This is a genomic window from Paenibacillus sp. LS-5 (assembly GCF_056121505.1).
In genome coordinates, this window is sequence record NZ_JBWAVA010000001.1 from 173,015 (window position 1) to 230,685 (window position 57,671).

Annotated in this window: 53 protein-coding genes (2 of these 53 running past the window's edge); 35 read left to right on the forward strand and 18 right to left on the reverse strand. The window is 47.1% G+C overall.

Going from position 1 to position 57,671, the window contains the following annotated elements; genetic code table 11:
• The 7 genes from AC0MA3_RS00790 to AC0MA3_RS00820 form a co-directional block, all read left to right on the forward strand.
• Positions 1–680 carry the 3' portion of a sugar phosphate isomerase/epimerase family protein gene (locus tag AC0MA3_RS00790; protein ID WP_474654817.1) on the forward strand. 88 nt of this gene lie to the left of the window's left edge, so the window shows 680 of its 768 coding nt (coding positions 89–768); the start codon falls outside the window, past its left edge; its stop codon occupies positions 678–680.
• Complete coding sequence (locus AC0MA3_RS00795) at positions 673–1,770, forward strand: Gfo/Idh/MocA family protein (protein WP_474654818.1); 1,098 nt, start codon at positions 673–675, stop codon at positions 1,768–1,770. The genes AC0MA3_RS00790 and AC0MA3_RS00795 overlap by 8 nt, the downstream gene beginning before the upstream one ends.
• A 39-nt stretch (positions 1,771–1,809) precedes the next feature.
• Positions 1,810–2,874, forward strand: coding sequence for a Gfo/Idh/MocA family protein (locus AC0MA3_RS00800; protein WP_474654819.1), 1,065 nt, complete (start codon positions 1,810–1,812; stop codon positions 2,872–2,874).
• 37 nt (positions 2,875–2,911) lie between these two features.
• Positions 2,912–3,880: a sugar phosphate isomerase/epimerase family protein gene (locus AC0MA3_RS00805; protein ID WP_379153011.1), complete on the forward strand. Its 969-nt coding sequence runs from the start codon at positions 2,912–2,914 to the stop codon at positions 3,878–3,880.
• 4 nt (positions 3,881–3,884) lie between these two features.
• Positions 3,885–4,865: a phosphotransferase family protein gene (locus AC0MA3_RS00810; protein ID WP_474654820.1), complete on the forward strand. Its 981-nt coding sequence runs from the start codon at positions 3,885–3,887 to the stop codon at positions 4,863–4,865.
• A 345-nt stretch (positions 4,866–5,210) separates the two neighbouring features.
• Complete coding sequence (locus tag AC0MA3_RS00815; RefSeq protein ID WP_379153007.1) at positions 5,211–6,281, forward strand: ABC transporter ATP-binding protein; 1,071 nt, start codon at positions 5,211–5,213, stop codon at positions 6,279–6,281.
• A gap of 169 nt (positions 6,282–6,450) precedes the next feature.
• The gene (locus AC0MA3_RS00820) at positions 6,451–7,884 is read left to right on the forward strand and encodes a glycoside hydrolase family 43 protein (protein ID WP_474654821.1); all 1,434 of its coding nucleotides are present in this window, start codon (positions 6,451–6,453) and stop codon (positions 7,882–7,884) included.
• A 169-nt stretch (positions 7,885–8,053) separates the two neighbouring features.
• Here the strand turns inward: AC0MA3_RS00820 and fabF are convergent, their stop codons facing one another.
• Positions 8,054–9,292, reverse strand: coding sequence for a beta-ketoacyl-ACP synthase II (gene fabF / locus AC0MA3_RS00825; RefSeq protein WP_474654822.1), 1,239 nt, complete (start codon positions 9,290–9,292; stop codon positions 8,054–8,056).
• A 257-nt stretch (positions 9,293–9,549) separates the two neighbouring features.
• Between fabF and AC0MA3_RS00830 the strand changes: the two genes are divergently transcribed.
• Positions 9,550–10,404: a helix-turn-helix transcriptional regulator gene (locus AC0MA3_RS00830; RefSeq protein WP_474654823.1), complete on the forward strand. Its 855-nt coding sequence runs from the start codon at positions 9,550–9,552 to the stop codon at positions 10,402–10,404.
• Positions 10,405–10,515: 111 nt separating this feature from the next.
• Positions 10,516–11,619: a citrate synthase gene (locus tag AC0MA3_RS00835; RefSeq protein WP_474654824.1), complete on the forward strand. Its 1,104-nt coding sequence runs from the start codon at positions 10,516–10,518 to the stop codon at positions 11,617–11,619.
• A gap of 110 nt (positions 11,620–11,729) precedes the next feature.
• Here AC0MA3_RS00835 and AC0MA3_RS00840 read toward each other — a convergent pair whose 3' ends face one another.
• Complete coding sequence (locus tag AC0MA3_RS00840; RefSeq protein ID WP_474654825.1) at positions 11,730–12,017, reverse strand: hypothetical protein; 288 nt, start codon at positions 12,015–12,017, stop codon at positions 11,730–11,732.
• A gap of 140 nt (positions 12,018–12,157) precedes the next feature.
• On the opposite strand from AC0MA3_RS00840, the gene AC0MA3_RS00845 reads away from it, so the two are divergent.
• Positions 12,158–12,922: an exodeoxyribonuclease III gene (locus tag AC0MA3_RS00845; protein ID WP_474655152.1), complete on the forward strand. Its 765-nt coding sequence runs from the start codon at positions 12,158–12,160 to the stop codon at positions 12,920–12,922.
• A gap of 84 nt (positions 12,923–13,006) precedes the next feature.
• On the opposite strand, the gene AC0MA3_RS00850 is transcribed toward AC0MA3_RS00845, so the two are convergent.
• Together AC0MA3_RS00850 and AC0MA3_RS00855 are read right to left on the reverse strand one after the other, a co-directional pair.
• On the reverse strand, positions 13,007–14,470 hold the full coding sequence (locus AC0MA3_RS00850; RefSeq protein WP_474654826.1) for a serine hydrolase domain-containing protein: 1,464 nt from the start codon (positions 14,468–14,470) through the stop codon (positions 13,007–13,009).
• 100 nt (positions 14,471–14,570) lie between these two features.
• Positions 14,571–15,704 (reverse strand): VanZ family protein, encoded by a 1,134-nt coding sequence (locus AC0MA3_RS00855; RefSeq protein WP_474654827.1) that lies wholly within the window; start codon positions 15,702–15,704, stop codon positions 14,571–14,573.
• A gap of 188 nt (positions 15,705–15,892) precedes the next feature.
• Here AC0MA3_RS00855 and AC0MA3_RS00860 point away from each other — a divergent pair, with 188 nt between their 5' ends.
• From AC0MA3_RS00860 to AC0MA3_RS00920, 13 genes are all read left to right on the forward strand, one after another.
• On the forward strand, positions 15,893–16,240 hold the full coding sequence (locus tag AC0MA3_RS00860; RefSeq protein WP_379152991.1) for a hypothetical protein: 348 nt from the start codon (positions 15,893–15,895) through the stop codon (positions 16,238–16,240).
• Positions 16,241–16,364: 124 nt separating this feature from the next.
• Complete coding sequence (locus AC0MA3_RS00865) at positions 16,365–17,597, forward strand: aminopeptidase (RefSeq protein ID WP_474654828.1); 1,233 nt, start codon at positions 16,365–16,367, stop codon at positions 17,595–17,597.
• 192 nt (positions 17,598–17,789) lie between these two features.
• On the forward strand, positions 17,790–18,290 hold the full coding sequence (locus AC0MA3_RS00870; protein ID WP_379152987.1) for a MerR family transcriptional regulator: 501 nt from the start codon (positions 17,790–17,792) through the stop codon (positions 18,288–18,290).
• A gap of 2 nt (positions 18,291–18,292) precedes the next feature.
• Positions 18,293–18,724 (forward strand): SRPBCC family protein, encoded by a 432-nt coding sequence (locus AC0MA3_RS00875; RefSeq protein WP_474654829.1) that lies wholly within the window; start codon positions 18,293–18,295, stop codon positions 18,722–18,724.
• 310 nt (positions 18,725–19,034) lie between these two features.
• A complete protein-coding gene (locus AC0MA3_RS00880) occupies positions 19,035–20,027 on the forward strand; it encodes a YiiG family protein (protein ID WP_474654830.1) in 993 nt (330 codons plus the stop codon).
• A 112-nt stretch (positions 20,028–20,139) separates the two neighbouring features.
• Positions 20,140–20,637: a DinB family protein gene (locus tag AC0MA3_RS00885; protein WP_474655153.1), complete on the forward strand. Its 498-nt coding sequence runs from the start codon at positions 20,140–20,142 to the stop codon at positions 20,635–20,637.
• A gap of 429 nt (positions 20,638–21,066) precedes the next feature.
• A complete protein-coding gene (locus tag AC0MA3_RS00890) occupies positions 21,067–22,308 on the forward strand; it encodes a sugar ABC transporter substrate-binding protein (RefSeq protein ID WP_379152981.1) in 1,242 nt (413 codons plus the stop codon).
• Positions 22,309–22,465: 157 nt separating this feature from the next.
• The gene (locus tag AC0MA3_RS00895) at positions 22,466–23,320 is read left to right on the forward strand and encodes a carbohydrate ABC transporter permease (RefSeq protein ID WP_474655154.1); all 855 of its coding nucleotides are present in this window, start codon (positions 22,466–22,468) and stop codon (positions 23,318–23,320) included.
• Between the two features lie 43 nt (positions 23,321–23,363).
• Positions 23,364–24,188: a carbohydrate ABC transporter permease gene (locus tag AC0MA3_RS00900; RefSeq protein ID WP_379152979.1), complete on the forward strand. Its 825-nt coding sequence runs from the start codon at positions 23,364–23,366 to the stop codon at positions 24,186–24,188.
• A 43-nt stretch (positions 24,189–24,231) separates the two neighbouring features.
• The gene (locus AC0MA3_RS00905; RefSeq protein ID WP_379152977.1) at positions 24,232–25,224 is read left to right on the forward strand and encodes a LacI family DNA-binding transcriptional regulator; all 993 of its coding nucleotides are present in this window, start codon (positions 24,232–24,234) and stop codon (positions 25,222–25,224) included.
• Positions 25,225–25,359: 135 nt separating this feature from the next.
• On the forward strand, positions 25,360–27,525 hold the full coding sequence (gene bglX, locus AC0MA3_RS00910; RefSeq protein WP_474654831.1) for a beta-glucosidase BglX: 2,166 nt from the start codon (positions 25,360–25,362) through the stop codon (positions 27,523–27,525).
• Between the two features lie 52 nt (positions 27,526–27,577).
• Complete coding sequence (locus tag AC0MA3_RS00915; protein WP_474654832.1) at positions 27,578–30,964, forward strand: GH36-type glycosyl hydrolase domain-containing protein; 3,387 nt, start codon at positions 27,578–27,580, stop codon at positions 30,962–30,964.
• 174 nt (positions 30,965–31,138) lie between these two features.
• On the forward strand, positions 31,139–31,996 hold the full coding sequence (locus AC0MA3_RS00920) for a DUF4405 domain-containing protein (RefSeq protein ID WP_474654833.1): 858 nt from the start codon (positions 31,139–31,141) through the stop codon (positions 31,994–31,996).
• 159 nt (positions 31,997–32,155) lie between these two features.
• Here the strand turns inward: AC0MA3_RS00920 and AC0MA3_RS00925 are convergent, their stop codons facing one another.
• The 4 genes from AC0MA3_RS00925 to AC0MA3_RS00940 form a co-directional block, all read right to left on the reverse strand.
• Positions 32,156–33,463 carry a DUF5050 domain-containing protein gene (locus AC0MA3_RS00925; protein ID WP_379152969.1) on the reverse strand — a complete coding sequence of 436 codons (1,308 nt, stop codon included), beginning with the start codon at positions 33,461–33,463 and terminating at the stop codon, positions 32,156–32,158.
• 191 nt (positions 33,464–33,654) lie between these two features.
• The gene (locus AC0MA3_RS00930) at positions 33,655–34,794 is read right to left on the reverse strand and encodes a toxic anion resistance protein (protein WP_474654834.1); all 1,140 of its coding nucleotides are present in this window, start codon (positions 34,792–34,794) and stop codon (positions 33,655–33,657) included.
• A 198-nt stretch (positions 34,795–34,992) separates the two neighbouring features.
• Positions 34,993–36,681: a vWA domain-containing protein gene (locus AC0MA3_RS00935; RefSeq protein WP_474654835.1), complete on the reverse strand. Its 1,689-nt coding sequence runs from the start codon at positions 36,679–36,681 to the stop codon at positions 34,993–34,995.
• Between the two features lie 14 nt (positions 36,682–36,695).
• A complete protein-coding gene (locus AC0MA3_RS00940; RefSeq protein WP_379152963.1) occupies positions 36,696–37,448 on the reverse strand; it encodes a hypothetical protein in 753 nt (250 codons plus the stop codon).
• A gap of 299 nt (positions 37,449–37,747) precedes the next feature.
• Here AC0MA3_RS00940 and AC0MA3_RS00945 point away from each other — a divergent pair, with 299 nt between their 5' ends.
• The 4 genes from AC0MA3_RS00945 to AC0MA3_RS00960 all read left to right on the forward strand — a co-directional run bounded on the left by AC0MA3_RS00945 (position 37,748) and on the right by AC0MA3_RS00960 (position 41,509).
• Positions 37,748–38,710, forward strand: coding sequence for an EamA family transporter (locus tag AC0MA3_RS00945; RefSeq protein ID WP_474654836.1), 963 nt, complete (start codon positions 37,748–37,750; stop codon positions 38,708–38,710).
• Positions 38,711–38,942: 232 nt separating this feature from the next.
• Positions 38,943–39,722, forward strand: a complete 780-nt coding sequence (locus tag AC0MA3_RS00950) for a hypothetical protein (RefSeq protein ID WP_474654837.1) — start codon at positions 38,943–38,945, stop codon at positions 39,720–39,722.
• Positions 39,723–40,037: 315 nt separating this feature from the next.
• Positions 40,038–40,772 (forward strand): helix-turn-helix domain-containing protein, encoded by a 735-nt coding sequence (locus AC0MA3_RS00955; protein ID WP_379152957.1) that lies wholly within the window; start codon positions 40,038–40,040, stop codon positions 40,770–40,772.
• A gap of 92 nt (positions 40,773–40,864) precedes the next feature.
• Positions 40,865–41,509 (forward strand): hypothetical protein, encoded by a 645-nt coding sequence (locus AC0MA3_RS00960; protein WP_379152955.1) that lies wholly within the window; start codon positions 40,865–40,867, stop codon positions 41,507–41,509.
• 52 nt (positions 41,510–41,561) lie between these two features.
• Here AC0MA3_RS00960 and AC0MA3_RS00965 read toward each other — a convergent pair whose 3' ends face one another.
• The gene (locus AC0MA3_RS00965) at positions 41,562–41,936 is read right to left on the reverse strand and encodes a PilZ domain-containing protein (protein ID WP_474654838.1); all 375 of its coding nucleotides are present in this window, start codon (positions 41,934–41,936) and stop codon (positions 41,562–41,564) included.
• A gap of 279 nt (positions 41,937–42,215) precedes the next feature.
• On the opposite strand from AC0MA3_RS00965, the gene AC0MA3_RS00970 reads away from it, so the two are divergent.
• The gene (locus AC0MA3_RS00970; RefSeq protein ID WP_474654839.1) at positions 42,216–43,808 is read left to right on the forward strand and encodes an ABC transporter substrate-binding protein; all 1,593 of its coding nucleotides are present in this window, start codon (positions 42,216–42,218) and stop codon (positions 43,806–43,808) included.
• A 185-nt stretch (positions 43,809–43,993) separates the two neighbouring features.
• Here AC0MA3_RS00970 and AC0MA3_RS00975 read toward each other — a convergent pair whose 3' ends face one another.
• The 5 genes from AC0MA3_RS00975 to AC0MA3_RS00995 are packed head-to-tail and all read right to left on the reverse strand — an operon-like array spanning position 43,994 to position 48,218.
• A complete protein-coding gene (locus tag AC0MA3_RS00975; RefSeq protein ID WP_474654840.1) occupies positions 43,994–44,911 on the reverse strand; it encodes an MBL fold metallo-hydrolase in 918 nt (305 codons plus the stop codon).
• 15 nt (positions 44,912–44,926) lie between these two features.
• Positions 44,927–45,952, reverse strand: a complete 1,026-nt coding sequence (locus AC0MA3_RS00980) for an ABC transporter substrate-binding protein (RefSeq protein ID WP_474654841.1) — start codon at positions 45,950–45,952, stop codon at positions 44,927–44,929.
• Positions 45,953–45,989: 37 nt separating this feature from the next.
• Entirely contained in the window at positions 45,990–46,754 is a 765-nt protein-coding gene (locus AC0MA3_RS00985) for an ABC transporter permease (protein WP_474654842.1), read from the reverse strand.
• The gene (locus AC0MA3_RS00990; RefSeq protein WP_474654843.1) at positions 46,738–47,526 is read right to left on the reverse strand and encodes an ABC transporter ATP-binding protein; all 789 of its coding nucleotides are present in this window, start codon (positions 47,524–47,526) and stop codon (positions 46,738–46,740) included. Before AC0MA3_RS00990 ends, AC0MA3_RS00985 begins: the two co-directional genes overlap by 17 nt.
• Before the next feature lie 29 nt (positions 47,527–47,555).
• Positions 47,556–48,218 carry a Crp/Fnr family transcriptional regulator gene (locus AC0MA3_RS00995; protein WP_474654844.1) on the reverse strand — a complete coding sequence of 221 codons (663 nt, stop codon included), beginning with the start codon at positions 48,216–48,218 and terminating at the stop codon, positions 47,556–47,558.
• Positions 48,219–48,479: 261 nt separating this feature from the next.
• On the opposite strand from AC0MA3_RS00995, the gene AC0MA3_RS01000 reads away from it, so the two are divergent.
• From AC0MA3_RS01000 to AC0MA3_RS01020, 5 genes are read left to right on the forward strand one after another with little or no spacing between them, the layout of a single operon-like run.
• A complete protein-coding gene (locus AC0MA3_RS01000) occupies positions 48,480–49,064 on the forward strand; it encodes a TetR/AcrR family transcriptional regulator (RefSeq protein ID WP_474655155.1) in 585 nt (194 codons plus the stop codon).
• Positions 49,065–49,084: 20 nt separating this feature from the next.
• A complete protein-coding gene (locus tag AC0MA3_RS01005; RefSeq protein ID WP_474654845.1) occupies positions 49,085–49,906 on the forward strand; it encodes a substrate-binding periplasmic protein in 822 nt (273 codons plus the stop codon).
• A 42-nt stretch (positions 49,907–49,948) separates the two neighbouring features.
• Complete coding sequence (locus tag AC0MA3_RS01010; protein ID WP_379152937.1) at positions 49,949–50,593, forward strand: amino acid ABC transporter permease; 645 nt, start codon at positions 49,949–49,951, stop codon at positions 50,591–50,593.
• A 19-nt stretch (positions 50,594–50,612) separates the two neighbouring features.
• Positions 50,613–51,359, forward strand: coding sequence for an amino acid ABC transporter ATP-binding protein (locus AC0MA3_RS01015; protein WP_474654846.1), 747 nt, complete (start codon positions 50,613–50,615; stop codon positions 51,357–51,359).
• Between the two features lie 17 nt (positions 51,360–51,376).
• Complete coding sequence (locus tag AC0MA3_RS01020) at positions 51,377–51,811, forward strand: OsmC family protein (protein ID WP_379152932.1); 435 nt, start codon at positions 51,377–51,379, stop codon at positions 51,809–51,811.
• A 178-nt stretch (positions 51,812–51,989) separates the two neighbouring features.
• On the opposite strand, the gene AC0MA3_RS01025 is transcribed toward AC0MA3_RS01020, so the two are convergent.
• The 3 genes from AC0MA3_RS01025 to AC0MA3_RS01035 form a co-directional block, all read right to left on the reverse strand.
• Positions 51,990–53,633: a peptide ABC transporter substrate-binding protein gene (locus tag AC0MA3_RS01025; protein ID WP_474654847.1), complete on the reverse strand. Its 1,644-nt coding sequence runs from the start codon at positions 53,631–53,633 to the stop codon at positions 51,990–51,992.
• Between the two features lie 215 nt (positions 53,634–53,848).
• Positions 53,849–54,070 (reverse strand): hypothetical protein, encoded by a 222-nt coding sequence (locus AC0MA3_RS01030; RefSeq protein WP_474654848.1) that lies wholly within the window; start codon positions 54,068–54,070, stop codon positions 53,849–53,851.
• A gap of 467 nt (positions 54,071–54,537) precedes the next feature.
• Entirely contained in the window at positions 54,538–55,299 is a 762-nt protein-coding gene (locus AC0MA3_RS01035; RefSeq protein WP_474654849.1) for a DUF975 family protein, read from the reverse strand.
• 297 nt (positions 55,300–55,596) lie between these two features.
• Here AC0MA3_RS01035 and AC0MA3_RS01040 point away from each other — a divergent pair, with 297 nt between their 5' ends.
• The gene (locus AC0MA3_RS01040) at positions 55,597–56,547 is read left to right on the forward strand and encodes a hypothetical protein (protein ID WP_474654850.1); all 951 of its coding nucleotides are present in this window, start codon (positions 55,597–55,599) and stop codon (positions 56,545–56,547) included.
• 1 nt (position 56,548) lies between these two features.
• On the forward strand, positions 56,549–56,740 hold the full coding sequence (locus AC0MA3_RS01045; protein ID WP_474654851.1) for a hypothetical protein: 192 nt from the start codon (positions 56,549–56,551) through the stop codon (positions 56,738–56,740).
• A gap of 158 nt (positions 56,741–56,898) precedes the next feature.
• Here the strand turns inward: AC0MA3_RS01045 and AC0MA3_RS01050 are convergent, their stop codons facing one another.
• Positions 56,899–57,671: the 3' portion of a sulfurtransferase gene (locus AC0MA3_RS01050; protein WP_474654852.1), read on the reverse strand. The gene runs 118 nt beyond the window's last position; the window shows 773 of its 891 coding nt (coding positions 119–891); its start codon lies beyond the right edge, outside the window; it ends in the stop codon at positions 56,899–56,901.

Here is a 57,671-nt window from a genome sequence, read left to right on the forward strand (position 1 = left end):
GATATGCCGGTGTGGAATTTTATCATTTCTTTGGACGGACGGCAGAGGAAGTGAATGCGTTGCTTCAGGAAACCGGTCTTACCGCACTCGGAGCACACCGTCCGTATGATGCCATGCTGAATGATACGGAGCAGGAGATCAGCTTCAATCTGGCTATCGGCAACCGCAATCTGATTGTCCCTTATTTGACTGAAGAGCAGCGGAATTGGGAAAAGGTTGCAGCAGATCTGCGGATTATCGGAGAGAAATGTAGCGCCCGCGGCGCCGTTCTTTCTTATCATAATCATGAATTTGAATTCACAGAGCAAATCGGCGGCCGGACCGCTTTTGACTATATCTTCGAAGAAGTTCCTGCGGAAGTATTGAAAGTGGAAATGGATACCTGCTGGGTATATTACGGCGGATATGATCCGGTAGAGTACATTCACAAATATTCCGGACGACTGCCCATTATCCATCTGAAGGATATGAAGAAGCGGGAAGACGGATCGGCAGAGACAGTAGTGCTGGGCGAAGGGGAAGTAAATCTGGCTGCGATTCTGGAAGCCGCTGATGCAGCAGGTGCAGAATGGGCAGTTGTAGAGCAGGATTATTGCAGCCGTTCACCGCTTGAAAGTGTAGCGGACAGCTTAAAATGGATTAAAGCATACGCCAATCAAGGAGGAAAAGTTCATGTCTAACAAACTCAAAATTGCTATTATCGGTTGCGGAGGTATCGCAAACGGCAAACATATGCCAAGTCTGTCCCGTCAAGAGAATGCCGAAATGGTGGCCTTTTGCGACATCATAGAGGAACGTGCACAGGAGGCGGCGAAAACCTACGGAACGAAGGATGCAGCTGTCTACACGGATTTCCGTGAGCTTCTGGCCCAAGGCGGTTTTGATATCGTTCATGTATGTACACCTAATGACAGTCATTCCGTGATCTCGGTAGCAGCGCTTGAAGCCGGCAATCATGTGATGTGTGAGAAACCGATGGCTAAGACGACAGCCCAGGCTCAGGAAATGCTGGATGCTGCACGCCGGACCGGCAAAAAGCTCTCCATCGCTTACCAGAACCGCTTCCGTTCAGACAGTGAATACCTGAAGATGCTCTGTGAGAGCGGAGAACTGGGCGATATTTATTATGGCAAAGCCATTGCACTGCGCCGCCGTGCAGTACCTACATGGGGCGTATTCCTGGATGAAGAAAAGCAAGGCGGAGGCCCGCTGATCGATATCGGGACTCATGCGCTCGACCTGACCCTGTGGCTGATGGATAACTACAAACCGCGTATGGTAGTCGGTTCTACCTTCCACAAGCTGGGGCAGAAGAAAAACGCGGCCAATGCCTTCGGTCCATGGGACCCTGAACAATTTAAAGTGGAAGATTCTGCGTTTGGTTTCATTACGATGGAGAATGGGGCTACAATCTCCCTGGAATCCAGCTGGGCGCTGAACGTATCGGAATTCGGTGAAGCCCAAACCATGCTTGCTGGCACAGAGGGCGGAGCGGACATGAAGGATGGTCTGCGTCTGAACGGAGAACGTGCCGGACGTCTGTATGAGACCAAAGTGGACCTCTCTTCGGGTGGTGTGGCGTTCTACAGCGGTTCTGCGGAGAGTGAAGCAGACCGGGAAGCCCGCCTGTGGCTGGAAGCAGTAATTGAAGACAAGGAGCCGGTAGTTAAACCGGAACAGGCTTTGGTTGTTACACAAATTCTTGAAGCCGTCTATGAATCGGCACGTACAGGTCGTGCGGTGTATTTTGACGGAAGCACAGACAAGTAATTAGAAAAAGCAACATCTATTGAAACAGGAGTGGAGACCATGAGTTTACAGAAACATACCATTGTCATCATTGGTTATGGCGGTATGGGCAGCTATCACACACAATTGATTCAGGAGGACGGCCGCCTGGTGGTGGCTGGAACGTTCGACCTGCTGCAAGAGCGCCGCGGCGCCTCCGAAGCGGCAGGGTATACCGCTTACGTTAGCTATGAGGATGTACTGGCAGATCCGAAGGTTGATACCATACTGATTGCAACGCCGAACGATGTGCATAAAGATATCGCTATCTCTGCGTTCCAAGCAGGTAAGCATGTCATCTGTGAGAAACCGGTCGCTCTGTCGTCAGATGAGTTCAAAGAAATGATGGAGGCGGCAGAGGCAGCCGGGCGTGTACTGATGGTACATCAGAACCGGAGATGGGATGAAGACTTCCGGGTCATCAAGGAAATGTATGAGCGTAACACGATCGGTCCACTGTTCCAGCTTGAATCGCGTGTTCACGGAGCTAATGGTATTCCAGGTGACTGGAGGCATGTGAAGGCACAGGGCGGCGGCATGCTGCTGGACTGGGGGGTTCATCTGCTGGATCAGCTGTTGTTCATGATTGACAGTAAAGTAACCAGCGTGAGCAGCAGCCTGAGCTTTATTCTGGGCAATGAAGTGGATGATGGCTTTGAGGCCCTGCTGCAATTCGAGAATGGTATCAAAGCTGTCGTCGAAGTGGGGACTACCAATTTTATCACACTCCCAAGATGGTACGTCAAAGGTACAGAAGGCACAGGGATTATTGAAGATTGGTCATTGAGGGGCCGTATTGTTACCCGTAACCAGAAGAATGAGAGACGGGAACCTACGCCGATCCGCGCCGGTGTCGGTCTGACCAAGACTATGGCTCCTCCATCAGAAGGAGCGACGATTACTGAAGCGCTGCCGCAGGCAGTGGAACTGTCCTCCAGCTTCTATAGCAACTTTGCGGATGTCATTGAGGGCAAGGCAGAGCCGATTGTCAAGAATACCGAGGTAATGCGTGTATTGAAGCTGATAGAAGCGATATTTGAATCGGCTGAGACTAATCAGACCGTGAAGGATTTTGACTTGTACTAAACAGGATTAACAATCGTTAATGAGAGGCGGCAGAGCAATGAAACTTGGTGTATTTATGGTGCTTTTCGGCGGTCGCAAGCTGGAGGACGCGCTGGATTATGTAGCTTCCAAAGGACTTAAGGCAGTGGAGATCGGTACCGGAGGCAATCCGGGTAACAGTCATTGTGATCCCAAGCTGCTGCTGGAGAATGAGACAGCGCTCCAGGAATTCAAGCATGCAGTAGAGTCACGCGGTCTGATGATCAGTGCGCTGAGCTGTCACGGCAATCCGCTGCATCCCCAGAAAGAGCTCGCCCGCAAAGATCACGAGGATTTCGTGAACTCTGTGAAACTGGCGCAGAAGCTGGGTGTTTCAGTTGTGAATACCTTTTCTGGATGCCCCGGCGACCATGAACATGCCAAATACCCCAACTGGCCGGTAGCTCCGTGGCCGAATGATTATCAGGAGATTCTGTCTTGGCAATGGGAGAACAAGGTCATCCCTTATTGGACTGAATGGGGCGCGTTCGCTGCACAGCACGATGTGAAGATTGGCCTTGAGCTGCATGGGGGCTTCTCCGTGCACACACCGGCTACACTGCTCCGTCTGCGAGAGGCTGCAGGCGAAGTAATCGGCGCGAACCTTGATCCGAGCCATATGTGGTGGCAGGGTATTGATCCCGTGCAGGCCATTCATATCCTGGGACGCCAAGGTGCAATTCATCATTTCCATGCCAAAGATACCGTGATCGATCCGGTCAATGTGAATATGTACGGTTTGACCGATATGCAGTCCTACACGAATATGCTGGACCGGGCCTGGCAGTTCCGTTCAGTGGGCTACGGTCATGATGTGAAGGTCTGGGCGGATATCATCAGCGCACTGCGATTAGTTGGCTATGATTATGTAGTCAGCATTGAACACGAGGACGGGTTGATGTCTATTGAAGAAGGATTCTCCAAAGCAGTAGACAATCTCCGCCAGGTATTGATTGAGGAGCCTCTCGCCGATATGTGGTGGGTCTAAATGAATGGAGAGCTTTACAAAAGTCAAATTAGATGATCAGCAGCTTAGAGCATTAGTAACGGGCACATTTGGAAAAGATATATCTTTAATCAGCAGCAAGGAGTTGACCGGAGGTTTTTTCAATACTGCTTATGATCTTGAACTATCAGACGGCAAATCCGTGATTCTGAAGGTCGCCCCTGCTGCGGGGACAGCAACGCTTAGCTACGAAAAAGACATCATGCGTGCTGAAGTGAAGGCGCTTCGCCTGGTTCTGGCCAGGGGCGGTATTCCGGTGCCGGCTGTGTATGGATTCGATGAGAGCTGTGAACGGATTCGAAGTCCTTATTTTTTCATGGAAAAGGTTGAGGGAACGCCCTACAATGAGGTCAAAGAGAGTCTCACGGACAAAGGGAAAGCCTCCATTGAACGGGAGCTGGGCCGATATCAATACCTGATTAATAAAATTACTGGCGAACATTTTGGGCTTTTCGGAGAATCTGTAGGAGCAGCGGGAAGAACATGGCGTGAGACTTTTACAACCATGATTCATGCTGTGCTGGATGATGGCGAAAGATTGAAAGCTAAGCTACCGTCTTCCTATGAGGACATCAGGCGGGGCCTGGAGAGGTATCTGCCTGCACTTGATGAGGTAACTGAACCTCGTCTGATTCACTGGGATCTGTGGAATGGCAATATTTTTGTCAAAGACGGTGTGATCGTGTCGATCATTGACTGGGAACGCGCGCTCTGGGGGGATGTGCTGCTTGAATATTACTTCCGCCATTTTGAGAATTCTCCTGAGTTCCTTGAGGGCTACGGCGTACCTTTTAACACTCCTGGTGAGCAGCTCCGCATCAGGTTGTACGACCTGTATCTTGATCTGATCATGGTCATTGAGTGCTATTCCCGGCAATACAAGGATGAGAATCACGTACGCTGGGCCTTTGATAATTTGCGTGAAACCTTGAAAGACTTTGTAGATATAGTGGAAGAGAAAGTGTGAAAAAGCGAAGGCCGGTTCTCACAGGAGACACCGGTCTTCTTGCCTGTAATTGCAGTAACGGCCTTAACACGACCATGTGAATTTTGCTATACCCTTGCGTTTCGTGTATATTTTGGTAGGGCTCATTACTTGTAAGCATGAAGTAGGCTGGCTCGAATGAATAGGACTTTTCATATTTTAGAAATGTCTGTTTTCACAGGTATGAAGACGTTTGCTACGGCATCGCCGATTTTCAGAAAATTCTTGACGTAAGCACATGTAAATAGATAAAATAATACTTATTGTGTGTTTTTTACGTATTGAGAATCTTTATCGTAATTTGAAAAGAAACGAGAGGGTGACAGGATGGAGCGCCTTTTAGAGGTAAAAGACCTGGCTATATCATTCAGAACACGCGGAGGCGAAGTACAAGCAATCCGTGGAGTTAGCTTTCATGTGAATAAAGGGGAAACACTAGCGATCGTGGGCGAATCCGGTTCCGGTAAGAGCGTAACTTCGCAGGCCGTTATGAAGTTGGTTCCCCAGCCGATGGGTGAATACAAGCGCGGACAGATTTTGTTCGACGGTCAGGACCTAATCGGTAAAACGGAAAAGCAAATGCAGAAGATCCGCGGGAAAGAAATCGGAATGATTTTTCAGGACCCGATGACTTCGCTGAATCCGATGATGAAGGTCGGCAAGCAAATTACCGAAGTGCTGTTCAAGCATGAGAAAATCACCAAGGATGCTGCGTACAAACGCGCTATCGAACTGTTGAATCTGGTGGGTATTCCTTCACCGGAACGCCGTTATCAGCAGTATCCGCATGAGTTCAGCGGCGGGATGCGCCAACGTGTGGTTATTGCAATGGCACTTGCGGCTAACCCTAAGCTACTGATTGCCGATGAGCCGACAACCGCGCTCGATGTAACGATTCAGGCACAAATTCTGGATCTGATGAAGGACCTTCAGAAGAAAATTGATACCGCAATTATCTTCATTACACATGATCTTGGAGTTGTAGCCAGAATGGCTGACCGTGTTGCGGTAATGTATGCCGGTCAAATTGTTGAGATGGGTACAGCAGAAGAAATCTTCTATGACCCGAGACACCCGTATACATGGGGATTGCTGGCTTCCATGCCAAGTCTCGAGAGCAAAGGATCTTTGCTTACTGCGATTCCAGGAACGCCTCCAGATCTGATCAAGCCGCCAAAGGGCGATGCTTTTGCACTCCGCAGCACTTATGCGATGCAGATCGACATGGAGAAAGAACCACCAATGTACAAGGTATCTGATTCCCATTTGGTGAAGTCTTGGCTCATGCATCCCATGGCGCCTGCGGCAGAACCGCCTGAAGTGGTGAAGAAGAGACAGCGTGTGCTTAGCAACGCATATCCTCAACCGGTGCTGGTAGAGAACGCCGGCGATTATTAATAATAGTAACGAGGCGTCAAGTTCCTTAACGGGCTTGGCGCTTTTTTTGTGCTGAATAAAAGATTATACTTTAAGTAAATGTGAAACATAACTAATATATATAAATAAAAGTATTGACTATTTCATTTCCGGACGGCAAAATGTAAGGGTATACATAGGAGGCTAGAGGATGAAAAAAAGAATGTTTACCACTTTAATATCGTTGTCTATATTGTCGGCATGCAGCAGTAGTAACAGCAACCCTGAATTTAGTAATGTTTCCGTTCATGACCCCTCTGTAATCAAAGTGAATGATACGTTTTATGTCTTTGGTTCCCACCTGGCTTCAGCCAAATCCAAGGATCTGATGAATTGGACACAGTTGTCTTCGGGCGTTGCCGATGGCAATGTACTTATACCTAATGTAACCGAAGAATTAAGTGAGACACTCAGCTGGGCGCAGTCGGATACCCTCTGGGCACCTGATGTCATCCAGCTCTCTGACGGGAAATTTTATATGTACTATGACGCCTGTAGAGGTGATTCTCCACTGTCGGCGATGGGAATCGCAGTATCTGACAACATTGAGGGACCCTACACAAACAAAGGGATTATTCTTAAATCCGGTATGGCAGGCACCGGCGATGACGGTGAGATTTATGATGCAACGGAGAAACCTAACGTAGTGGATCCGGATGTGTTTTTTGATAAGGAAGGCAAGCTTTGGATGGTGTATGGCTCCTATTCCGGGGGGATCTTCATTTTAGAGCTGGATCCCGCGAGCGGGTTTCCGCTGCCTGATCAAGGTTATGGCAAGAAGCTGCTAGGGGGCAATCATGCCCGGATTGAAGGGCCTTATATGCTCTACAGTCCTGAGACCGATTATTACTATCTTTTCCTCTCATACGGGGGTTTGGATGCGAACGGCGGTTATAATATCCGCGTTGCCCGCTCCAAGAATCCGGATGGTCCCTTTGAAGACTCGGAAGGCAAGGCTATGATTGATGCGAAAGGTACAGCTGGCGTACTGTTCGATGATCCGGCGTACTCTCCATATGGAGTGAAGCTGATGGGTAATTTCGAATTCACAAATACAGAAGATGAAGCGGAGTCTGGAAGTAGTGGTTATGTATCTCCAGGACACAATTCAGCTTATTACGATGCCAAGAGCGGTCAGTATTTCCTCATTTTCCATTCCCGTTTTCCTGGAAGAGGTGAGGAACATGAGGTCCGTGTACATCAGATGTTTATGAATACAGACGGATGGCCGGTGGTAGCTCCGCACCCTTTCAGTGGAGAAAAGATTGGAAAGTACACTACCAAAGAGATCAGCGGCGGCTATGGATACATCAACCACGGCAAAGACATCACTGCTGATATAGTCAGCTCGGAATCAATTGAATTCACAGCTGACGGGAAGATCACGGGGGCGGTTGAAGGCACCTGGAAGTTGACTGGTGATCATAATGCTGACGTAATTATTGACGGAGTGGCTTACAGCGGAGTTTTCCTGAAGGAGTGGAATGAAGCGGCTGGTAAAAACGTAATGACGTTTTCAGTGGTCTCGTCTGCTGGCGCCACACTCTGGGGAAGCCATGATATACCGAATACCGATAAGAATTAACCGTTATACCAACCCGCTACCCAATATATAACAAGAGTAATAATCTTCTGGTGATTCCTGCCACAAAAGCATCAGCAGTTATACCAGTAGTTATGCCTCCAGACCCACCTGTTGTGTAGGGACCTGGAGGCTTTTTATTCTTATTGATATTCTTAGGTCAAGTGCCTGGTCACTCTGTGTATTTCCGCAGCACAATAACTGCATTATGTCCTCCGAAGCCAAAAGAATTAGAGATTCCGATTTGCAGATCCGCTTGGCGTGCGATATTAGGTACGTAATCGAGGTCACAGACTTCATCCGGCTCTTCCAGATTGATGGTAGGCGGGATTAGGTCCTTCCTGATGCTTTGGATGAGTGCAATGGCCTCAAGACCTCCGGCGCCGCCCAAGGCATGCCCTGTCATTGATTTATTGGCTGTGACCGGAATACGGTAGGCTTGGTCGCCGAACAGTTTTTTGATCGCCATCGTTTCGGAACGGTCACCCACCAGAGTGCTGGTAGCGTGGGCACTGATCACATCCACATCCCCAGGCTCTATCCCGGCCTCCTTTATCGCCAGCTTCATCGCCTGATAGGCGCCTATACCTTCGGGATGAGTAGCCACCATGTGATAGGCATCGGAACTGGCACCGTACCCGGTTACTTCACCGTAAATGACGGCATTTCTCTTAAGCGCATGAGACAAGGACTCCAGAATGACAATCCCGCTCCCTTCCCCGATGACAAACCCGTCACGGTTCGCATCAAATGGGCGGCTCGCTTTGTGCGGGTCCTCATTATGGGTGGACAACGCAGTCGCATTTCCGAAGCTGGCCAGTGATATTTCGTTAATTGCAGCTTCGGTGCCTCCTGCAATGATGATATCGGCACCGCCGAAACGAATCATCCGGAAGGCTTCACCTATAGCTGTATTGCCGATGGAACAGGCAGTTACAGGGGATAGAGTAGGGCCAAGTGCCCCAAGCTTAATACTGATCAGGGCAGCAGCCATATTGGAGATCAGCATCGGGATTAGCGTCGGACTGACTCTTTCCGGCCCACGGGAACGCAGCACATCGGCTTGCTCCATCAAGGTCTGAATACCTCCGACTCCTGAGCCTACGTATACCCCAATTCGTTCGCGGTCGATCTTGTCTAACTGAAGTCCGGAATCTGCCCAAGCATCTTCGGCAGCAGCGAGGGCGAATTGGCTGAACCGGTCCATCCGCCGGGCCTCCTTACGTCCAAACCTGCCCTCAGGATCGAAATCGTGCACAGCACCAGCGATCTTTGCTTTGAAATGTGTGGTATCAAAGGTGGTGATCGGAGAAATCCCTGATTCTCCTGCAACCAGACGTCCCCAGAATTGTTCTACTGTATTTCCAAGCGGCGAGACCAAACCCATGCCTGTTATTACTACGCGTTCCATAATGAATGATCCTCCTAAAAGTTTTGATAGCATAAGCTCCATGTGAACCGACTTCGCAAAACTCGCTTCGTAAGCATCTACATGTTTTGATAGCATAAGCTCCATGTGAATCGACTTCGCATAACTTGCTGACGAAGCATGTAACTGTTTTTGTTATACGTTTATTTTTCCACTTAATTTATCCTATTACAAGTTGTCGTTTATCATAGTATAATTAGTGCTATTCTAAACTTCATTCAGGAAGAGGCGCTTAACTCATGTCCACTCAAACCAGACTTCAGGCTTTATCAGACTTCTTAAAAGCAAGGCGGGCTGCGATATCCCCTGCCTCCGCCGGGCTGCCTCAAGGTACGCGCAGAAGAACTCCAGGTCTGCGGAGGGAAGAGGTTGCGCAGCTGGCAGGAGTCAGTAACACCTGGTACACTTGGCTGGAGCAAGGCAGGGATATTAAAGTTTCGCCTTCTGTATTGGACTGTATTGCTGCTGCTTTGCAGCTTACCAAAGATGAGCGCAGCTATTTATTTGCCCTGGCACTTGAGAACGGTCCCGGCGCTGCCCTTTATCCGCAGGAGAATATCTCTGAGATCAGTCCTTCACTGCAGAAGATACTGCAGGAGTTAACCAATTGTCCAACCATAATTTCTGACCGCCGGTGCGGGATCGTCGGTTGGAATGCAGCCGCAGCACATGTATTTCTCGACTTTGCCACACTGCCGCCTGAGGAGAGGAATATGATCTCCCTACTGTTTGTGCGGAAGGAATTCAAGCGCCTTGCCGTGAACTGGCAGCAGTTCGTAAGCGGGTATTTATCCATATTCCGGGCCTATTACGGCCAATATGTGGAGGATCGCTGGTATGATGATTTCATTGCGGAGATGAAGCAGCAGCATCCGGAGTTCAATGTGCTGTGGGAAGAGAGCCGGGTCAGCTCAGCACCTGACGTGGTGCTTGAATTCCGTCACGCCAAAGCGGGCAAAATGCTGTTTCATCTCACTTCTCTCCAAGTACACGGCAGCACTGATTTGCGGTGTAGTATTTATACGCCAGAAGGCGATTCCAACACTGAAGCCAAACTTAAGCAGTTAATGGAGCAGCATGTAGAGGAATTATGATAAAAAATCTTTATGGATTCATAAAAAACTATAAATATGCAATGTGAGGTTTGACGTTTATACTCCTAATATGATGTTTAACTTATGGAATCGGAAAAGGAGTGCAGCATAATGGCAAAAGTCACCGGATTAGAAGGCATTGTAGCAGGAGAAACCAACATTGGTCTGGTAGATGGGGAAAAGGGGTATTTGGTATATCGGGGATTTTGGGCAAAAGAACTTGCAGTCACGCGTACATACGAAGAAGTAGCCTATTTGCTGTGGAACGGGCATCTTCCTTCTGCGGATGAGCTGGAACTGCTAAAGAGCGAGATGGCCGTATCCCGTAAATTGCCTGAATATCTCCGCCAGATCATAGAACTCATGCCTGCTTCTGTACCAATGATGCTGGTGCTGCAGAGCTCTGTTGCTGCGCTTGGCGGGCAGGGAAACTCCACTTGGCCTCCAGCAATTGGGCAGGCGGTCAGATTGGCATCCATCCTGCCGACTATTATCGCTTACAGATACCGCACGCTGAACGGCTTAACACCACTGGAGCCGCTATCTGAACTTGGTCATGCTGCCAATTACTTATATATGCTTACTGGAGAAAAGCCAACGGAGGCGCATGTGAAGGCACTTAGCGCATACCTGATTCTATGCATGGAGCACGGGATGAACGCTTCAACATTCGCTGCCCGCGTTGTGCTCTCAACCGAATCGGACATGAATGCTGCGGTAGCCGGTGCAATCGGAGCGATGAAAGGACCGCTGCATGGCGGTGCTCCATATGAGGTGATATCCATGCTTGAGGATATCGGAACCAAGGAGCGGGCGGAACCGTGGCTGCGTAATGCTCTGGATAGCGGCACCAAGCTCATGGGTTTCGGGCACCGGATTTATAAAACCAAGGATCCGCGGGCGGAAGCACTTCAGATCGCGACACAGGAAATGATCGGCAAGGATCCTTCTTTTGATCTTGCACTTCATGTAGAAGCTACGGCGATACATTTACTTCAAGAATACAAGCCGGGACGGAGATTGTTCACCAATGTTGAGTTTTATGCAGCAGCTATTTTGAAGGCGCTGGAGCTTTCTCCGGATATTTTCACACCAACCTTTACAGCTGGAAGAATTATTGGCTGGACCGCTCATATTATGGAGCAGGCAGAGAACAACCGGATTTTTCGGCCGCAATCTGTCTATACAGGACCTATGCCCAAGAACGAATTCTAAAAAACGTAAATAAATGCGCAAAAACAACCCCAGCCGATAAGCGGCCGGGGTTGTTCAAATAGAGGAGATGGTCATGAGCGAGAGTATGAGGGGGATACTCTGGGTTTTTTTTAGAAGTCGGATGTTGCAATTTCAATGGTGCCAAAGACAGCACCGGCAGCCGTGCTGCGAAGAGCAGCAACCTGCAAAGCGTTAACGGAAAGTGTAAGACTGTTCAGTGCAGGGATGGTATAAGTGACAACCGGAGCATTGACCCGGTAGATGACAAGATCCACAGGGAATGCGGAACCGTTGTTTACTGTTACAGCTGCGTTGAGGATACCATCCAAATTCTCGTAATAAGATTTACCTACAGAAGGAGCCAGATTAAAGTATTGAATGGGTAACAAGATAGCCATGGTAACGACCTCCTTTTCATTTGATAGAATATTCTATTCGGTTATTCTATTATTGCTTTGACAAATGACATAGGAGATTCGCACAAATATGATATGTTACACTTAGAATAATACTGTTAATAGTAAGGAGAATTTAGATGATCAAGCTGGTATCCTGGAATGTGAATGGACTAAGAGCCTGTGTTAGCAAGGGCTTCATGAATTACTTCAAAGAAACAGCTGCAGATATTTTCTGTGTGCAGGAAACCAAACTTCAGGCGGGGCAGATCCTTCTGGAACTGGGAGAAGAGTATGAACAATACTGGAATTATGCAGTGAAAAAAGGATATTCAGGAACGGCGGTATTCACAAAAATCAAGCCACTCTCTGTAAGATACGGAATGGAAGAGGACTCTGAACCCGAAGGCCGGTTGATTACACTGGAATTCGCCGGCTTTTATCTCGTAAATGTCTATACTCCAAATGCACAACGTGAGCTGGCGAGACTGGATTACCGGCTGGAATGGGAGGATCGCTTCCGCAGCTATCTGCTGGAGCTGGACAAGCTGAAGCCAGTACTGGTATGCGGAGACCTGAACGTAGCCCATCAGGACATCGATTTGAAGAATGCCAAAGCCAACCGAGGGAATTCAGGTTTTACCGATGAAGAGCGGGGGAAGATGACAGTACTACTGGAGTCAGGATTCATTGATACGTTCAGACACCTGCACCCGGATCAGGAGGGAGCCTACACCTGGTGGTCTTATATGCCGAAGATCAGAGAACGGAATGTGGGTTGGCGTATCGATTACTTTCTGGCCTCATCACGACTAACGCCGAAGCTGAGAATGGCGGGAATGGAGTGCAGCGTAATGGGCAGTGATCATTGCCCGGTGGTTGTGGAGTTTGAGGATATACCGGAATAATGGGCAGGTTGGGCAAAAACTAAACAAGGGCCGTACATCCCACACCAGGGGTGTACGGTCCTTGTCGTTAATTCGGAAGATTATTTACAACAAATGGCCGGTAACTACGGTTTCCAGATCTTCAGCTGACATAGACACATTATATTGCTGCTTAACCACAATGGAAGATTCTTGGAATGTGATCTCTACAGTAAATCGGAAGGGAGTTTCTACGAATAAGAGTGTCAGCAGCAGCGTATCCTCGGTGACCCAGGTAAAGCTGGACATGATTAGATTCCTGGTATTATCCAGAATGCTGGCGTTGCTTTCAACCCATTCCCCGCGGCCCAAAGAAACCTTTTGTTCACCCGACGGTCCTTGCAGTGTTAATTCAGCCGCTGATTCGCTAAAAGAAACCGCCAGTGCATCCAGCTGCAGCGAGTTGGCTTCCAGTGTATAGACTTTGCCGTTCACTGTTTGTTCCAAGCTTGAAGAGGGGGCTATCTCTGGAGGCTGGATATTTAGTTGGGCTAACTGTACATTCAACTCCGCTGCAGCAGGATCGTTATCAACAATTACATGTTCCATTGTCATCGCAGGCAGAAGGTGCTCCCATACTCCGTTCATAATATGCTGCATATCACTGCTGCCGCTTGTTATGGCAACTACCGCATCCTGTTCTGGCATTACGATACAGAATTGGCCAAAGGCTCCGTCTCCGCGGTATACGTCATGGCGGCAACGCCAGAATTGAAAGCCATAACCCTGTGCCCAGTCGCTGGAAGCTGCACCCGGACTACCATCATCGTTGCTGATTTGCTTGGAGGTAGCGGCCGCAATCCATTCTTGGGTCAGCAGCTGAGTATTGTTCCATGCCCCTTGCTGCAGATACAATTGTCCGAATGCGGCAATGTCTTCGGTAGTGATACTTAACCCGAATCCGCCCAGATTGATCCCCCGGGGACAAGAGCCCCAAGTCGGATGTTGAATGCCCAGCGGAGCAAACAAGCGGGGTTCCAGGTATTCCAGTAAAGTGAGACCGCTTACTTTTTGCAAAATGGCAGAGAGCATGTACGAAGCTCCAGTGTTGTAAAGGAAATGAGTACCAGGTGTCTTATCGACCGGAAGCCGGAGGAATGTTCTGACCCAGTTGACGTCTTCGCTGCTCATCATAGTTGGCATGGTATCTACTGTATGGCCCGTACCCATCATCAGCAGGTGGCTAATATTCATCAGTGCCAGATTGGGGCTGATGTCCTCCGGAGCATCCCCGGGAAAGAAGGCCGCAACCCGGTCCTCCAGGGATAATAATCCTTCTGCCACTGCCAGTCCGATAGCGGTTGAGGTGAAGCTTTTGCTGAGTGAAAATAAAGAATGTTGCAGCTCGGGCTGATAAGGCGACCACCAGCCTTCCGCTATTACAGCACCATGGCGCAGCAACATGAAGCTATGAAGACCTAATTGCTGCTCTTCCATCGCATTAAGAAAAGAAGAAACTGCTGCTGACGGGATCCCCTGCGCTTCCGGCAGGCTTCTTGGAAATTGACGTTTCTGTTGCGTATTTTCCATAATCCTATCTCCCTTGATTGATATGGATAAAAGCTTATAACCCCTATATTATACCAATCATGAACAAGATACGAGAGTCCTGTATGGGACCCCTATAGCTTCAGACGGAATCTGACAAAGGACTCCCGGAGTCTGCGTGCTCCTTATCGGGCCAGGTAATTCTGTTACGGGTCCGGCTAAGTTGTTCATACACCAGCACCGGATTTCGCTTGAATACACGGATTACAAGATGGACAAAGAATGCGAGATTCATGAACATGACTGCGCCGTACACGATTCCCATCCATGGACCTGGCAAATTCGAGAGCCGTGAGGGAGTAAGCAGATGTATATTCATACCCACCAGTATTCCATACAGGAACAGGTATCTTACGATTAATCCCCATAATCGGTTGCGGCCGTCTTCGCTGCTGATGCGGATCCGGACCACCCATTTGCCAAAGGTCCTCCCTCCGGTACACCAAGGTATCACCACAAAATATATACCTGTTGTGATCCAATAAGCGTATGGCACCTGGAAGGAATAGAGCAGCAGCAATACCATGCTCCAGATTGGTGCGTCTAATACCGAGGCGATGCTTCTGCGGGTATAGGTGACTCTTTTGGCAGATAAATCTACCCGTGTATCGAGCTGTTCGATTCGTGGCAACAGTGCGGATACCCAGAGTACAATCCGGTAACCGGCAATTCCGCCCAGCGTATTGGTCAATAGATCGTCAACATCAAAGATCCGGTAGGGATGATCAAAAAATCCGAAGAGAGCCGTGATCTGGGTGATCTCAAAAAGCAGTGACAGCGTAAAGGAAAGCAGAATGCAAACGACCCAGCGTGTGCGGAAATAATAACCCAGGAACATCCCAAAGGGTACCGTCAACAATACATTGAACAATGCCTGAAGGAAATCCGGTTGTCGTAGTATCTTCCAATACGATAAAGGGTCATCGGAGCTGATGTTGGAATTGCGGATGATATCCTGAATGAAATGCAGCGGTATATGCTGAATCATATTTCCGATAGGTAAAGCATTATGCCTGGACGACGGCATGGGAAGCATAATCAGATAAAAGGCGTTCAGCAAATAGAGCAGCAGCAAATAAAGAATAAGTGCCCTAATCTTGTTGATATAGCCATGGCGTCTGTATTGGACCATAAGAAATGGGAGCGTGAACAGCAGCGCTGCCACAGGAAAAGACATGAATGCGTAGGAAATTGGAAATAGATAGGATTGAAGCATGATCCACCTGCCGTAAATAGAATAGTAGTTGTGGTGTGTACATGAAATAAATCTGAACATGAAATAAACCAATGAGTACCCTTCGTATGTTAGACGCCGCGTTGTGCCGGTAACCCTGCAATGCGGAGTGACACTTATTTATTGAGCCTATCCGGCATACATATGTCTGGAGAGGAGCGTGAAGCAAGATGGACAAGAAAGTACAGCAATATTACAAACTGAAGGCCAAGCAGAAGGAGATGGAGAAAGAACTGGGCGAGCTTCGGCAAGAGATCCTGGCATTTTGTGCGCAGCAGGGACAGGCGGACAATGAAATCGGAGGCTACAGAGTGAAGCTGGTCACGCAAAACCGCAGGGAATACGATGATGACAAGCTATACCGGACGTTATCTGATCCTGAGGTCTGGCGATTGCTCTCCAAAGCGGACTCGGCGAAAATCGCCAGTCTGATTAAACTGAATATTATCGAAGAAGAAAAAATCGCCCATACGTATGCAGTCAAGACAGTTACACTGCTGCAAGTAGATAAGAAATAAATGCATTTCTTGAATCGTGTATTTAGTAAAGAAATCGCCACCTCCGGCATTTTGCGCTAAAATAAAGGAAGTGTTCCTTTATATATTTGAATAGAGCAATCCATGATACGGAGGAAATGAAGCGATGAAGGATTTTGATGTAATGCTGGAAAAGTATGCTGACCTGGTTGTCAAGGTCGGAGTAAATGTGCAGTCTGGTCAAGTACTTATGATTCATTCGCCACTGGAAACGGCAGAGCTAACCCGTCTGATTGTAGGCAAGGCCTATGAAGCAGGAGCCAAATATGTGCTTGTGGATTGGGATGATGAAAAGGTAACACGTATTCGTTATGAGAAGGCTGCAGATGATTCTTTTGGATATTACCCGCAGTGGCATGCAGATATGCTGGAGGGGTTCGCGGAAGAAGGTGGGGCTGTATTACATATCAAAGTACCTGATCCGGAATTATTCCGCGGTATTGATTCCTCCAAAGTTTCCACGGCAGTGAAAGCTGCAGCCATAGCACGCAAGAAATATCAGAGCTATACCCGCAATAGCCGGATTAGCTGGTCGCTGATCAAGGCGCCGACTCGGGCTTGGGCGGACAAAGTGTTTGCTGATCTGCCAGAGGAACAGCGTGTGGAAGCCATGTGGGAAGCGGTATTCCAGATGAACCGTGTGGGCAGCGAGGATCCGGTAGCCGCATGGCGAGCGCATATTGCAGACCTCAAGCAATCCCAGGAACGGATGAATGCCAAACGCTACAAAAGTCTGCATTATCGCGCTCCTGGAACGGATCTTCATGTGGAGCTTCCAGAGGGACATCTCTGGCGCGGCGGCGGCGGCGAAAATGCCGGCGGGGTCTATTTTGTAGCCAATATGCCGACAGAAGAAATCTACACCATGCCGCACCGCAAAGGAGTCAACGGCACTGTCAGCAGCACGATGCCGCTTAATTTGAATGGACGGCTAGTGGATGGTATCAAGCTCACTTTTACGGACGGTAAAGTAACTGCATATGATGCCGAATCCGGGCGGGAGCATCTGACTTCCCTGCTGGAAACGGATGAAGGCGCCTCTTATCTGGGAGAGGTGGCACTGGTACCACATGATTCTCCTATTTCAAATCTGAATAGAGTCTTCTACAATACTGGAATCGACGAGAATGCTTCTTGTCACTTTGCACTCGGCAGTGCGTATCCGGTAAATATAGAAGGCGGAACCTCACTTAGCAGCGAGGAGCTGCTGGAGCGGGGAGCCAATGTAAGCCTGACGCATGTTGACTTCATGATAGGCTCTGCAGAGCTTGATATTGATGGCGAATTAGCCGATGGGACCATTGAACCTGTCTTCCGCAAAGGAAACTGGGTACTATAGAACACATGGGAATGTGATCCTATTTGTTGTTCCCGTTACTGAAGCTGCGAACCCCTCTAAGGGTGGGTTTGCGGCTTTTTTAGAATCGTCATAAACCGTGTGGATAAGCTTTCATTGAAAATATTTTTGTTGCACCTTACGTAACGTCATCTTTTATAATCAAAGTACGTTAGCGCTAACGAAGGAGTGGCTATGGGACAGTATTGGAAGGTAGGAGACCTTGCGAAAATAACGGGACTTACCGTTCGTACCCTTAGATTTTACGATCAAATCGGTTTGTTTTCGCCGTCCGGCCAGACCGACTCCGGTCATCGACTGTACAACGAATCCGACCTATCGCGTCTGCAGCAGATTGTATCCCTTAAGGAGCTTGGCCTATCCCTTGATGAAGTGAAATGTCTTCTGGAAGGCGGGCAGATCAGTGCACTTGAGATCGTTGACCTGCAAATAGCACGGATCAAAGACCAAATCAAGCTGCAGCAGAGACTTCTAGAACAACTCCAATATGTATCCAAGTCAATTCAAGTAAAGGCTCCCTTAACGGTGGAAGACTTTACAAGTATCCTATACACAATGAAAATGAGCCATGAAAAGCGGGTTATCGAGCGTCGGATGAGCTGGGAGCACAGACTGGATACTCTAGGAAATTTGCTTGATGCTGAACATGAAGCAACAAAATCAAAGGAGGATTAACCATGAGTGAAAGATTCGTCAATCATGCTACGTTTGTTGTCGAACGAACCTATGCCTCATCGCTTGGAAAGGTTTATGGTGCTTGGTCTGACCCGGCTCTAAAAGCAAGGTGGTTTTCGAAGCCCGATATTTTTGAATTCCGTGTTGGAGGACGGGAATATAGCAGAGGAGGGCCGCCAGAAGGACCGGTTTTCACCTTCGAGGCTAACTACCAAGAGATCATTCCGGAACAGCGGATTGTCTACACTTACTCATTGGATGCTGGCGATAAGCGCCTTTCCGTTTCGCTTACAACGGTTGAGTTCATCCCGGTCGACGAAGGAACCAAGCTGGTTTTCACCGAACAGGGGGCGTTTTTTGACGGGCAAGATACTCCAGAGATTCGCGAGCAAGGCACGAACGAAATGCTTGATGCCTTGGGCAAAACACTCTAGCGGGGTTTATTATGGAGACTATTGCAGACGAGGACCTCATATCCTAGCGGAAATTTGCGTGTTACACAGAAAAAGATCTTACTTAGCTTAAGGGGTGCCGAAAGGCACCCCTTTTAATTTACCTGTTCAGATCAAGCGGAGAGCCGATAAATAAAATTTGACAATTTTGCTACTCCAGACTCAAGACCTATTCACAAAATAATTTTAAAATTGAAGAGGTGTGTATCATAATCTTTATTGATATGCGGCTAAGAGAAGAGTATAGACCCGAAAGAGAACATTAAATGACCTAGTCGGAGGAATCACTATTTTGAGAAAGCTATCATTCTTTATTACCATTATCATGTTAGGTACAATGTTATCCGCTTGTTCTGCTATTACCTCCTCAGTGGATAAAGCGCCTGCAGGCGTTACCTCCGGAGAGAAAAAGGAAATTGAGAAGTACAATGCATATGTAAGGCTTAATAACTTGATGACAGGCAGAATCAATGAGGTTCTAATTCATTATTTTGAGAAGTTCGGAATGGATACCCAGCCTGTAATCGAGAAGAACTTCAGCTTCATCATGCTGGGCGTTGCTGAACCTGAACGGGTAGTCATTGATCAAGCGAATGGCTATACCGCAAGCCAACCTGCTTTTGCGAACGCAGACCCCTTAGTAATCCAACTGACACCAGTCATCAAAGAGCTGTTGTCCGTACTGGATGAAATGAAAGCCTACTATGATTCAAGGGGTTACGTGGATGATGAATTCGCACAAGGAAAGCAGCTGCATACCAAGCTGGTAAGTGCCAATCTTGCTTATGAGAAAGTCGCCAAACCATTCTTCACAGCTCTGCAGAAATTGGGTAACGAGCAGCGTCTGGCTGAACTGCAAAAACTCAAGGATTCAGACCAGCAGATCCGGTATAGTGCCTTGAAATTCATGATAGACGCCGAGGCTACAGCCATTGAAATGGATGAACAGGGAATCACCGCCGGCAATGTGCTCAAGCTTGATATGACGAAGTTTAAAGCCAAATACGACACGATGACCGCGGATTTAAGTGAGCTCATGGCCCTTTCAAAAGATAAGAAACAGATTGAAAAAGAAGGGGTTAACAGCTTCAGTATAGGGAATTATGTGGACTCAGCCACTGAGGCAAAAGCGGCCGCTTCGAAAATTATTGAGCGCATCAATAAGAAGGAGCCTGTATCGGATTCTGATCTGAACGGTCAGTTCCTCCACACTACAGATGGAACACCTGAAAATTTCAATTATCTGCTGAGCAAGGCTGTTGAACGTTATAATGAAATGAATTAAGCACAACCTCCCTTAAGAAGCAAACCTAGATCTAATAGCTTCGATGGGGAGGTTTTATTATAAAGTTAAGTGAACTGACAGTATTTGAACAATTAGGAGGGACAAGGAGATGTTGAACAAATCATTGCTGGTCGGGGACGTTATGCAAGAATGGATGGGAACGCGCAGGTTGTTGGAAAGCATACCGGACGAACATCTGGGTTGGAGACCGCATGCGAAGTCTTATACTTTTGGGGAATTAGCAACGCATGTCGTCAACCTGATTAATTGGCAACTGTTCATTTTGCGCGATCCGGAACTGGATCTGGGGACCATACCATCACGCAGGGTAGCCTTAGAGAGCAGGCAGGCGATGCTAGACGAATTCAATGCGAACATCCAGGAGCTCGAGCAGACGCTGGATACTATCGATGAAGCGGCATTGGGCTCGAACTGGACACTCCGACGCGGCGATACGGTCATGGCTGTACAGCCGAAGGCTATAGCATTCCGTACGATGGGGATGAGCCATATGATTCATCATCGTGCACAGCTCGGAATGTACTTGCGTCTGCTTGATCAGCCGGTACCTGGTGTCTACGGTCCGACCGCGGACGAACTCGGCAAGTAGCGTGTACTCTTCACAACAGGCAACGGGAGGGGCCGCCAGAAATGGCGGTCTTTTTGCTATTATCTGATGGAAGGTCCTCTCAACTGCACAAATGAATCGAAGGCATTTATGTTATTTTCGACAATTTTAGACTGCCTACTTGAAATCGCTAACAGCTAGTCATATAATAGGTTTATCGAAACGATTCGATCTGTGAATCCGGCTAATGAGCCTTACACTTAGGAAAAGATCTCGTTTTCAAGGGAAAATGTAGAAAAAGTAGTTTTAGATCTCTTTTTATGGGTAATTATTCATTAAGGAGTCTGCGATTTATACTATGTTTCACAGAAAGACTCGAATTTTTTTTCGAAGTGAATCGAAACGTTTCGATGTAAGGGTTTTATTCATGAATATATAAATTTGTCAAACACTACAACAGGGGTGAAAGAAATGATGAAAAAGACTGGTTTGGTAGCTACAACTGTATTAATGGGTTTCTCTTTGGTCGCTGCAGGTTGTGGGAATTCTAATGATTCAGCAGCTGGTGATAACAAAACGTTGAAAGTATGGTTCATGGGAACTTCGGATACTGTAACGCCGATTACCAAAATGTATGAAGAGAAGAATCCGGGTGTCAAAGTGGATGTGCAAGCGATTCCTTGGGATACTGCACATGATAAACTGCTGACTGCCGTTGCCTCTAAAAACGGTCCTGACGTTATCCAAATGGGAACAACCTGGATTCCTGAGTTTGCGGCAGCAGGTGCACTGAAGGACATGGCGCCTTATATTGAAAAGTATCCCAGCATGAAAGCGGAGAATTTCTTCGACGGTGCAGTTCAAACGACAAAATATGAAGACAAGACGGTAGCGGTTCCTTTCTATGTTGAGACTCGCGCTATGTTCTACCGCACTGATCTGCTAGGTGATGTAGGTTATCCGGAAGGTCCCAAGACTTGGGATGAATTGAAGGATGCCAGCAAGAAGCTGGTTGCCAAAGGTGGAGCTGGACATTATGCGTTACCTATCGAAGCGAAGGATTCGATCTATACGGCTATCTTCGCCTGGCAGAACGGAAGCGAGCTGATTGACAGCAACCGTCAGCCCCAGTTCAACCAGCCGGCATATGTAGACACGATTAAATTTCTGAAGAGCTTCTACGATGAAGGATTGTCCCCTAAGGGAACAGATCTGGATACGGTAGCTGCATTTAAAGATGGTACCATGGGGATGTTCATCAGTGGCCCTTGGATGATTCAGACTGTTAAGGAAAAAGCTCCGGAGATTGACGGCAAATGGGCAGTAACCACTCTTCCTGCTCAAAAAACTAACACCTCTTCCATCGGTGGTGCTGATCTGTCCATCTTCAACTACAGCAAAAATCCGGATGAAGCTGCTAAATTTATCGCATTCATGGCTGAACAGGATGCACAGCTGAAATATTATGAAACTTCCAACTCGATGCCTGCACTGAAGGCCGCTTGGGATAACGATGCGCTGAAAGACCCGATGATTGCCGCTTTTGGTGAACAGCTTAAGAATGCACGTCCTGCTCCAACGGTAAAAGAATATGAAGAGATTGCACAAGCGGCTATGGCTTCCTTTGAACAGATCACGGTTGGCGGTGCGGATACACAGACCGAACTGGACAAGCTTAACGCAAAGGCAAATGAACTTCTGGGCAACAAATAAGCAACACTCTTTCCAGGTATACTGCCGATTCTCCGTAATGAAGGGGTTTCGGCAGTGTGTGCGTTCATTGTATGGAAAGGTAGTGCAAGAAAGCGAAAGGATGTGAGTGATTGTGAGTTCATTTGTTAAGCAATGGAACAAAAATAAATATCCATATATGTTTATCGCACCTGCTGTCCTGCTGCTGACTGTATTCTCCATAATTCCAATTATCATAGCGCTGGTCATCAGCTTTACAGATATGGATTTGGTGGGGCTTGCGGATTATTCCAATATCAGCAGTGTGGGCTTAGATAATTACATTAACATTTTCAAAGACCCGGTCTTTCTGAAATCGATGTACAACACACTGATCTATGTAGTTATCGGTGTACCGATGGTCGTAATTGCCTCCATGGGGGTGGCGCTGCTGCTTAATTATGGAACAGGGTGGCTGTTCAAAAGCTTCCGCGTCATCTACTATATGCCGTCGATTACTAATATTGTAGCCGTCGCGGTGGTGTGGGGATATTTGTATAACGGCAGCTATGGGCTGTTCAACTACATTCTGTCTATCTTCGGCTTTCCGGCACAGCAATGGCTTCAAGACCCGAATCTTGCGAAATTATCTCTGATCCTGCTGGCGTTCTGGAAATCCATAGGGCTCAATATGATTATTTTCCTGGCAGCATTGCAGGGCATTCCCCGTTCCTATTATGAAGCGGCTGAAATTGACGGGGCGACTGGCTGGAAGAAGCTGCGCTTCATCACAGTACCTCTTCTTGGATTCGCTACTTTCTTTGTGACCATTACGACCTTGATCGGCTGGATTCAATTCTTCGAAGAACCGCTGGTCATGACCAAGGGCGGGCCGCTGAATGCCACGATGTCTATGGCACTCTTCATCTACAACAACGGCTTCCAGCTCAGCAAGTTCGGTTATGCGGCTTCCGGCTCGTTCGTGTTGTTCATTATCATCATTATTGCAACACTCATTCAATTCGCGGTCAAAAAGAAAGAAGTGGAATATTAAGTTTCAGCTATAGCGCTGCTGCTTAAAGAGGAGGTATAATTTCATGGCATTGAAAATGAAACATATGGAAAAAGGATTGATGATTGCACTGCTCATTATCGGCGGACTGCTGATGATGGTGCCATTCATCTGGATGATTGGCTCGTCCTTTAAACCAGAGAGTGAATTCACTGTAATTCCCCCGACACTGATTCCGAACCACCCGACGTTCTCTAACTACCGGGATTTGTTCGTGAAGATGGACTTTTTAATCTATTTGAAAAATACACTGATCATCGTGCTGTGCTCCTTTGTAGGACTGTTTCTTAACGCGATGGCCGGTTATGCTTTTGCTAAATTTGATTTTCCGGGTAAAAACAAGTTCTTCTATATTATTCTGGGCACCATGATGATTCCTGGACAGGTTACGATGATTCCAACTTATCTGATCATTAACCAGATGCATTTGGTGAATACGATGGCAGGAATAGTTCTGCCTGGTTTGGTCGGTGCGTTCGCAATCTTCCTGTTCCGCCAGTTCATGACCACGATTCCCATGGACTTGCTGGAGGCAGCCAGACTAGACGGGGCCGGGGAGCTCCGGATCTTTTTCCAACTGATGGTTCCGATTGTGAAACCGGTTTTTGCGGTACAAGGTATCCTGACTTTTATCGGCGCCTGGAACAGCTTTCTCTGGCCGCTTATTATTGCCAATGATGAGAAGCTGTACACCTTATCGGTAGGTCTCTCGCTGCTGAAAGGCCAATATGGTACACAGTTCGGATTGCAGATGGCCGGAGCGGCCTTCATGGTTGTGCCGATTATTATCATATTTATCTTCTTCCAAAAACATATCATAGAAGGATATACCATCTCCGGCATAAAATAATATAGAGAAGCATATGGCATGATTCGGGAAGGGTTGAACAAACATGGCAACAATCAAAGATGTGGCAAAGCTGGCAGGGGTGGCCTTATCTACAGCATCCTATGCTATGAGCGGCGACAGCAAGGTGAGCGCCAAAACCAGGGAAAAGGTGCTTGAAGCCGCAAAACAGCTGAATTATCAGAAAAATGGCTTTGCCATGGATTTGAAGAGAAGCCGTACGAATACCATAGCTCTGATATTGACAGATTTATCCGGACCTTATTATTCAGAGCTGATTCGGAGCATTCAGGATGTGGCCTTGTCCAATTCCTATGACCTGATCGCATGCAGTTCTATGGGCGGGAAGGACTCCACGGCGGTAAGATTTCTTTTGGAGAAGCGGGTGGATGGAGCCATTGTGCTTGCACATAACATTACTGATGAGATTTTGCAGGCTGCCGGAAGTGACAGATTTCCTATTATTGTCATGGACCGGCTGATTGCAGGCAAAGGACTCATAAATGTTGTGGTAGATGGAGAGCAGGGCGGCTACAGTGCTACCCGTTATTTGATCGAAAAAGGCCATGAGCATATTGCTTATATCAGTGGTCCGGCTAATTCCTATGATAATGCGCTGCGCTACCAGGGATTTCTACGGGCCATGCGGGAAGCAGGTTTGGAGGAAAAGGCCAAATGGAAGCTGAACGGGGGATTCATCCGTGAGGGCGGATATAAGGCGACCAAAATGATGCTGATGCAGGGAGAGCTGCCCACAGCTGTCTTTTATGCGAATGATGAAATGGCTGTTGGAGGATTGAAGGCCCTTGAAGAGGGAGGTATCAGTGTTCCTGATGATATTTCTGTGATCGGTTTTGATGATATCCAACTGTCCGAATACATTCAGCCTCCTCTCACAACGATCCGTCAGCCTATGTATGAATCCGGATCGCTTGCGGGGCATCTGCTGTTCCAGATGCTTAATGGCGACACCGTTAATGATTTCTATAAGCTCAAGATTGAGCTGGTTGAACGCAAATCGGTCAAACCCCGGAGCTGACTGCCCTGGGGAGGTTCCGGCGGATCTTTGAATTAAATTGAAACGTTTAGGAAATAAAATTGATTCAATAAAAAAAATCTATATTATATATGGAAAAATATAATAGAAACGTTTCGTTTCTTTGGGGGAGCAGCTATGACTGAACATTTGTACAACAAATATGTGAAACATATGACCCTGGAAGAGAAGGTAGCCCAACTGTTGCAGCTGGCAGCGCCTTTCTATGATGAACCGGGTGATGATTCTGAGATTACCGGTCCTATGGAAGAGCTCGGAATTGATGCCAATACGAAACGGGCTGCGGGTTCGGTTCTCGGTATTGCAGGTGCGGAGAAAATGATGGCGGTTCAGAAAGAGCACCTGTCCGGAAGCAGACTCGGTATTCCGCTATTGTTCATGGCGGATATCGTTCATGGCTTCAAGACGATTTTTCCGATTCCACTGGCGATTGGCTGTTCCTGGGACCTCAATCTTGCTGAACAAAGTGCCGAGATTGCTGCGCGTGAGGCGGCTGTATCCGGACTTCATGTGACTTTTGCCCCGATGGTAGATTTGGTTCGTGACGCGCGCTGGGGCCGGGTGATGGAATCTACGGGTGAAGATACTTACTTGAATGCTGAATTTGCCAAGGCATTTGTCCAAGGCTTCCAAGGAGATAATCTTAAGGACGATATGACCCGTGTTGCGGCATGTGTGAAGCACTTTGCGGCATATGGGCTGGCCGAAGGAGGCCGTGAGTATAACACTGTAGATCTATCAGAGCGTCAGCTGCGCGAATATTATCTGCCGGCCTATAAAGCGGCCATCGACGCAGGCGCCGAAATGGTGATGACTTCCTTCAATACTGTGAATGGTATTCCGGCTACAGGCAACCACCAATTGATGCGCGGGCTGCTTCGTGACGAATGGGGATTTGAGGGGGTCTTGATCTCTGACTGGGCGGCGATTAAGGAGATTATTGCGCATGGAGCAGCAGAAGATGAGAAAGAGGCTGCTTTCAAGGCGATCCACAGCGGTGTTGATATAGATATGATGACCACAAGTTATGTGAATCATTTGCCGGAGCTTGTGGCAGATGGGCTTGTTGACGAAGCGATAATTGACGAAGCCGTGCTGCGGATTCTGGAGCTGAAAGAGAAGCTGGGCTTATTCGAGAATCCAATGCGCGGAGCTGATCCTGAGCTGGAACGGCAAATCGTGTTTAGTTCCGAGCACCGGCAGGTCTCCCGGAGACTTGCTGAGAAGTCGAGTGTACTACTCAAGAATGAAGGAGTTCTTCCGCTCCAGATTGACCAGCAGATTGCCTTGATAGGTCCGTTTGCAGCAAGCGGTGATATCCTCGGCTGGTGGTCCTGGACCGGTTCCAAGGAAACTGCGGTGAAGCTTGGAGAGTCGATGCAGAAAATCAGCAGTGATCCCGAAAATGTATTAATCGCAGAGGGCTGCGGCATTGATACAATTACAGAAAGCGGCCTTGCTGAGGCGCTGAACGCTGCTTCAGCAGCTGAAGTTATTGTACTTGCCCTCGGCGAGTCCTCGGACATGAGCGGAGAAGGAGGCAGCCGCAGTGATATCCGTCTTCCGGAAGCTCAGCTTGAGCTGATCCGAGAGATGAAGAAGCTTGGAAAGCCGCTGGCTGTTGTGCTTTTTAACGGTCGTCCGCTTGATCTTCATGGAGTCTTTGATGTGGCCGATGCAGTGCTGGAGGCATGGTTCCCAGGGAGTGAAGGCGGTGCGGCACTGGCGGATATTTTGTATGGCAAGGTGAATCCGTCTGGACGTTTGTCCATGTCCTTCCCGCATTCTGTGGGACAGATTCCTGTATATTACAATGCTTACAATACCGGCCGTCCGAAACCGGAGGAAGCAACTGACAACCGCTATATTTCTCAATACATCGATATTCCCAATGAACCGCTGTTGCCTTTCGGTTTTGGTCTAAGCTATACCTCCTTTGCCTATGCAGATTTTTCCCTGTATTCGGATCGGATGACAGCAGACCGTCCGCTGGAAGCCAAAGTAACCGTCACGAACACTGGCAGCCTTGCCGGAACCGAGACCGTTCAGCTCTACATCCGAGATATGTCCGGTGAGACTGTGCGTCCGGTTAAAGAGCTTAAGGATTTCAGACAGATTCAGCTGTCACCCGGAGAGAGTAGAGAGGTTGTGTTCCACATTGAGGAATCCCAGCTTCGCTATCACCATAGTGATTTGTCCTACACCAGTGATCCCGGACAGTTCACCGTATATGTCGGGTCCAGCAGTCGTGACACTCAATCGGCCATGTTCCGCTTACTCTAATATTTATTAATTAGCGGTATTCTCACCGCAGCAGATAAGGAAGTGAAACGAAATGACAATTGCATCAACAACCAGGCTGTCGCTTCAAAAGGGTGAATTAGCCTTTACGTTTCTGGAGAGCGGTGACTTGTATCAGGCTCTGGGCGGTAAAATGATGATTAATCAGCTTTTATCAAACAGTGTGGATGGTGCACCTGGGAATCTGTATGTAAGGCTCCATACCCCCAAAGGGATCCAGGCTTATCCGCTGCTTGGCGTCAAATCAGCCAGCCGTTTCCGTAAAGACGGCGAACGTTTAGTATGGCAGGGCGATATTCCTGTAGAGCAGGCAGGAACGGGAGTGAAAGAGGCTCTCCGTTATCAGGTAGTCTTCTCCATGACAAGTCCGGGTGTCTGGTTCTGGGATATTTCCATCCAAGGCAGCGGAGTTCTTGTGGATGTGATATATACACAAGATGTGGGTATAGCGTCTCCTGGAGCAGTTACAAGCAATGAGGCTTATCTGTCCCAATACATCGATCATGCAGTTTTTGAAAGTAAAGATAAGGGATATGTTGTATGCTCCCGCCAGAATCAGCCGCAGGACGGGAAGTTCCCATATCTTCAGCAGGGTCTGCTTGAAGGTGCTGCTGGATATTCTACCGATGGCTTTCAATTTTTCGGCTTATCTTACAAGGAAACGGATCAGCCAGAAGCATTGTCAGGGGACATGCTTGCAAACGAGGTTTACCAGTATGAATTTGCCTACACGGCTCTGCAGTCTGCAAAGGTCCAGTTGGAAGGGGAGACGCGGTTTACCTTCTATGGATTGTTTCGCGAGGATCATCCGGCTGCGATTACGGAGCTGGAGTATGCAGAGTCGGTTCAAGAAGCCTGGCAAGAGGTACAGTCTTTGGGAAGCATCACCGCTGAAGGGGAATTGCTGAACCGGATAGCGGGCAAACCTCAGATTGGTGAACCTCTGCAGACTCTTTCTTTGACTAATGCCGAGCTCGATGTGCTGTTCCCTCACAAGTTGCAGGAAGAGCGTGAGGATGGTAAGCTGCTGGCTTTTTTCACGGAAGGCTATGAGCATGTTGTACTCAAGGATAAGGAACTTCTTGTCGAGCGTCCGCATGGACAAATTCTTATGAGCGGTGATAATGCGCGGATGAACCCAGAGGTGATGACAACAACCTCCTATATGTATGGTATCTTCAATTCTCAGGTGGTCGTAGGCAACACCAATTTCAATAAAATGATGTCCAATGCCCGCAGCGCCTTGAACGTCTACAAGACTTCAGGACAACGGATATATGTCTACACGGAAGGACAATATCATCTGCTAACGATGCCTTCTCTGTTCGAAATCGGCTTTAATTATGTGCGCTGGTATTATAAAACGGTAACGGATACTCTGGTAATTACCAATTACACCACGATGGATCAGCCGGAGGTTAGATTGCATGTGCATTCTGCTAACGGTATGGCTTACCGGTTCTTGATCACGAACCAGATCACCATGAATGTAGCTGAATATGAGGTTCCATATGAAATGTCCCAAGACCCTTCGGATGGTACGCTAACCTTCCGGGCAGCACAGACAGGGACCAGCGCACAGGTATACCCTGAATTAGCTTACCGGATGCAACTGGATGGTGCAGCATACGAGCTGGGCGATGAGTCACTCCTTGCAGAGGGGAAAGTTCAAGGCAGTGCTTCTCTAGTGGTAATGGAGTTGCAGGAAAGCGCTGACTGGACCTTGACGTTACAAGGACTGCTGGATGGCAAGGCGCGTCCAATAAGCTCCACTTCCGTTGAAGCCGAGGCGGCACGGTACCGCGAATTTTTGTCTGGAGTCATGAATGGTTTCAAGCTGACGGAGCAGGGCGGTACACAAGGAGAATTATTCAAGGTGAATGCGCTGGCTTGGTGGTATACCCACAATATGCTGGTTCATTATTCCGTACCTCACGGTCTGGAGCAGTACGGCGGGGCGGCATGGGGAACCCGCGATGTCTGTCAGGGACCGGTGGAATATTTCCTGGCCACCCACAAGTATGAACAGGTTCGTGAAATCCTGCTTACTGTATTCACTCATCAGTATGAGGATGATGGCAGCTGGCCGCAGTGGTTCATGTTTGACAAGTATACACAAGTCCAGCAGGAGGAGAGCCACGGAGATATCATTGTATGGCCGCTGAAGGTATTAGGCGATTATCTGCGGGCGACCCGGGATTACGATGTTCTGGATGTGCAGCTTCCGTACACCCGCAGACACCATTTTGACTTCACATCAGAAACAGCTTCCTTACGGGAACATGCGATCAAGGAACTGGACTATATCAAAGCGAATTTCCTGCATGATACGTTCCTCTCCTCTTACGGTGACGGAGACTGGGATGATACCCTTCAACCGGCCAATGCCCAGTTGAAGCAGTACATGGTCAGCAGCTGGACAGTCGCATTGACGTATCAGACGGTGCTCGGATTATCGGGAGTGCTGCAGGAAGTGGATGCCGCATGGGCCGGGGAACTGAAGGAACTGGCTACAGGCATCAAAGGTGACTTCAACCGCTATATGCTGGGAACCGATGTGATTCCGGGCTTCCTATACTTCGAAGATCCTGCCGATGCCAAGCTGTTGCTGCATCCTGAAGATAAGGAGACCGGCATCCAGTACCGGCTCCTGCCGATGACCAGAAGCATGATTGGCGAGCTGTTAACTCCAGAGCAGATGGAGGAGCACTACAAGCTGATTCAGGAACAATTCCTTTGTCCGGACGGCGTGCGTCTGATGAATCATCCGGCACAATATGCCGGTGGTGTCAGTCTGCACTTCAAACGTGCGGAGCAGGCGGCGAATTTTGGCCGCGAGATTGGTCTGCAGTATGTGCATGCCCATATCCGTTTTGTTGAAGCGATGGCGAAGATCGGCAAGCGGGATCAGGTATGGAAGGGATTGGCCGTCATTAACCCGATTGGCATTCGTGATGCGGTGCCAAATGCGGAGCTGCGGCAGAGCAATTCTTATTTCAGCAGCTCGGACGGCAAATTCTCCAACCGGTATGAAGCGCAGGAGCGTTTTGCGGAGCTTCGTGACGGTTCGGTTCCGGTAAAAGGCGGCTGGAGAATCTATTCCAGCGGTCCGGGGATCTATATGAATCAACTGATCTCGAATGTGCTGGGTATCCGCGAAGACGGCGGTGATCTGATCATCGATCCGGTATTACCGGATGAACTGGACGGCACACGATTCGACTTCGACTACGATGGCAAGCCAGCCGTGTTTGTGTACCATTGTGCACAAGGCCAACTGGCCTACGTTAAGGTGAATGGACAGGAAGTTCCTGCTGAACGGCTGGAGAATCGGTACCGCTTGGGCGGACTACGGATCAAACGGGCTGATTTTGACCGGTTGCGCAGCACAGAAGGTACAGTTGTAGATATTTATATGTAATTTTTATAGAAACTTTATGTAACACATTTAATAGCGGTCAGTGATGCAGACATCCTCTGGGGATGCCAGGCACTCACTGGCCGTTTTTTTGTCCGCCTATGTTTCGATATTCACCAAATTTTCACCAAGCACACTTATCATAAGCTCAGAGATTAGGATAAGGAGACGAAGATCATGAAGAATAAAAAATCATATGTAAAACTTACTCTTGATCTATTAATGGGAATTACCTTTGCACTTCTCTATAACACAAGAGTGTTAGGCGGGCTTGCTTTTCATGAAATTGCTGGAATAGCGATCGGGTTTGCGTTCGTGGTTCACATTTTACTGAATTGGAGATTTGTCCAGAAGGTGACCCTAAGGCTGTTTGACCGGTCCCTTCCGGTACGCACACGGTTCAGTTATTTACTAAATGTCTCGCTGTTGTTATCGATGACACTCATTCTAGTTAGCGGTCTGGTCATCTCTCGGGTCGTACTTCCAACCTTCCAGCTAGGAAATGAGAACTGGTTCAAAATAGCACATATGTCTGTAGCGTATCTGAGCCTTGGGTTAATTGGTGTACATATAGGGCTTCATTGGCATTGGGTGATTAAAGTGATGCAGAAACCTTTAAATCTCAAGCTGCCACGTTCATTATCCCGTGTTCTAATGACAGGCGTGGCAATTATGGTGCTTGCATTTGGGGTCTATCAGGTATACACGACTAATTACTTCTCCAGACTGCAGATGCTACAGGGAGTGTTCTCGGTCTCCTCAGTTTCTGGAGAGGGAATCTATGAACATGGGGATAGGGATAGATCGGAGTTCGTGAAACCTCAAAGAGGAAGCGAGAACAAGCCGTCTTTCCCGGTTAAAGGGAAGTCAAAAGGAAGGAATATCGGAAGCACCAGCTGGTATAAGGTGCTCTTTACCTACACGGGGATTATGGCTGTGTTTGCCGGAGCTACATATTACCTGGACAAATGGATTGCACGGAGAAAGAAGGTTAAGCTAGCTGTGAAGAAGCTTGAGCACCCTGGTATAACGTAATTACTTGCGGTGTGGATCTGGACAAGAGGACAAGGTAACGACTGTAATGACCGTAATCTGTCCTTTTGGCCCGTCCACAAGGGGGGCCTTGCTGCGAAAAAAAAGCCGAAGCTTCAAAGGAAGCTCCGGCTGACAGATGTTAGGTACCAGCATGCTTTTTTAGTTAGTGGTAATTGTATAGATTTCACTCACAGCTCCATCAGTGAGCTTCAGCTTTGTTTTACCGTCGGTACTCATTTTATAGAGGCTATCATTATCATCAGCGTTATAATAGAAAATACCGGTTACATCGTCATAGATTGAACTGTTATCCCAGGTCACGCCGTTCAATTTGGATAAAGATAAATCCGCATTTACAGCATAAGCCGCATTGTTGGTGAAAAATACAGTTTGTCCGGCGGCTGTACCATTCTTCACATTATAGACATTTGTCACTTGACTTAGCCCAAGCGTTTTGGTGCTGATTACTTTACCGTTGGCGATCGTACTGACGTATCCTTTACCGTTGCTGCCTACGTAAGCCAGCTTATTTCCGCCCATATCGGCCAGGCTGACAACTGCGCTTTGACTAAGCTGAAACGATTTTCCGTTATGATCTATAGCAAAGCTTTTGGCCTTGGAATACACATAATCATCATTTTCATCTACGGTAACACCTTTGTTATAGACATAATAATCTTTGGACCAGAAGCCGGATAAGGTTGCATTAACATCCAGAGGGCTTTTGGCATTGGCTGCTTTGGGATTTCCTCCAGTAATCGGAAGAGTGTACAGAACCATGGAGTTAAGTGAATAATAGTTTTCTGCCGGTTTGGTATCTACCATTACAGATACTGTAGTAGGAGTCGAATGGATAAAGGAATAAGATGGAATGGCGCCTTGACCTATATATTGTACATTTCCGCTACCATCGCGGGACTTTGAAGCAGCCCAGGTGTTGGTTCCATTTTTCAGAACATTGTAGTAAATGCGGCCACCCTCAACATAGAATCCAGGGAATTCTGTGTCTGCGTTATTAGCAATTTGCTTGATCTGGGTGTCATCAGGTGCATTAGCAAGCGAGCGGTAGATCACGCCATGATCATCCATGAAATAAAGGTAATCACCCTCGATCTGGTAAAATATAACATCCTTTCCGCCGGCAAAGTTGCTGATCAGTGCGTCCGGTTCGGTCAGAGACAAGCGCTGCAGCTTGCTGGTTTCCTCATTATCATAAAAATACAAATACTGGCTGGTTGCATCCAGATAGGATCCTTCGAAATAATCAGAGATCATTTGAGCACTACCCCCGGCAGTAGGGACACGGTACAATGCTCCATCTTCCGTACTATAGTACACATACCCGTTCTCAGCAGCTGCTGCCGATGCTTGTGAATTCAGCTTTCCTACCCCTAAGGCTGTGCTGATCAGTACACCTGCAAGCAGGATGGACCCTATTCTTTTTGTTAACTTCTGGAACTTTTTCATTTGTCGACTCCTCTTTAGGTGAAATAGTATGAATAATAACATTACCTTAATAACATATCGGAATTGCTATAGGAAAATATATGAAGCGAAAGAACCATTATTTATCAGTCAATTCATATATTTCATGGTAAAAGACCTGCATAAATGTGCAAATCAGAAATATCCTTCATACTCTCACATAGAATCGTGACCTATAACCCTAGCGAATTGCCCCGTTCTAGACGCCGGATCTGTTGCTCGCCATTGTCGGCCAGCTCCCGGAACTGATGGATGGTCTCGCGCATCCTCGGCAGTGCCTCCTGCTTGTAGGTGCTGATTGAGTCCAGGGCGGACAAGACATCGGTAAATGCCTGTTTCAGTGTATCCGGGGAGATCGCGGTTTCCATCGATTGTTTTTGGATGGCTGCACCTTGCTCTTTTAGCATTTTTGAGGTGCCGCTGATCAGATTATCTGTCGTTTGATTCAGCAGTTCGATTTTTTTAAGTACAATTTTTTGATTATATAGTGCGCTTGCTACGGTGACGGATATTTTGAGAGCAGATACGGTAACATTTCTGGCCCTGTCGACGCCCCGGATCAGTTCTTTGTTATTTCTGATCACAACCTCGATAGCCATGATGCCTTGCTGATTCACCACCAGCATCTGCTGCAGATCCATGACCCGCTGACGGAGCGGAAAGAGGACTTCTTCGGTAATGAAGCGGATCTTGTCTTCGGACTCACTTCGCACCTTGGCGGCTTCAATCTGCTGCTCGATTTCCTGGTCCATCAGCATGCCAAGCTGGATTTCCTTCTGCAGCCTTTTGGTGAGCTCACGCAGGGTCTGCTGTTCGATCTCAAGGGTTGTGTTGTCATTCTTCAGAATGGATTTGCCTTTATCCAGGGAGACAATAATATCAGAAATGACAGCATCGGCTTTTTGGTATTTGGCAAAATACGTACGCAGCGGATTAAAGAACTTGCCGAGTATCCCGTTTTTGGCAAAATCGATAGCGCCGGGATCCAGATCCTTTAACTGCAAATGAAGCTCCGTTAATCCTTTGGCGACTTGCCCGCCTTCATCACCTGTCTTGGATAGATTGCCAACGGACACCTGAAGCAGAGAGTTTTTCTCTGAAGAGGAGCGCATCGTATTCATGCCGAAAGTATCGATCGATTGGAGTACGGATCTGCGTTTTTCCAGAGAGTCCATATCCAGCTCCAGAATACTTGACACATTGCTTGCGGCCAGCTCCTTCAGCTGCGTAATCTCAGCAGGCTCCGGCTTAACCTGTTCTTCAATAACAGCTTTTAGCGTTTCTGTATTAGGAATTTCCATGGTAAATGACATAACATACCTCCTAAAAGTTTTATGAAGCTTCGCTTCCCCGATTAATCACCGCAATAAAACTCGCTACGAAAGCATACGCCAAGTTTTATGAAGCTTCGCTTCCCCCGATTAATCACCGCAATAAAACTCGCTACGAAAGCATACGCCAAGTTTTATGAAGCTTCGCTTCCCCGATAACATGCACGGTGGTAGCCTTAGCTACATTTGCACGTTGAGCAGATTACCTATTTTGTATACGACATCCTCTGTGTCCGCATTGATATTAGCTGCCTCATTTATGCTGGAGATGCTCTCTAATGCCTTGATGTTCGCATTGTAGCCAATGGTATAGACCGGAATCTTGTAGGTCTCAATTAAGCCTCTAATCTCATCCAGTGAATGGCCTTCATTCGTTTCACCGTCACTTAGGACGAAGATCAGCGGCTTCATATCCGGATTCACTGCAATTTGGTCATGAAGCATTTTCATCGCCACAATGATTCCGTCAAAAGTAGCAGTGCCTCCGGTAGCCTGCAGGTTGTTAATTGCACCTACGAACATGGACTGCTGATTGGTGTCATATTTGCCGATGGGCAGATTAATAGTCACTTCACTGGAGTAAGATACAAGACCGATACTGTTGTCTTTACCAAGAAATTTCTGTCCTTTGAGGAGCGACTCCTTCAGATGATTAAGCGGTTCTCCAGCCATGCTTCCCGACACATCAGCCACAAATACAGCTGCAACCGGTTTACTGCCATCCTTTTTCTCCTTCCAGAGCTTCTGCGCAGATGAGAGGAGGCTGCCCTGGGGAGGGGAGAGTTCGGAGACGTATTCATTCAATCCATTGAAGCCTTTATCCGAAGCCAGCTTTTGAAATTTGTCTTGCTCTGTGAATTCAGCAAATTTCTTAATGATGTCCAGCTTCTCATCAGGTAAATTCCCAAGTGCGTAGAGTGGACTGTCATGACGCACTCCAAACGGAGTAAAGACATAGCCGCTCTTCAGATCAGGCGCATTGACATAGGTTTGATATTCCAGAACAAAAGCGTCCAGTACCCCTGTAGAGGCGGCATCCCGCATTTGCAGCGTGGTCGAAGCGATAAAAGGAACATTGGCCTGGAACCGTTCAAAGCCCTGCACGGCTTGATCACTAAGCAGATTTGAACTGTCAAAAGTACCGAGAGCGGTCACCAGGAAATTCAGTCCGGTGGAGCTGGCAAACGGATCGGTATAGCCCATCGACAGTTCATTCGCAGCGATAGCATCCGTGATGGTTTTGACATTCAAAGAGCCGTATTTGCCGACCAGTTCATCATATTTCTTCTTATTGGTTACGATACCGGCGACATTACCGGCCATGCGCTTGGATATAAGCTCGGCAGGTGTACCGTTCGCTTTGACCATTTCTCCCCACAGTTCATTGGATGGGGTAAAAGCATCCGGAATATACTTGCCGGACCGTATGAAGTCTGCGGCGGTACCGGAGGCGATATTACGGATCTTCACAGAAGCCTGTTTGCCGCCGATCATGATCTTTGCGTCATTAAAGGCGGTGGCTACTTCATTCAGCCAGCCGTTATTTCCCGTCCCGGATTTCTCAGGGGAAGCGAATATTTCAACGAAATTGTCCGTAGTATTCTCAACGGAAATCGGGAATTTGGAGATGTCGGGCAAGGATTCACCGATATCTGCAGGGTCCAGATCGATTTGCCCTTTTACTGTATCTGCGATCGTTACATTAATATTGCTGTATAGTCTGTTCAGCTTTTTACCGGCGTCTTCTGCCGAAATCTCCTTATCGGATTTACCCAAATTAGCGGTCAACGTGATTCCAAAATAGACAAGTGCAAATACGCATGCTGCAATCCCTGCAAGTATGATTCCTTTTTTGCCTTTTCCGGACATGTGCATCTTCCTTTCTAATTCTGATAGAGCTTGGTTTGCCCGATCAAGGCGTTAAGCTCTTTCATGCAAGGTATTTCATCAACTATGCTGTAGTCCGTACTATCCAGCAGAGAAATTTCCAGCAGCAGTTGATCCAGCTTAAGCAGAATCTCCTCGTTTGCCCCGAGATAGCCAGTCATATGGGCAAAATATTCGTTATACAGCTCGGTTTTTCTCTGTACCAGGGTATCGGTGAAGGCCTTCGGCTTTTGCCTTCTGGTGAACAAGGTGAAATCAGAGGCATCGAATACACTGAGTTTGTTCAGAATTCCCCGCAGATTCAGGAAAAAGAGCTTTTCAACCTCCATAATGACGGATTGGAACTTCCGGAAGCTTAACTCCGTAGGCTCAAACCGCTCGCCCAGTATATTCATCAAAGTGGATTTCTTCTTGTCGATTCTATCCAATTGTTCCAGGGCAAGCAGGACATCCTTTTTGAGCACCTGCACATTCTTGTAGCGGTTCAGCTCTGCGAGGTAGTCTTCCCGGGTTACTAAAGCACGCAGAGAGGGAGCGGCCGGAGTGTTGAAGAGGAGGGTATAACTCCCATATAACACGACAAGCAAACTAATAAATAACATGGTAACGCCTGAAGCAGTCTCAAGCGTACTTCCGCCGACAATTTGAAGACCGAGCAGTCCTGGGGAAAGTACAGCTATATTGGAGAGCGTAATTCCGGTGATGAGTCCTAACAGCTTGACGGGTCGAGAACGATTCAGAATGCACACCTCCTCTGCAGGGTAGGGTAGGATTCTTGTCAGGAATTGTTGAACCCTAAAATTTTAAGAAATAAAGGTTGACAGCAGTTTACTTGCCATGTAACATATGAACAGTCGTCATACGTATAATTACATACTGTTCTCGTATAACCTCGCAGCCTAACGGGCATCAACAGGGCGAGGGTTTCTACAGGAAGCCTACTCTTCCTAACTACGATGGCAAGGATCGTGTTCCACGGTCCTCGTCCCCGGAGTTAGGTTTATTTGCGTATTGCGGCCGATTCAATAGATTCAGGAGGCATAAATGAATGAAGGATTTGAAATATTTGTTATCGGTATTATTGGGTGCCATGAGCTACGGCATTTTATCCACGATCGTCGTATTGGCGTACGGAGAGGGGTACCAGCTTGGTGAAGTGGTTGGAACGCAGCTGTTGACCGGCTGCATCCTTGCCTGGCTGCTGGCTTTATATACAAGGGTTAGACAGACTCGCAAACAACGTAGCCAAGGTATCACACCTGCTGCCGCACGTCAGGAATCGCCAGCTCTTACTTGGAAGCAGCGATTGCTGCTCATGATGGCGGGTGCGCCAACCGTGGTTACGGGCTTAGTCTATTACCAGTCATTGCGCTATATTCCGGCTTCACTGGCCATTATTTTACTATTCCAGTTCACTTGGATCAGTGTGTTGATTCAGGCTGTCAGCAAAAGGCAGCGGCCGGACAAGGTGACGCTGCTGACGCTGCTGCTTCTCTTTGGCGGAACACTGCTTGCAGCAGGAATCATGGATCAGGGGGCAGCACATTTCAACACTCTGGGACTTACACTTGGCCTGCTGTCAGCTGTGAGCTACTCCATGTTCATTATTTTCAGCGGCAAAGCGGTTCCCTCTGCACATCCGGCATACCGGAGTGCATGGATGGTTACCGGCGGATTGCTTCTACTCTTCATTATATTCCCGCCATACTTTCTGTTTAACGGGCTTTTGTGGGGACAACTGCTGCTGTTTGGATTTTTACTTGGTTTGTTCGGGGCGTTTATTCCGCCGGTATTATTTGCGATTGGTGTTCCTCATATCGGGGGCGGCATGGCTGGCATACTTGGTGCAGCCGAGCTGCCGGTTGCCGTATTGCTGTCCTCATTCGTACTGCATGAGCAGGTAAGCGGATTGCAGTGGACCGGGGTTGTCCTGGTACTTCTGGGAGTTGTGCTTCCTGAAGTGTACAAACTTCGATGGAGAATGTCGGACAGGGCAGCTTCACAGGCTTAAGCCCAGTCATTTAGAGAGTGTGCTTACGTAAAAGCAGTCAATAACAGCGCGTACCCGGATAAGACGGGTACGCGCTGTTTTCGTTAAATGCTAAATTCTATTTATACTAAAGAGGTTTTTGCAGCAAAAAAGGATTCTTAGGTTGATGAATGGAACAAGGAAGTGAGAGGATATAGATAGGAGATTTGGATACTGCAACCACAGGTTATGCCAAGAAAAGGGGGAATTACATATGAACGGGGAGTTGCATCAGCTATTATTAATCACAGCGCTGGGCAATGGATATTTGATTAGCGGGGCCGATGCTTCCAATGCAGAAATGGAGCATATGGAGTCTATAGAAGTACAATTCATAGCAGAATCGGGCGTGAAGGGCAGAACCTGGCCGGAGTGGCTTGCTGAGCTGAGAAATAATGGATGCCGGCGGCTCATGTTAAATGGTATGCCTTCAGAAGCTTCTGGGATCAGTAGTACTTATAGTGCCGCTGGGGTACCCACCGGAGTGACCTCACTTGGAACATCAGGGGAATCGTTATGGAAAGCTGATTGGCGGATGGATAAGTATGGCTCGCAGACCAAGTGGAAAGTTATCTACACCGAGCAGAAACTTCTCGACGGGCAGAAGGGCAATCGCGAATTCCTTCCTTTATCCGATTTATCAGGGAAGCTGGAAGCAGTACTAAGACAGATTGGAGATCTCGCTAGCGGAATCGGTGAGAGTTTCTGGACGGAACATTTCTTTGAGCCAGCAGGACAAGTACTGAACGGAACCGGTCCAGCTGTGCAGTTGTCTTTTACCTTACCGGATATTTATAACGACCAGGCGCGTACTCTGCTGAATGCTGTCTATAAAGCTTGGGTATTCGGGGGCATGGGTTCCTGGAATGACGGTCCTCCGTATTCTGCCTATCAGCATGACCGGGAGAAGGAGTATAGTGCACTATCAGCCCGGTTGTATGAAATCCTGGTGCATTGCGCCAGAGGAGCAGTGAATTCAGTAGTACTGCTCTGAAGCTTAACAATCTGTATAAATCAGTCCATGAACAGAGTAAATGAAAAAATAGTATAATAGTAACGTTTATCTGATGATCAGTAATAACATGAACTTACTATATGCACTTAAAGTCCTGTTTTTTAGCAGATTAACGTTTAATGTTGATGATATGATTGTATTTTTTAAGTACAACATGCCAAAAGTCGTATATTCAAAGATTCAGAAGTATATAGCGTAGTTTGCCGAAAATTCATTTTCCCCTGCATTTATTCCGATAAGTATATTGGATTCTCCAGTTTCTGGGTGATCTTATGTGGAAGGAGAAATGTAGGAATGATCACAACCATCGATACACCTGGCCGGCTTGAAAAAGAGGTCTGTTTGTCATCGAACACGCAGCAATTTAACTGTATTAACGCTCCTAATCAACTTTTAATTGATGTTTTTCAGCACTGTATATTCAATATTAAAGATCATCTTAGCGGTACATATTTATTTCTGCTTACGGATGAGGAGGGGGTTCTCCTTGCGATGGATTACAGTCGTAATCTGGAAAGTGTTGTAAGCAGTTCTCCTATTCACCTGGGGATGTTTTTTACAGAAGAATGTTGTGGTGTTAATGCGATATCCGAGGCCATAGCACAGGGCTGTTCCGTATATTTGCCGCCTGAAGACCATGAAAGTCCTTTTTTTAAGAATTGGCACTGTTTTTCGGTTCCGTTAATGGTCAGTAATGAAATTATTGGCTATCTCGATGTATCAACAATCAATGCAGCTATGAAAAGCGAACTGATCGCGATTGCCAAGCTGATTCCGGCAGATATGCTCATCAGTTACCAGGTCCAGCTTGCAAGCAAGACCGCAGGTCATCTTCCCCCGCAACTAAGTGAACGTCAGCTGAAAGTACTCAAGCTGATCTCTCAAGGACTGACGGGTAAAGCGATTGCCTACAAATTAAAGATAAAAGAATGTACGGTTAATCATCATAAAAAAATTATTTTTGATAAGTTGGGGGTCCAATCCAGCTCCGAAGCTGTTTCCGTAGCCACACGGATGTTATTGTTTTAGTGTTCCCTATAGTTTTATATAGGTGGAAAGGATGACATTACATGTTAAACTTTTCTGGTGTACACAAAGAGAGAAAACATCAGGAGGGTATTATGAAGAAAAAAGTTGGTTTATTATCTATGGTTATGGTGTTAATGCTGATGATGATTACAGCATGCGGCGGGAAAGACAACAAAGAGGTTAGCTTGGGTGTGACTGAAAGCGGTACTTACACTAATGACTTTTTCGGGTTATCCCTTAACTTCCCTAAAGAATGGGTTTATCAGGACGCAGACCAGATGATGAAGCTTATGGATGCAGGCCAGGAAGTGGTTGCCGGAGGGGACAAAGCCAAGAGTAAAATGCTTGATCTGGCGAAGACCAAAACGCTGAACCTGCTCATGGCTTCTGAATTCCCTTTGGATTCCGGTAAAACCGGAGCTTCTGCTATCTCGGTTGCCGAGAAGGTCAGCATGCTCCAAGGCATTAAGGATGGTAAGGACTATCTTGAATCTTCAAAAAAATTGATGGAAGACAGCAAACTTCCGTATGAATTCGAAGCGATCAAGACAGTCAAAGTCGGTGGTAAAGATATGGATATGATGAAGGCTTCCATTAATACTGGGGCGGCATTGGTTACACAAGAATATTACAGCACCATTATTGACGGGTATGCATTTAACCTCATTCTTACGTACGTAGATGAGAAGACCAAGGCTGAAACAGATAAGATATTGGAATCTGTATCGTTTAAATAGGAACCGGAAAAAGGAGCATTCCCTCAGAAGGAATGCTCCTTTTTTGTCCCTATTAACGAACCAATATTTTACCTTCGCCGGCCAGTGTGCGCAGTATTCTTGGAAGTCGGTCACGATCAGCTTCGGGAATATCCAATTGAATACCGTAATGAAAGGTGCCCTCCTGTTCCCTGTTCCATTTCAACGTTCCTTCTATATAGATAGTTTCTAAGGAAAGATTCATCTCCATACCAACACGTACCTGATTAACATCCGGATTGACGTTCAAAGGAATCGACAGTCGGCATCCCGAACGGCTGATGTCATACAGTACGGCATTTACAGGCTTAGGAGGAACCGGAGTTCCATTGATGGTAAGAATATGAAGATCGAATTCAACAGGTTCTAAAAGGGTGTACCGAAAGGGCTCGGTTCTGCGGTTATTCATCATGTGTTCCTCCAACCTTTTCCAAGTGTATTCTAAATTTATCGACATGGAAGCGGGAGAAGTGAAGAGCTTTGGGCATCTTGACTACTTAAGACAATGAATCCACATTCTGTTCATAACCCCTCTTTCAGGCACTATAGTTTTGATATATACATTCTACATTGATGAAGTCGTTGCAAAAGTATGTATAATCGTTGACGGCCTGCATTCAATGAGGAGTAACTTTTCTTTATACTATGAATGTAAACGATTACATATATCGATGGGGGGCATAATCTTTTGAAGAATCTAAGAGGGTTGACACTGCTGTCAGGTATTCTAACTCTGTCGCTTCTAAGTGCGTGTGGAGGCAATAATAATGGTAACACTGGAGGGAATGCTGCGGATCCTACCGCTTCTGCTGCAGCAACACAGGCTGCGGGAGATAATGCTCAGCCTGCCGGGGATGCGGGCACAGTGGATACATCCAAGCCAGTCACACTGAAGATGATCTTCGTGGGACCGAAACCAGTCGACTATGATACGGTATTTGCGGAGATCAATAAGAAGTTGAAGGAGAAGATCAATGCTACGGTAGAAGGCGAGTTCCTGGACTGGTCGGACTGGGCGCAGAAATATCCGCTCAAACTTGCGGCCAACGAGAATTTCGACCTCATTTATGCGGCGAACTGGGCAGGGTATAACGATCAGGCTCTCAAAGGCGGCTTCCTGGAACTGACCGATGATATGCTGCAGAAGTACACTCCGTTAACCTGGAAGGCAATGCCAGAGGTGAGCTGGGGTCAGGCAAAGGTGAATGGCAAGCTCTATATGGTGCCTCAGAACCGCGGGGAAACTGTTGAGAAGCTGATTCTGTACCGGGAGGATCTCCGTAAGAAATACAACCTGCCGGAGATCAACAGCCCGGAAGCGTATGCAACTTATCTCAAGACGATCGCCGAGAAGGAGAAAGGCGTTACTCCATTCGTGCCGGAGACGGGGGACTGGAAGCTGCATAATCTGGACCGGGTGCTGCTGAAGCAGCAGAACGAATGGAACATGCTCGACTTTGATCTGCCAATTGGCTTCAAGCTGACCGACCCTGCCGGTAAAGTATTCAATGTATACGAAACGCCGGAATTCAAGGACCTGATCTACTATTATAAGGATCTGGCCGATAACAATGCCTGGTCAAAAAGTGCATTGAACAGTAAGCTGGATCACCAGCAGGAGTTCAAGGCCGGGAAGACGGCTTCTATTACACACAATCTGGGTACCCTTGGCGCTCTGATGACTGATATGCGGGAGAAGAAAACACCTTATGAATTAGCACTTGCAGACATTACACCGGATAAGAAGAAATCTGTGGCTGTCTCTACGCAGAACGGGATCGCTATTCATTCGACCTCGAAGAACCCGGAACGGGCGCTGATGATGGTTGATCTACTGCAGAACGATAAAGAACTGCACGATCTGATCATGAACGGAATTCCAGCTGTACATTACAATCCGGTTGGAGATGACAAATACACAAATGCAGAAAAGAACGCCAACTTCACTGGTTTTTCCAATTGGGGCTTTAACTCGCCGCTGAACCGGGATAATGCTTCCTTCCCTGAAGAAGCGAACGCGCTGACAAACAAATGGGAAGGAGAGGTGTATCACTATCCTCTGGAAACCTTTGCGTTCGATAATAGTAAGGTCAAAACGGAAGTCGCTAACGTAGGCAATGTAATGCTCCAATATGGCATTCCGCTGGAGTATGGAACAGTGAAAGATGTAGACAAAGGTTTGGCAACCTTGCAAAAGCAGGTAAAAGCTGCCGGAATAGACAAAATTATTGCAGAAGTACAACGTCAGATCGATGAATTTTTGGCCAAATCGGCAAAATAATTATGTATCAGAATGAGTTAACTTGTTTCCGTTGGTTGTTATACTCAAAGCATAAAGAAGAGCCCGCATTCTGCGCGGGCTCTTCTTTATGTATTAGTCAACTTTGTCAATAAGGATATTGAACCTCTCCTTACAGCAGACCTTAAATTAACTATAGAATCTTGAATATACTGGTTCAAGTATACTCACAATTCTAACTCCATTAAATCACGGCCCATGGTGATGGGACCTTTATAAATCTCCTGCATGCCTGTACTATACTCTGCTTCTGATTCTACCGTTTCTGCTGGTGCGGGGATGTGATGGGTGAGCACCAGATGCTTTACCTCAGCCTGCTGGGCCATTTCAGCTACTTCGTGTGTAGTGGAATGGTATTTGGCGGGATTGGATAGGGAGGCGGCTTGATCCGGGAATTTCTCAATCAGGGCATCTAACCATCTCTTGTTATAGGATTCATGAACTAGAAGATCAACTCCCCGGCTGTATTTAACCATGTTGTCAACGGGAATGGTGTCACCTGAAATGACCACAGACTTCCCATTATACTCAAACTTATAGGCAATCGCAGGATAGACGGGTTTATGATCGACTTCAAAAGCTGTAATCTTGATGCCCTTTTGCTCATAAATTATGCCTTCATTGCATTCAAAATAGTTGATATTGGCCCCTTCGTCAGCCGAGAGGTTATAGTTAATTCGCAGATTGACATCGAAATCGAAGGCCAAGCGCATCTTGCCGATAATCTCCTTAGTGTTGGTAGGTCCATAAACATTCATTGGCGTTGAGCGGCCCTGAAATACCTGATTGGCATTGACATGGGTGCGCCAGCTGGAGATGAATACATCGAAGAATCCCGAGTTATGATCGCTGTGATGATGAGTGAAGAGAATATCTGAAATCCGTTGCGGCATGACACCCGCTTTAAGGAGCTGATCTACAGTAGCACCACCGCAATCCACCAGGAAGGTATGATCACCGGCTAGAACGACAACACCTGCTTTGGCCCGGCCCTGAAATGCCCGTGGTGTGCCTGTGCCGAGTAAAATAACTTTTAAGTTCTCATGAAAGCCTGGTAATTGTCTGGTCTGATCTTGTATTTGCATGTAGGTTGTACCTCCTTATCTGTCCTTTTTCACTTCATTTAATAACGATAAATCGATAAACTTGCTTAGGTCGAGCTTATCCTCAGTAATATCCTTGATGTATCCTGCGTCAAAAGACACCTTAGCCATGGTCTCGATAACCTCCGGATCAACCTCATCGGTTAGGTTCAAATGTTCTATGGCGCCTTTGATTAATTTGACGTCCATGCCTTTTCCACTTAATTCTTTAAGCTCTGCGCTAATTGCTTCATAGGCTTCTGCAGGATGCGATTGAATAAAGTCAATTCCGTCCAAATTGGCCTGGATCGCTCGTTTGGCTAGATCACGATGCGTTTGCAGAAATTTGTCGCTGGCTACTAACAGGGTTAAAGGGTAGTTGCCATCATTTGGCGGGATTTTGTCCCAATCGACCAAGACCTCGCCAGTGCCTTCCTCTACCATCTGCATTCCCCAAGGCTCCGGAATTAAGGTAGCATCGACTTCTTTCTGACGCATGGCGACCAACGTGTCTGCTGGAGCACGGGTGATAATCTGTACGCCGGATGTATCCGTCGATACCTTCAGACCTTCCTGTTCTAAAAGTAAACGCAAAGAGATTTCATTGGTGCTGCCTTTGGTGGGAACAGCTACGGTTTTGCCCACTAGGTCCTTCACGGAATGGATGCCGGCATCTTTGCGGGCAATGAAGACCGCACCTCCATTATTCGAACCGGAAATGATCCGAAAGTTCTCACTCTTCAGAAACTGGTTGATGGCAGGCCCAGGACCCACAAAGCCCAGATCAATCTGATGGGTTGCGATGGCAGTGGAGAAGTCAGAACCGTTGTCAAAGGCAGTGACCTCAATCTTGACATTTGCCCCGAAAGCATCCTGAAAGTAGCCGTTCTTCAGGGCAATGAAGGCCGGAGCATGGGTTACATTTTTCAAAAGCCCAATATGAACTGTCAGATTACCTGTTGTTGAAGCGTTCCCGCCATTATTTCCGCAAGCTGATACGACCAGAGTGAATACTAGCAACAAGACGACCGATAATTTTCTCATGATTGTTCCCCTTTACCTTGGAGTGGATGATTTCAACTTATCCTTTGGCTGAATCTAAGCCGTAGCGGAGCATAATTCGATCCTCCAGCCTTTTGAAGCACAAATGATCCGACAGGGTGCCGATCACGGCGATGATAATGACAACACACAGGATCGTTGCGGTATCGCCAATGCTGCGGCTGTCCTGCAGTGTCTGGCCCAGTCCCAGCCCTCTGGCAATAAGCTCACCAGCAGTAAGTGCGCGCCAGGCAAATGCCCAAGCCACGCGGACTCCGGTGATGAGATGAGGGAAAGCCGCGGGAAGCATCACTTGAAAAAACATCTTAAACCCGCTGCCCGTACCCATCATCCGCGCCGCTCTTAAATGGATGGTGGAGATATTCAGAATGCCGGTTCGGCTGGCCATAGACATGGTCCAGGTTGCGCCGATGGTGGTGATGAAAATAACGGAGGTATCGTTAAGTCCGAACCAGATGATGGCGAAAGGCAGCCAGGCAATACTGGGAACTGTCTGCAGCGCAACGACCAGGAACCCAAAGGTTTCATCAAAATAACGAAAACGGGCGAACAAGAATCCCAGCAGCGTACCGATTCCAATGGCAAGAACAAACGAAATCAGCAGGCGGCGAAGACTGGAAAAGGTGGCCTCCAGCAAATTCCCCTTCGTAAATCCATCGTAAAAGGCTTGATAGGTCTGCAATGGAGAGGGGAATTTCCAGCCCCATTGAAATATCCGGTAGCTCAGCTCCCAAGCAATAACAAGAATAATCAGAAAAATAATCCTTCTAAATGCTGTATTCATGATCTATCTCCCCTTGAACAACCTTATCCAGTTCATCTGTCAGAACTGTCAGAATATTAGTTTCGAGAGAATGGATCAAAGGATCATCCAGCGCATGAGGGCGGGAGGCCCGGACGGCGAATTCCTGTTTAATCCGTCCGGGCTGTGTGGACATGACTAACACACGTTCAGACAGAAGAATAGCTTCGCGAATATTGTGAGTGATAAACAAAATGGTTTTCTGCGTTTTCTGCCAGATCTCCTCCAGATCCTTTTGCAAAATATAGCGGGTCTGCTCATCTAAGGCTGCAAAGGGCTCATCCATTAATAAAATTTCCGGGTCCATGACCAGCGCTCTGGCAATCGCAACCCGTTGCTTCATCCCGCCGGAGAGCTCATGCGGATAACGTTCCACGAATTTACTTAAATGCACGGCTTTAATCTGCTCATAGGCCAGCTCATAACGGGCTTTTTTGGATAAGCCTCTTTGCTTTAATCCAAAGGCAACGTTGTCGAGTACGGTTAACCAAGGAAAGAGCCCGTGCTCTTGAAAGACGACAACACGGTCCGAGCCCGGTGACGTAATGCGCTGCCCGTTGGCGGTAATCGAACCCCCATAGGAAGTCTCAAACCCTGCGATCAGGTTTAATAAAGTAGATTTCCCACAGCCGGAGGGACCTACCAAGGACACAAATTGCCCGCGTTCTACTTGGAAGGAGACCTGATCCAGTACCGTGTATGATTCTCCTTTCCGCTGCTTGAATACTTTGCTGACATTGTTGATTTCGATCATGTGATCACCTTCCTGACCCAAGCGCCTCATTAAATATCTGTGAAAAAGCGGTTTGGATGATAAATGATAATTTTCTTATGGTTGTAGTCAATAAGTGCTTTCTCACGCCATTTATTCAAGGTTTCGGTGACCGTCTGTCTGCTGCAGCCAATTACATAAGAAATCTCTTCATGACTGAGCTGCAGTTGCAGATGGATCTGCTCATCTTTCCGAGTGCCCATCTGGAATATTAACCAGGCCAATCTCCATGCCACAGGCCGGCTGATTAGCGTCTCAACCATGTTTTGGGTCTGCAATAGCCGATGGGCGCCGATAACCGCTAAAGAGTACGCAAACTCAGCGTTGGTCTTGGCTAAATCCAGAAATATCTGCCCGTCTAACGTGATCATCTGACAGTCTACCAAGCACTTGGCATATCGTTTGCGTTGAAGGTTCGCCAGCAGCTCCGCATTCCCGAAGATCTCACCGGCATAACGTAGAAAGAGGGTAATGCCTTGACCTTCCTGAGAGGACTGTGAAATTTTTACTAAGCCTGTGTCTACATAAAAGACTGCATTGGCGGGATCATTCTCCAAAAAAATGAATTCGTTTTTCTTATAGGATTTTGGGGTTCCGTATTCTTGAAAGACACGAAGAAGGACCTCCTTGATCTGCTGCTTCTCTAATAAATCCAAGGGTTCAATGGAATCCATAAATAGGTCACCTCTTATCGGAAGAGTCTATAGAACAATAATTCACAGTAATCTTATGTGATATATGTATATTAACACAATCCATGCGTAAAAAATGTCGTGTAGCTGACAATAGGAAGAAATATCAAGAATCTATTGACAATAACACAGTTATCCTATAGGATTTGAAAAAAGACAACTGACTGACGAATCAATCAGGAGGAGGGACAGGGATTGCCTATAGATGACAACAATGGAAATATAGATCGCAGAACCCAGCTAATGCAGATCGCTTTGGAGAAGTTCGCCAGGCTGGGGTATCATCAAACGAAAATATCTGACATCGTTCAGGAAGCCGGTGTAGCGCAAGGCACCTTTTACTGGCATTTCAAGAGTAAGGAAGCTATTGCACTAGAGATTATCGACACGGGCAAGGAGCAGCTGCTGCAAGTGATATCCCAAGGTTACCGTCAAGATCCGGGAAATGTAGCGGATATGGTAAAAGCTTCAGAAGCACTGTTCCACAGGTTGTTCAATTTCGCCGCAGAGAACCGCCATCTGATGGAGATTCTCCTGATGGGAAATGGAGCCGACCATACCATAAGGACACGTATTTCGGCTACCCGAAATGCGATGGAGCAAGCTTTTCGCCGGAATATCGAAAGAGCGATTGAGCTGCAAATGCTGCCTGAGGGAATAGACGTTGAGCTTCGCGCTGCACTGTTGATGAGTATGTGTGACGGTTTACTCTCACGCTGGTTATTTGGCTCCGAAGACATTCATTCTAAGGTTGCAGAGGCCTCGGCACAGCAATTAGCGAGTGAATTGGCCAATTTTGAATTTTACGGATTGTTGGGAAAACTATAGATAAAGGGAGAGAAACAATAATGATAAAACGTAAATTTGCTATGGTTACAATAACAGCGCTGGCTATGTTCGGTCTGGTTCTAAGTGCTTGCGGCGGGAAATCAGATTCGGGAACTACGGCATCGAATGAACTGGAACAAATTAAAAAAGCAGGCGTGATCAAGGTTGGTACAATGGGAACCTATCCGCCGTATACCTTTTTGAATGATAAGAAAGAAGTAGACGGTTTTGACCCTGATATCGCCAAGGAAATTGCCAAACGTCTTGGAGTAACAGCAGAATTCACAACTCAGGATTTCTCCGGGCTGATCCCAAGTCTGCAAGCGAAGAAATTCGACATCGTCATTAGCCAGGTTACGATCACAGATGAACGTAAGGCACAAATTGATTTCACGGATTCTTATATCACGAACAATGTCAAGATCATCGTCAATACCAAGAATACAGATATCACGAAGCTGGAAGACTTCAAAGGCAAGAAGATTGGTGTTGGACTGGGAACAAACGATGAAACTTACCTGCGTACCGAAGTGCTGCCGAAGGTTGGGGATTTTGAGATCAAGACCTATGATGATGTCATTACATCTCTGAAGGATCTGGATGCAGGACGGATTGATGCGACCATTAATAATCTGTACGCCTTGAAGCCGATTGTGGATGAGAATGGATTTCAGATTAAAGCCGTTGGCGAAGCAATCAAATCCGATATGGCGGGTGTAGCTCTTCGTAAGGATAATGCAGAACTGCGGGATGCCATGAATAAAGCTTTGGCGGACATGAAGGCAGACGGCACTTACGATACTCTTTTTCAGAAATGGTTCAATGAGACTCCTGCAAAATAATAGCTTGAATATGCGTTCTAAGGCAGGAAGGGGGTAGTATCAATGCAACTCGTATTCGACAATCTGCCCTTCTTGCTGAAGGGCGCCGGGTATACCTTGATTTTGACGATTGTCTCCATGTTCTTTGGTTTGATCATCGGGCTAGTGGTGGCGATTGCACGGCTCAAAGGGAATCCGCCGATTCGGTGGATTGCCCGTTTCTATGTATCTATTATCCGCGGTACACCGCTCCTGGTACAGATAGTAATCATTTATTATGGGCTTGTGGATTATGGAATTACGCTGGGTTCCCTGACAGCAGCTTATATTGCGCTTAGTGTGAATGCCGGGGCGTACTTGTCCGAGACGTTTCGCGGGGCGATTCTGTCTGTTCCGCAGGGACAACTGGAGGCTGCGTATTCAACCGGAATGACGCCATGGCAGGCGATGCGCAGAATTGTGCTGCCTCAGGCCATGCGTATTGCGATCCCTCCTATGGGCAATACGTTTATTGGTATGCTGAAGGAGACCTCACTCGTATCGGTGATCACAGTCAGCGAACTGCTGCGTCAAGCACAGCTGCTCATTGCGCAGTATTATCAATATATGCCTTTTTATCTGGGAATCGGAATCATGTATTGGATTATGAGTACAGGGTTGGCCTTCATCCTGGAGAGGGTTGAACGGAGATTAGCCAGAGCTTACTGAACATGGAGATGACATTAATATGATAACGACTACAGGCTTATCTAAGCATTTTCAGGATCATGAAGTGCTGAAGAGCATTAATATACAGGTGGCCGCACAAGATATTGTCGTCGTCTTGGGACCTAGCGGTTCTGGGAAAAGCACATTGCTTCGCTGCTTAAATGGTCTGGAGGACATCTCAGGCGGGAGCTTTGAAGTGAACGGGATTGTGGTGGATGCCGCAGCCTCCAGACGTACGCGCCAACTGGCCACGCGGAATATCCGCAAGCAGAGCGGGATGGTTTTCCAGCAATTCAATCTATATCCGCACAAAACAGCGCTCGGTAATGTAATCGAAGGTCTACTTACCGTGAAGAAGCTGCCGAAGGATCAAGCGGTAGCTATCGGCCGGAAGCTTCTGGACCGTGTTGGACTTGCGGATCGTGAAGACTATTATCCTTCCCGGCTCTCCGGCGGACAGCAGCAAAGAGTGGCGATTGCCCGATCTCTGGCCATGGAACCTGCGGTAATGTTATTCGATGAGCCTACTTCTGCGCTTGATCCCGAGCTTGTAGGTGAGGTGTTGAGCGTAATGCGCGAGCTCGCCCAGGAGGGTATGACGATGCTGGTCGTAACACATGAGATGAAGTTTGCCCGTGAGGTGGCCTCCAAAGTCATTTTGATGGCAGATGGAAAAATTGTCGAAGAAGCCGCTCCGCAGCGGTTTTTTGAAGATCCCCAAGAGGAGCGTACGCGGAGATTCTTACGACAGATCAGCGAAATTTAAGGAAGAAGGTATATATTATGAAAGTATCGACCATTTGGAAGGGTAAACGGATGTTTAATTCCACAGGGCCTTCAGGTTATTCCGTAGGAATGGATGCAACTCCCAAATACGGCGGAAACGGCGAAGGGATGACTCCGATGGAATTGCTGCTGGCAGGTTTGGGAGGCTGTATGGGTATCGATATCACAATGATACTGGATCGATTCCTGCCTGAAATCACACGTCTCGAAATTGAAGCAGACGGAACACGCAAGGAAGCGAATCCTTCCGGATTTACAGCGATTGACCTGTATTTTCATATCGATGGGAACGTCCCTGATTACCGTCTCTGGAAAGCCATCCTGATGGCTGAGGAGAAATACTGTGCCGTCTCTGATTCACTCAAGGCAGAGATTCACCCGCATCTAATCCTTAATGGAGTAGAAGTAGAGAAACCAGAGAAAGCAAATTAAATTTAGTTATATATTAACTTCACCTAGTAAGATGGATGAAACGCAAAGAGGACCAGATTTTAATCCCGCTATGGGGTTTCCGGTCCTCTTTGCGTTATAGCTGAGCGGTTATTATCGATTAATGATAAGTGATCATAACTTTGTGTTTATATGTGAATTGTTGCTTCGAACGGGACTATCACATTGCGGATTGCGAAGCATTACTCTTATAACCACGAGCGAACTCAAACTTTTTCTCAAAACTAATATATACTCCTTGAATATTCGTCTGTTGCATCCACAACTCAGATTCATAATTCAATGGGATAATGAGTGCCTTATCTAAAAGAATCTGTTCTGCTTTTTGCATCATTTGCGCTTTAGTGGTAGCATCGCTGGTCAGATGTGCATTTTTGACATAGCTATCATACTCAGAATCTCTCCAGCCTGCTTCGTTGAGCGGATTGGTCGAAGTGAAGTAATCAAGATAATATAATCCGTTATTATAATCAGAAGTTAGAGATTTATATGTAATTTGATATTTGGTCTTGCTGCGGTTTAGTATATAAGCTTCACGTTCTTGGACTTGGATCTGAACGTCGATGCCAAGGTACTTTTTCCAAAAGTCCTTTAACTCGATCGCCGACAAGTAATTAAGACTGTTTGGTGAGGAAGTAATCGTTATTACAGGCAGTTTTTTGAGGTTAAGTTCCTTCATACCCTTCGCTAACAACTGCTTGGCAAGGGTAATGTTTTTTTGCATGTAAAGCTTAGGATACTCTTCTCGGAAACTCTTATTCGCTCCTGTTACTCCGGGTGGGAGAAAGCTAAATGAAGGCACAGTACATTTACACGCTGTCATGGTCTCTCTGTCCAATGCTAAGCTTAACGCCTTTCTAATATTTATATTGTTAAGCGGTTTTTGGCTTGGATTAAGGAGCATGAAGCTAGTCTGCCGACCGCCTGTTTGCTTTAGTCCTGGCATTTTAACTTTCTTTGCATATTCAAGATCCTCATCGGTTAATTGATGGTCTAAGAGAATATCGAGTTCTCGTTTATTAAATAGGTTGGTAACTTCGTCAGTGTATCCGAATGTAATCTCAACCGAGTTCCACTTTATTTCGCTCCGCCGATCGTAATAAGGGTTTGGAGTAAGGGTCATTTTGACACCATATTCCCAATTTGAGAGTTCTAGCGGTCCGTTCGTAATCATATTTTTGCTAAGATCCCAATTAGCATTCGATTGTACGCTCGTTGGGTTTACAGGATAGAAAGCTACCTGCGAGATCAAGTTCAGAAAGTTGGGTACTGGTTTAATGAGTTTAATCTGCAAAGTCTTCTCATCGAGTACTTTAACGCCTATCGTATTTGATTTGCCCATAGCATACGAAGCAGCATTCTCAATCGGGAAAAGTAAATGCGCCTCAGGCTTAGTATCCTGAGGATCCAGCATTCTCTTCCAAGAATATTCAAAATCGCTCGCGGTAACAGGCGTTCCATTGTTCCACTTGGCGTTTTGTCGAATATGAAACGTATATGTCATTTCATCAGTAGATACTTCCCAGCTCTCGGCCGCGGCAGGGATGACTGTTCCTTGTTCGGATTCTCTTGTCAGCCCCTCATACAACGCGGTAACATATGATCTTTTTTCGATGTCATTAGCTAATGCAGGATCTGCGAGGTGCTCTCTTTCGAAATGAAGCTTTAGAACTTGCTCTGGTGGCGAACCTTCGGATGGTGCAGCATTATCCGCGTAAGCTGGGGAGTAATTTGGAGCAATTGCTGGTGAAAATAAAAACATAAATACAAATAAAAATAAAGTCAATCGTTTAAGCCACTTCATGATGATGCCTCCTGTATAAATTTCTCAAACTTCAAGTATTCAACACGCATATTCCTCCTTTTATCGGTAGGCGATGTGTTAGCAATGGATCTCCAAACGGCAAACAAGCTAACCAAGGTATAACCCTTGATCAGCTTGTCAGTCCGGCTAGTCTTTTGTACATTTACGTGCGGGTTCCAGAGATCACTGCATTTGCGCCGCCCGTTCGAGGGCTTTTAGAATTTATTTTCCGTGGACTCGGAGTCCTGACGTTTGATTGCTTCTTCGTCTCGTGCTCCATTTAATTCATGTTGGTTCTGATGAAGTTCCTTGATCGTATCTCTATAAATATGGATCTCCTGACGGTTCAATCCGTCACGATTTTCTTTCAAAAGCCAATTTTCCATCGTTTTCTTCAGAATTTCGCTTTTTCGTTCCAGTACTTCCGTATAACTCAATTTACTTCATCCTTTCCTTTTTGCAGTTTCAGACATCGGATAGACATTATTGACTTGTTGGCTCGTACGTGTAATATCACATCCGACGTAATGTATACCATTCTACAGGAAAGTCCAAATGTACCCAACGAGGACCAGTCGTCCTCAGATAGGGAGAGTACCGCTAAGACGGGAACTGAAACTTTCAGCGGACGGGTTCGCAAAAGTGCTTCCGGATACTCATGGATGCTGACAGATACTTCTCCTTCGTGTAAATTGCCTTGGCTAGCAGCACCCATGCCTCGTCGAGAAAAAGTGAATCGGACCAGAACGATTAAGTTTGGCTTCTGTTCTAATTGACTTCTAAATGTATCAATAACTAAAATGATTACATTGAAGATGATTTAAGGATAGTGGAGCTGCTGCAGCACTTGATGCCTAACGCTTTAGCAGCTTCATCTTGGTATTAACAAATAGCAGATACGATTCTAAAAATAGGTAGTCTGTGCTAGCCGGAGTTCATGTTCTGTTGTCAAATGATAGGCAAGCGCATTATTGCGTAATTTCAAATAAAGCTCAGCCTTTGTGGCATTGATATAGGGCTGGACGAATAAGACGCCGATGCCGAGTGCCAGCAGGCCAAGCAGAATCCAGCCGATAAAACTCAAATCAAGCACAAACATGTGGAATTTATGCCCGTGAGTCATTTGCCTGCTTAATTCTACTGCACGCCTATATCCGATGGTTGGATTATCTGCAAGGATGTAAGGTACCTGACTGTACGCATAGGATTTTATTATTCCTGGAATGATCAGTAACAGGAACCACAAGAAATTCAAAAAACCACTCCAGAGCATGGTTAGAACTATAGCCCAATACCGTTCCTTGTTAAACGCATAGCCAATATTGCCCATACGGACTTCACCCTCGGCAGATTGCTTGAAGTAACGCAACGAACCTACTTTAAGAGGAGAACCGATCAGGATATAAAATGCAATTCCAATTACTGCGATTATACTAACTATGAATAATACGATAAAAAGGAAGGGACCTAAAATTCCCCAATCCATTTCTTGAACGGAGTTGGAAAGTTCTAAGCGGTGCGATGAGGATCCCATTCTTTGATTCAAGCTTGGTATACCCGAGCCTTCTCCGAGAAAAACCAGAATTAAACTTACCACAAAAGCCTTCCAATACGAGGTGCGGAGTACATCCTTAGCCCTTCGTTTTAATTCTTTGCGATCCAACATAAAAACCTCTCCCCAGTTTGCATTTTGTTCTTCGTCTTACAATTGATACCATAGATTATACGAATAGACAAACAATTAATTATAATAATATTTGACTGAGTACTGAAGATTGCAGAAATTATGCGGGAAACAATGTTAATGGCGGGCATCCATTGAGCCTGTATACATCGTGCGACGTACAAAAGCCCGCATACGCTGCGGGCCTATCTACTCTAGACCAGGCAATCTGTTTTCCACTTTAAAAACGATATAATTTTCTTAAAGCTCCATTCTGGATAGAAAAGGTGAATCACGGGTATGAATCCATTTACTAGAAAAGTCAAAGTGCCTTACATCAGATTCCGCAAAGCCAACACCCTCCGAAATGACTCGACCCAGCATGACTGGCAGCACTGGGCGGGCTACCAGGATCAGATTCAGCAAGTTCTAGAGCAAACACTGGAACATAACCGCTGTGGGCGCGGGCATATTTTACTGCTTGGGGCCGGGAACGGAAACGATGTGCCCATTTCGTACATTGAGTCTATATTTGAGCGGATCACAATCGTTGATATCGATGAAAAAGCGCTGGACCGTTTTCTGGCCAAGTCGGCGCACCCGGAAAAATACGAACGGGCAATCATTGATTTGACCGGAGTAGGAACGGAAGTGTCATCGCCGGATGACTTGAAAGCAAAGGTAGACGAATTGCTGCCAAACGTGGATTTCTCGCCGTTGCACCCTCCTTTTGACGTGGTCATGAATTTATGCTTCACGACGCAGCTCATCTCCGCTTTTTTTTACCGGAAGAAAAACAAGGTTGCCCATACGCCAGAATTCAGCGCTCAGCTGGATCGGCTGCTAGAACGGATCCATATCAATATCTTTCAATCTTTGCGTGGCCTCCTGGTGCCGGAAGGGGTGATTGTCCATTTAACCGATACTTTGTTGCTGCAGCACATCAAAACAACCGGCTATACCAGCCCGGCTGCTTGTAAGACTCTGGAGCTGACGGGAGGAAATCTCCGGGAAAACTTGGACCTGATTTATGGGCATCTGCCGGAGATGGCAAAACAAGGCTTGTGCCTGCCGGGGGCATTTGTCCACGTTCATCCGCAAATTATGCGGTTGTATAAAGTTGAACTAAGGTTTTCGCTGCTGTGGGAGTTCGTTCATGACGAATATGAAGACAGGGATTACTTTGTGAGCGCGCATGTGCTGACCAAGCACAGGAATCGTATCGGCTCAGCCGTCCTCGGCAGCCGGTAATATGGAAAGACAGGTAGCGTCTGTCGCTTCGAATTCCACCGCAGCCTCCCAAAAGCTGAACTTCACGGTGAGCGATGTGCCTTATTCGTCTGCTGAGTACAAAAAGATCATTCAAACCTTTGCTCCTTATCATTCGTTAAGCAAAACCAAGCTCGAGCATGTGGCCGTAGATGTCAGCAGATACGCGCCTTGAGCCTGTGCAGCAATTGTAACATGCGCGAATCGCTGGAAAAGCACAGGAAATCCGTGTTTTTTGAAATCAAGTTGCACCGCCAGTGTAGCGGTAATCAGCACAAAAAGCCCGCGTCCGCCGAGAACCCGACGCGGGCTTTTGCATGCTTATGCCATTGTTCATTCCTCTCCAATAGCCACGGGATTCTGCTCATAACTAATCCAGTCGCTCCAGCTCCCCGCATACAGCCGTACGTTCTTGAACCCTGCCTTTTCAAGGGCCAGCACATTCGGGCAGGCGGTAACGCCGGAGCCACAGTAGACGATAATTTCTGCATCTTTGTTCAGTCCAGAAAAATGCTCCTGCAGCTGCTCGGCACTCTTAACACTGCCATCTGCATTCTGCGTGTCCTTCCAAAAGAAGTTGACCGCTCCTGGGATATGTCCGGCTTTCTTATCCATCGTCTCATTCTTGCCTTGATAGCGGTCATTCGCACGAGAGTCGACTAGAATGGGAAGAGTAAAGGATATCGAATCCGAACCTGAAGATGTAATGTCCGCGCCGGCATTAACCGTATGCACAGACACCTGACGAACCTCATCGACACTTACCAGCATCTGCGGTTGAAGCTTTGGTGTGAAGCTGCTTGGTACCCGCACCGGCTGATGATCTGTGACCGGGAATTTCTCAGCTTTCCATGAACTGAAGCCGCCCTCCAGAATGAATACCAGCTCATGCCCGAGGTAGCGCAGCAGCCACCAGAGCCGTGCTGCGTTCATACCGCTCTCATCGTCGTAAGCAACAATACGTGTATCATTGCTGATTCCGAGTTTGGAGAGACGTGCAGCAAGCACCTCCGGATCGGGAAGCGGGTGGCGTCCGCCGTGGTCACCTACTGGACTTGATAGATCCAGCTCCAGATCCAGATAAATAGCACCCGGAATATGCTCCT

Coding starts and splice junctions, on each gene's coding strand:
- AC0MA3_RS00805 (WP_379153011.1), top strand. CDS start 2,912: ATGAAACTTGGTGTATTTATGGTGCTTTTCGGCGGTCGCAAGCTGGAG.
- AC0MA3_RS00990 (WP_474654843.1), bottom strand. CDS start 47,526: ATGATCGAAATCAACAATGTCAGCAAAGTATTCAAGCAGCGGAAAGGA.
- AC0MA3_RS00795 (WP_474654818.1), top strand. CDS start 673: ATGTCTAACAAACTCAAAATTGCTATTATCGGTTGCGGAGGTATCGCA.
- AC0MA3_RS00865 (WP_474654828.1), top strand. CDS start 16,365: ATGAAGGATTTTGATGTAATGCTGGAAAAGTATGCTGACCTGGTTGTC.
- AC0MA3_RS00855 (WP_474654827.1), bottom strand. CDS start 15,704: ATGCTTCAATCCTATCTATTTCCAATTTCCTACGCATTCATGTCTTTT.
- AC0MA3_RS00975 (WP_474654840.1), bottom strand. CDS start 44,911: ATGCAAATACAAGATCAGACCAGACAATTACCAGGCTTTCATGAGAAC.
- AC0MA3_RS00850 (WP_474654826.1), bottom strand. CDS start 14,470: ATGGAAAATACGCAACAGAAACGTCAATTTCCAAGAAGCCTGCCGGAA.
- AC0MA3_RS00840 (WP_474654825.1), bottom strand. CDS start 12,017: ATGGCTATCTTGTTACCCATTCAATACTTTAATCTGGCTCCTTCTGTA.
- AC0MA3_RS00965 (WP_474654838.1), bottom strand. CDS start 41,936: ATGAATAACCGCAGAACCGAGCCCTTTCGGTACACCCTTTTAGAACCT.
- AC0MA3_RS01045 (WP_474654851.1), top strand. CDS start 56,549: ATGGAAAGACAGGTAGCGTCTGTCGCTTCGAATTCCACCGCAGCCTCC.
- AC0MA3_RS00860 (WP_379152991.1), top strand. CDS start 15,893: ATGGACAAGAAAGTACAGCAATATTACAAACTGAAGGCCAAGCAGAAG.
- AC0MA3_RS00835 (WP_474654824.1), top strand. CDS start 10,516: ATGGCAAAAGTCACCGGATTAGAAGGCATTGTAGCAGGAGAAACCAAC.
- AC0MA3_RS00950 (WP_474654837.1), top strand. CDS start 38,943: ATGAACGGGGAGTTGCATCAGCTATTATTAATCACAGCGCTGGGCAAT.
- AC0MA3_RS00870 (WP_379152987.1), top strand. CDS start 17,790: ATGGGACAGTATTGGAAGGTAGGAGACCTTGCGAAAATAACGGGACTT.
- AC0MA3_RS01020 (WP_379152932.1), top strand. CDS start 51,377: ATGAAAGTATCGACCATTTGGAAGGGTAAACGGATGTTTAATTCCACA.
- AC0MA3_RS01035 (WP_474654849.1), bottom strand. CDS start 55,299: ATGTTGGATCGCAAAGAATTAAAACGAAGGGCTAAGGATGTACTCCGC.
- AC0MA3_RS00800 (WP_474654819.1), top strand. CDS start 1,810: ATGAGTTTACAGAAACATACCATTGTCATCATTGGTTATGGCGGTATG.
- AC0MA3_RS00995 (WP_474654844.1), bottom strand. CDS start 48,218: ATGGATTCCATTGAACCCTTGGATTTATTAGAGAAGCAGCAGATCAAG.
- AC0MA3_RS00960 (WP_379152955.1), top strand. CDS start 40,865: ATGAAGAAAAAAGTTGGTTTATTATCTATGGTTATGGTGTTAATGCTG.
- AC0MA3_RS00980 (WP_474654841.1), bottom strand. CDS start 45,952: ATGAGAAAATTATCGGTCGTCTTGTTGCTAGTATTCACTCTGGTCGTA.
- AC0MA3_RS01015 (WP_474654846.1), top strand. CDS start 50,613: ATGATAACGACTACAGGCTTATCTAAGCATTTTCAGGATCATGAAGTG.
- AC0MA3_RS00930 (WP_474654834.1), bottom strand. CDS start 34,794: ATGTCATTTACCATGGAAATTCCTAATACAGAAACGCTAAAAGCTGTT.
- AC0MA3_RS00900 (WP_379152979.1), top strand. CDS start 23,364: ATGGCATTGAAAATGAAACATATGGAAAAAGGATTGATGATTGCACTG.
- AC0MA3_RS00935 (WP_474654835.1), bottom strand. CDS start 36,681: ATGTCCGGAAAAGGCAAAAAAGGAATCATACTTGCAGGGATTGCAGCA.
- AC0MA3_RS00955 (WP_379152957.1), top strand. CDS start 40,038: ATGATCACAACCATCGATACACCTGGCCGGCTTGAAAAAGAGGTCTGT.
- AC0MA3_RS00830 (WP_474654823.1), top strand. CDS start 9,550: ATGTCCACTCAAACCAGACTTCAGGCTTTATCAGACTTCTTAAAAGCA.
- AC0MA3_RS00915 (WP_474654832.1), top strand. CDS start 27,578: ATGACAATTGCATCAACAACCAGGCTGTCGCTTCAAAAGGGTGAATTA.
- AC0MA3_RS00905 (WP_379152977.1), top strand. CDS start 24,232: ATGGCAACAATCAAAGATGTGGCAAAGCTGGCAGGGGTGGCCTTATCT.
- AC0MA3_RS01000 (WP_474655155.1), top strand. CDS start 48,480: ATGCAGATCGCTTTGGAGAAGTTCGCCAGGCTGGGGTATCATCAAACG.
- AC0MA3_RS00815 (WP_379153007.1), top strand. CDS start 5,211: ATGGAGCGCCTTTTAGAGGTAAAAGACCTGGCTATATCATTCAGAACA.
- AC0MA3_RS00920 (WP_474654833.1), top strand. CDS start 31,139: ATGAAGAATAAAAAATCATATGTAAAACTTACTCTTGATCTATTAATG.
- AC0MA3_RS01025 (WP_474654847.1), bottom strand. CDS start 53,633: ATGAAGTGGCTTAAACGATTGACTTTATTTTTATTTGTATTTATGTTT.
- AC0MA3_RS00925 (WP_379152969.1), bottom strand. CDS start 33,463: ATGAAAAAGTTCCAGAAGTTAACAAAAAGAATAGGGTCCATCCTGCTT.
- AC0MA3_RS01010 (WP_379152937.1), top strand. CDS start 49,949: ATGCAACTCGTATTCGACAATCTGCCCTTCTTGCTGAAGGGCGCCGGG.
- AC0MA3_RS00810 (WP_474654820.1), top strand. CDS start 3,885: ATGGAGAGCTTTACAAAAGTCAAATTAGATGATCAGCAGCTTAGAGCA.
- AC0MA3_RS00820 (WP_474654821.1), top strand. CDS start 6,451: ATGAAAAAAAGAATGTTTACCACTTTAATATCGTTGTCTATATTGTCG.
- AC0MA3_RS00985 (WP_474654842.1), bottom strand. CDS start 46,754: ATGAATACAGCATTTAGAAGGATTATTTTTCTGATTATTCTTGTTATT.
- AC0MA3_RS00945 (WP_474654836.1), top strand. CDS start 37,748: ATGAAGGATTTGAAATATTTGTTATCGGTATTATTGGGTGCCATGAGC.
- fabF (WP_474654822.1), bottom strand. CDS start 9,292: ATGGAACGCGTAGTAATAACAGGCATGGGTTTGGTCTCGCCGCTTGGA.
- AC0MA3_RS00890 (WP_379152981.1), top strand. CDS start 21,067: ATGATGAAAAAGACTGGTTTGGTAGCTACAACTGTATTAATGGGTTTC.
- AC0MA3_RS01040 (WP_474654850.1), top strand. CDS start 55,597: ATGAATCCATTTACTAGAAAAGTCAAAGTGCCTTACATCAGATTCCGC.
- AC0MA3_RS00895 (WP_474655154.1), top strand. CDS start 22,466: ATGTTTATCGCACCTGCTGTCCTGCTGCTGACTGTATTCTCCATAATT.
- AC0MA3_RS00875 (WP_474654829.1), top strand. CDS start 18,293: ATGAGTGAAAGATTCGTCAATCATGCTACGTTTGTTGTCGAACGAACC.
- bglX (WP_474654831.1), top strand. CDS start 25,360: ATGACTGAACATTTGTACAACAAATATGTGAAACATATGACCCTGGAA.
- AC0MA3_RS01005 (WP_474654845.1), top strand. CDS start 49,085: ATGATAAAACGTAAATTTGCTATGGTTACAATAACAGCGCTGGCTATG.